Origin of the sequence: Nonomuraea sp. NPDC005501 (genome assembly GCF_040605905.1) — a bacterium.
Taxonomy (GTDB): Bacteria; Actinomycetota; Actinomycetes; order Streptosporangiales; family Streptosporangiaceae; genus Nonomuraea.
The window spans coordinates 1-55021 of record NZ_JBEXDT010000046.1 but is presented as its reverse complement, the minus strand read 5'-3'; the positions used below and the strand labels follow the sequence as shown (position 1 = coordinate 55021).

Annotated in this window: 53 protein-coding genes and 2 pseudogenes (1 of these 55 cut by a window edge); 21 read left to right on the top strand and 34 right to left on the bottom strand. The window is 71.8% G+C overall.

Annotated features, from left to right (window positions below):
- Window positions 1-360 carry the 3' portion of a TetR/AcrR family transcriptional regulator gene (locus tag ABZS51_RS22510; protein WP_355444171.1) on the top strand. It extends 264 nt beyond the left edge of the window, so the window shows 360 of its 624 coding nt (coding positions 265-624); its start codon lies beyond the left edge, outside the window; it ends in the stop codon at window positions 358-360.
- Here the strand turns inward: ABZS51_RS22510 and ABZS51_RS22505 are convergent.
- From ABZS51_RS22505 to ABZS51_RS22490, 4 genes are read right to left on the bottom strand one after another with little or no spacing between them, the layout of a single operon-like run.
- Window positions 357-1721, bottom strand: a complete 1365-nt coding sequence (locus tag ABZS51_RS22505; RefSeq protein ID WP_310709396.1) for a cellulase family glycosylhydrolase — start codon at window positions 1719-1721, stop codon at window positions 357-359. The two genes, ABZS51_RS22510 and ABZS51_RS22505, sit on opposite strands and share 4 nt — an antisense overlap.
- Before the next feature lie 2 nt (window positions 1722-1723).
- Window positions 1724-2542, bottom strand: a complete 819-nt coding sequence (locus ABZS51_RS22500) for a carbohydrate ABC transporter permease (RefSeq protein WP_355444168.1) — start codon at window positions 2540-2542, stop codon at window positions 1724-1726.
- Window positions 2539-3501, bottom strand: coding sequence for a sugar ABC transporter permease (locus ABZS51_RS22495; RefSeq protein ID WP_355444165.1), 963 nt, complete (start codon window positions 3499-3501; stop codon window positions 2539-2541). Before ABZS51_RS22495 ends, ABZS51_RS22500 begins: the two co-directional genes overlap by 4 nt.
- Entirely contained in the window at window positions 3498-4781 is a 1284-nt protein-coding gene (locus ABZS51_RS22490; RefSeq protein WP_355444163.1) for an extracellular solute-binding protein, read from the bottom strand. The genes ABZS51_RS22495 and ABZS51_RS22490 overlap by 4 nt, the downstream gene beginning before the upstream one ends.
- Window positions 4782-4922: 141 nt before the next feature.
- Between ABZS51_RS22490 and ABZS51_RS22485 the strand changes: the two genes are divergently transcribed.
- A complete protein-coding gene (locus ABZS51_RS22485) occupies window positions 4923-5936 on the top strand; it encodes a LacI family DNA-binding transcriptional regulator (RefSeq protein ID WP_355444160.1) in 1014 nt (337 codons plus the stop codon).
- A gap of 14 nt (window positions 5937-5950) precedes the next feature.
- On the opposite strand, the gene ABZS51_RS22480 is transcribed toward ABZS51_RS22485, so the two are convergent.
- Window positions 5951-7687: a protein kinase gene (locus tag ABZS51_RS22480; protein WP_355444156.1), complete on the bottom strand. Its 1737-nt coding sequence runs from the start codon at window positions 7685-7687 to the stop codon at window positions 5951-5953.
- A 70-nt stretch (window positions 7688-7757) separates the two neighbouring features.
- Here ABZS51_RS22480 and ABZS51_RS22475 point away from each other — a divergent pair, with 70 nt between their 5' ends.
- The 3 genes from ABZS51_RS22475 (at window position 7758) to ABZS51_RS22465 (ending at window position 11919) form a co-directional block, all read left to right on the top strand.
- Complete coding sequence (locus ABZS51_RS22475) at window positions 7758-8234, top strand: DUF6789 family protein (RefSeq protein WP_355444153.1); 477 nt, start codon at window positions 7758-7760, stop codon at window positions 8232-8234.
- A 47-nt stretch (window positions 8235-8281) separates the two neighbouring features.
- Entirely contained in the window at window positions 8282-8638 is a 357-nt protein-coding gene (locus ABZS51_RS22470; protein WP_355444150.1) for a nucleotide pyrophosphohydrolase, read from the top strand.
- Window positions 8639-8703: 65 nt separating this feature from the next.
- The gene (locus ABZS51_RS22465) at window positions 8704-11919 is read left to right on the top strand and encodes a BTAD domain-containing putative transcriptional regulator (RefSeq protein ID WP_355444147.1); all 3216 of its coding nucleotides are present in this window, start codon (window positions 8704-8706) and stop codon (window positions 11917-11919) included.
- Window positions 11920-11922: 3 nt separating this feature from the next.
- Here the strand turns inward: ABZS51_RS22465 and ABZS51_RS22460 are convergent, their stop codons facing one another.
- Together ABZS51_RS22460 and ABZS51_RS22455 are read right to left on the bottom strand one after the other, a co-directional pair.
- Entirely contained in the window at window positions 11923-12378 is a 456-nt protein-coding gene (locus tag ABZS51_RS22460) for an SRPBCC domain-containing protein (protein ID WP_355444144.1), read from the bottom strand.
- A gap of 91 nt (window positions 12379-12469) precedes the next feature.
- Window positions 12470-12928, bottom strand: a complete 459-nt coding sequence (locus ABZS51_RS22455; RefSeq protein ID WP_310709386.1) for a hypothetical protein — start codon at window positions 12926-12928, stop codon at window positions 12470-12472.
- A gap of 192 nt (window positions 12929-13120) precedes the next feature.
- Here ABZS51_RS22455 and ABZS51_RS22450 point away from each other — a divergent pair, with 192 nt between their 5' ends.
- The gene (locus ABZS51_RS22450; RefSeq protein ID WP_355444141.1) at window positions 13121-13480 is read left to right on the top strand and encodes a hypothetical protein; all 360 of its coding nucleotides are present in this window, start codon (window positions 13121-13123) and stop codon (window positions 13478-13480) included.
- A 141-nt stretch (window positions 13481-13621) separates the two neighbouring features.
- Here ABZS51_RS22450 and ABZS51_RS22445 read toward each other — a convergent pair whose 3' ends face one another.
- Both ABZS51_RS22445 and ABZS51_RS22440 read right to left on the bottom strand, forming a co-directional pair.
- Window positions 13622-14089, bottom strand: coding sequence for a hypothetical protein (locus ABZS51_RS22445; RefSeq protein ID WP_355444209.1), 468 nt, complete (start codon window positions 14087-14089; stop codon window positions 13622-13624).
- 55 nt (window positions 14090-14144) lie between these two features.
- Window positions 14145-14756 (bottom strand): hypothetical protein, encoded by a 612-nt coding sequence (locus tag ABZS51_RS22440; protein ID WP_355444138.1) that lies wholly within the window; start codon window positions 14754-14756, stop codon window positions 14145-14147.
- 446 nt (window positions 14757-15202) lie between these two features.
- Here ABZS51_RS22440 and ABZS51_RS22435 point away from each other — a divergent pair, with 446 nt between their 5' ends.
- Entirely contained in the window at window positions 15203-15700 is a 498-nt protein-coding gene (locus ABZS51_RS22435) for a GNAT family N-acetyltransferase (protein ID WP_355444135.1), read from the top strand.
- 142 nt (window positions 15701-15842) lie between these two features.
- Here the strand turns inward: ABZS51_RS22435 and ABZS51_RS22430 are convergent, their stop codons facing one another.
- Both ABZS51_RS22430 and recQ read right to left on the bottom strand, forming a co-directional pair.
- Window positions 15843-16178, bottom strand: coding sequence for a hypothetical protein (locus ABZS51_RS22430; protein WP_355444132.1), 336 nt, complete (start codon window positions 16176-16178; stop codon window positions 15843-15845).
- Between the two features lie 244 nt (window positions 16179-16422).
- Window positions 16423-18228 (bottom strand): DNA helicase RecQ, encoded by a 1806-nt coding sequence (recQ, locus tag ABZS51_RS22425; protein WP_355444128.1) that lies wholly within the window; start codon window positions 18226-18228, stop codon window positions 16423-16425.
- A 114-nt stretch (window positions 18229-18342) separates the two neighbouring features.
- Here recQ and ABZS51_RS22420 point away from each other — a divergent pair.
- The 3 genes and pseudogenes from ABZS51_RS22420 to ABZS51_RS22410 all read left to right on the top strand — a co-directional run.
- A pseudogene (locus ABZS51_RS22420) lies at window positions 18343-18648 on the top strand (SDR family oxidoreductase); the annotation flags it as partial.
- 28 nt (window positions 18649-18676) lie between these two features.
- A complete protein-coding gene (locus ABZS51_RS22415) occupies window positions 18677-18922 on the top strand; it encodes a type B 50S ribosomal protein L31 (protein ID WP_355444125.1) in 246 nt (81 codons plus the stop codon).
- Window positions 18923-19022: 100 nt separating this feature from the next.
- Window positions 19023-19262, top strand: coding sequence for a DUF3040 domain-containing protein (locus tag ABZS51_RS22410; protein ID WP_355444122.1), 240 nt, complete (start codon window positions 19023-19025; stop codon window positions 19260-19262).
- Window positions 19263-19345: 83 nt separating this feature from the next.
- Here ABZS51_RS22410 and ABZS51_RS22405 read toward each other — a convergent pair whose 3' ends face one another.
- The 3 genes from ABZS51_RS22405 to ABZS51_RS22395 form a co-directional block, all read right to left on the bottom strand.
- On the bottom strand, window positions 19346-19591 hold the full coding sequence (locus ABZS51_RS22405; protein ID WP_355444119.1) for a DUF6343 family protein: 246 nt from the start codon (window positions 19589-19591) through the stop codon (window positions 19346-19348).
- Between the two features lie 34 nt (window positions 19592-19625).
- On the bottom strand, window positions 19626-20330 hold the full coding sequence (locus tag ABZS51_RS22400; RefSeq protein WP_355444116.1) for a maleylpyruvate isomerase family mycothiol-dependent enzyme: 705 nt from the start codon (window positions 20328-20330) through the stop codon (window positions 19626-19628).
- 134 nt (window positions 20331-20464) lie between these two features.
- Window positions 20465-21187 carry a hypothetical protein gene (locus tag ABZS51_RS22395; RefSeq protein ID WP_355444113.1) on the bottom strand — a complete coding sequence of 241 codons (723 nt, stop codon included), beginning with the start codon at window positions 21185-21187 and terminating at the stop codon, window positions 20465-20467.
- A 186-nt stretch (window positions 21188-21373) separates the two neighbouring features.
- Between ABZS51_RS22395 and ABZS51_RS22390 the strand changes: the two genes are divergently transcribed.
- Window positions 21374-22246, top strand: a complete 873-nt coding sequence (locus tag ABZS51_RS22390) for a sugar kinase (protein WP_355444110.1) — start codon at window positions 21374-21376, stop codon at window positions 22244-22246.
- Between the two features lie 4 nt (window positions 22247-22250).
- Here ABZS51_RS22390 and ABZS51_RS22385 read toward each other — a convergent pair whose 3' ends face one another.
- The 3 genes and pseudogenes from ABZS51_RS22385 to ABZS51_RS22375 form a co-directional block, all read right to left on the bottom strand.
- A complete protein-coding gene (locus tag ABZS51_RS22385; RefSeq protein WP_355444203.1) occupies window positions 22251-22643 on the bottom strand; it encodes an aldo/keto reductase in 393 nt (130 codons plus the stop codon).
- A 10-nt stretch (window positions 22644-22653) separates the two neighbouring features.
- A pseudogene (locus ABZS51_RS22380) lies at window positions 22654-22737 on the bottom strand (N,N-dimethylformamidase beta subunit family domain-containing protein); the annotation flags it as partial.
- Between the two features lie 56 nt (window positions 22738-22793).
- Window positions 22794-23630: a hypothetical protein gene (locus tag ABZS51_RS22375; RefSeq protein WP_355444107.1), complete on the bottom strand. Its 837-nt coding sequence runs from the start codon at window positions 23628-23630 to the stop codon at window positions 22794-22796.
- Between the two features lie 134 nt (window positions 23631-23764).
- Between ABZS51_RS22375 and ABZS51_RS22370 the strand changes: the two genes are divergently transcribed.
- Window positions 23765-24124 carry a DUF1622 domain-containing protein gene (locus ABZS51_RS22370; protein WP_310709368.1) on the top strand — a complete coding sequence of 120 codons (360 nt, stop codon included), beginning with the start codon at window positions 23765-23767 and terminating at the stop codon, window positions 24122-24124.
- Window positions 24125-24126: 2 nt separating this feature from the next.
- Here ABZS51_RS22370 and ABZS51_RS22365 read toward each other — a convergent pair whose 3' ends face one another.
- The 7 genes from ABZS51_RS22365 to ABZS51_RS22335 form a co-directional block, all read right to left on the bottom strand.
- A complete protein-coding gene (locus ABZS51_RS22365; RefSeq protein WP_310709367.1) occupies window positions 24127-25122 on the bottom strand; it encodes a LacI family DNA-binding transcriptional regulator in 996 nt (331 codons plus the stop codon).
- A 35-nt stretch (window positions 25123-25157) separates the two neighbouring features.
- A complete protein-coding gene (locus ABZS51_RS22360) occupies window positions 25158-26528 on the bottom strand; it encodes a GH1 family beta-glucosidase (protein WP_310709366.1) in 1371 nt (456 codons plus the stop codon).
- Window positions 26525-27328, bottom strand: coding sequence for a carbohydrate ABC transporter permease (locus ABZS51_RS22355; protein WP_355444102.1), 804 nt, complete (start codon window positions 27326-27328; stop codon window positions 26525-26527). The genes ABZS51_RS22360 and ABZS51_RS22355 overlap by 4 nt, the downstream gene beginning before the upstream one ends.
- Window positions 27325-28284: a sugar ABC transporter permease gene (locus tag ABZS51_RS22350; protein WP_355444099.1), complete on the bottom strand. Its 960-nt coding sequence runs from the start codon at window positions 28282-28284 to the stop codon at window positions 27325-27327. The genes ABZS51_RS22355 and ABZS51_RS22350 overlap by 4 nt, the downstream gene beginning before the upstream one ends.
- Window positions 28281-29570, bottom strand: coding sequence for an extracellular solute-binding protein (locus tag ABZS51_RS22345; protein ID WP_355444096.1), 1290 nt, complete (start codon window positions 29568-29570; stop codon window positions 28281-28283). The genes ABZS51_RS22350 and ABZS51_RS22345 overlap by 4 nt, the downstream gene beginning before the upstream one ends.
- A gap of 151 nt (window positions 29571-29721) precedes the next feature.
- Window positions 29722-30612, bottom strand: coding sequence for a serine/threonine-protein kinase (locus tag ABZS51_RS22340; protein WP_310709362.1), 891 nt, complete (start codon window positions 30610-30612; stop codon window positions 29722-29724).
- Between the two features lie 54 nt (window positions 30613-30666).
- Window positions 30667-32580, bottom strand: a complete 1914-nt coding sequence (locus ABZS51_RS22335) for an N-6 DNA methylase (RefSeq protein WP_355444093.1) — start codon at window positions 32578-32580, stop codon at window positions 30667-30669.
- Window positions 32581-32655: 75 nt separating this feature from the next.
- Here ABZS51_RS22335 and ABZS51_RS22330 point away from each other — a divergent pair, with 75 nt between their 5' ends.
- Window positions 32656-33426, top strand: a complete 771-nt coding sequence (locus ABZS51_RS22330) for a protein phosphatase 2C domain-containing protein (RefSeq protein ID WP_310709360.1) — start codon at window positions 32656-32658, stop codon at window positions 33424-33426.
- 93 nt (window positions 33427-33519) lie between these two features.
- On the top strand, window positions 33520-34404 hold the full coding sequence (locus ABZS51_RS22325) for a CHAP domain-containing protein (RefSeq protein ID WP_355444199.1): 885 nt from the start codon (window positions 33520-33522) through the stop codon (window positions 34402-34404).
- Between the two features lie 27 nt (window positions 34405-34431).
- On the opposite strand, the gene ABZS51_RS22320 is transcribed toward ABZS51_RS22325, so the two are convergent.
- Window positions 34432-35484, bottom strand: a complete 1053-nt coding sequence (locus ABZS51_RS22320) for a glucose 1-dehydrogenase (RefSeq protein ID WP_355444090.1) — start codon at window positions 35482-35484, stop codon at window positions 34432-34434.
- An 86-nt stretch (window positions 35485-35570) separates the two neighbouring features.
- On the opposite strand from ABZS51_RS22320, the gene icmF reads away from it, so the two are divergent.
- Together icmF and tpx are read left to right on the top strand one after the other, a co-directional pair.
- On the top strand, window positions 35571-38795 hold the full coding sequence (gene icmF, locus ABZS51_RS22315; protein ID WP_355444087.1) for a fused isobutyryl-CoA mutase/GTPase IcmF: 3225 nt from the start codon (window positions 35571-35573) through the stop codon (window positions 38793-38795).
- A 99-nt stretch (window positions 38796-38894) separates the two neighbouring features.
- Complete coding sequence (gene tpx / locus ABZS51_RS22310) at window positions 38895-39395, top strand: thiol peroxidase (RefSeq protein ID WP_355444084.1); 501 nt, start codon at window positions 38895-38897, stop codon at window positions 39393-39395.
- 64 nt (window positions 39396-39459) lie between these two features.
- On the opposite strand, the gene ABZS51_RS22305 is transcribed toward tpx, so the two are convergent.
- Entirely contained in the window at window positions 39460-40263 is an 804-nt protein-coding gene (locus tag ABZS51_RS22305) for an SAM-dependent methyltransferase (RefSeq protein ID WP_355444081.1), read from the bottom strand.
- A gap of 169 nt (window positions 40264-40432) precedes the next feature.
- Here ABZS51_RS22305 and ABZS51_RS22300 point away from each other — a divergent pair, with 169 nt between their 5' ends.
- Window positions 40433-41197: a helical backbone metal receptor gene (locus tag ABZS51_RS22300; RefSeq protein ID WP_355444078.1), complete on the top strand. Its 765-nt coding sequence runs from the start codon at window positions 40433-40435 to the stop codon at window positions 41195-41197.
- A gap of 19 nt (window positions 41198-41216) precedes the next feature.
- On the opposite strand, the gene ABZS51_RS22295 is transcribed toward ABZS51_RS22300, so the two are convergent.
- Genes ABZS51_RS22295 through ABZS51_RS22275 form a run of 5 tightly spaced genes read right to left on the bottom strand, consistent with a single transcriptional unit; the run spans window position 41217 to window position 46451 of the window.
- The gene (locus ABZS51_RS22295) at window positions 41217-42383 is read right to left on the bottom strand and encodes an ROK family transcriptional regulator (protein WP_355444075.1); all 1167 of its coding nucleotides are present in this window, start codon (window positions 42381-42383) and stop codon (window positions 41217-41219) included.
- Between the two features lie 3 nt (window positions 42384-42386).
- A complete protein-coding gene (locus ABZS51_RS22290) occupies window positions 42387-43268 on the bottom strand; it encodes a carbohydrate ABC transporter permease (protein WP_355444072.1) in 882 nt (293 codons plus the stop codon).
- The gene (locus ABZS51_RS22285; protein ID WP_355444069.1) at window positions 43252-44172 is read right to left on the bottom strand and encodes a sugar ABC transporter permease; all 921 of its coding nucleotides are present in this window, start codon (window positions 44170-44172) and stop codon (window positions 43252-43254) included. The genes ABZS51_RS22290 and ABZS51_RS22285 overlap by 17 nt, the downstream gene beginning before the upstream one ends.
- A complete protein-coding gene (locus ABZS51_RS22280; RefSeq protein ID WP_355444066.1) occupies window positions 44169-45530 on the bottom strand; it encodes an extracellular solute-binding protein in 1362 nt (453 codons plus the stop codon). The genes ABZS51_RS22285 and ABZS51_RS22280 overlap by 4 nt, the downstream gene beginning before the upstream one ends.
- Window positions 45531-45563: 33 nt before the next feature.
- Complete coding sequence (locus ABZS51_RS22275; RefSeq protein ID WP_355444063.1) at window positions 45564-46451, bottom strand: sugar phosphate isomerase/epimerase; 888 nt, start codon at window positions 46449-46451, stop codon at window positions 45564-45566.
- Window positions 46452-46563: 112 nt separating this feature from the next.
- Between ABZS51_RS22275 and ABZS51_RS22270 the strand changes: the two genes are divergently transcribed.
- Window positions 46564-47592: a zinc-binding alcohol dehydrogenase gene (locus ABZS51_RS22270; protein ID WP_355444060.1), complete on the top strand. Its 1029-nt coding sequence runs from the start codon at window positions 46564-46566 to the stop codon at window positions 47590-47592.
- Window positions 47593-47597: 5 nt separating this feature from the next.
- Complete coding sequence (locus tag ABZS51_RS22265; RefSeq protein ID WP_355444057.1) at window positions 47598-48383, top strand: sugar phosphate isomerase/epimerase family protein; 786 nt, start codon at window positions 47598-47600, stop codon at window positions 48381-48383.
- Between the two features lie 1184 nt (window positions 48384-49567).
- Here the strand turns inward: ABZS51_RS22265 and ABZS51_RS22260 are convergent.
- Window positions 49568-50728 carry a zinc-binding dehydrogenase gene (locus ABZS51_RS22260; protein WP_355444054.1) on the bottom strand — a complete coding sequence of 387 codons (1161 nt, stop codon included), beginning with the start codon at window positions 50726-50728 and terminating at the stop codon, window positions 49568-49570.
- Window positions 50721-51689 (bottom strand): Gfo/Idh/MocA family oxidoreductase, encoded by a 969-nt coding sequence (locus ABZS51_RS22255; RefSeq protein WP_355444196.1) that lies wholly within the window; start codon window positions 51687-51689, stop codon window positions 50721-50723. Before ABZS51_RS22255 ends, ABZS51_RS22260 begins: the two co-directional genes overlap by 8 nt.
- A 99-nt stretch (window positions 51690-51788) precedes the next feature.
- Between ABZS51_RS22255 and ABZS51_RS22250 the strand changes: the two genes are divergently transcribed.
- Both ABZS51_RS22250 and ABZS51_RS22245 read left to right on the top strand, forming a co-directional pair.
- Window positions 51789-52763 (top strand): glucosyl-3-phosphoglycerate synthase, encoded by a 975-nt coding sequence (locus tag ABZS51_RS22250; protein WP_355444051.1) that lies wholly within the window; start codon window positions 51789-51791, stop codon window positions 52761-52763.
- Window positions 52760-53890, top strand: a complete 1131-nt coding sequence (locus tag ABZS51_RS22245) for a glycosyltransferase (protein WP_355444048.1) — start codon at window positions 52760-52762, stop codon at window positions 53888-53890. Before ABZS51_RS22250 ends, ABZS51_RS22245 begins: the two co-directional genes overlap by 4 nt.
- A gap of 28 nt (window positions 53891-53918) precedes the next feature.
- On the opposite strand, the gene ABZS51_RS22240 is transcribed toward ABZS51_RS22245, so the two are convergent.
- Window positions 53919-55021 (bottom strand): FtsX-like permease family protein (locus ABZS51_RS22240; RefSeq protein WP_355444045.1); only part of this gene is annotated, 1103 nt, incomplete at its 5' end.

The following is a 55021-nucleotide window of genomic DNA, read 5'->3' as shown; positions in this document are numbered from 1 at the left end:
CTCGCCATGCTCGCCGAGCGCGACGCCTCGACGGGGATCGACGACACGCCGGAGGTCCTGAGCGTCATGCGGCTCATCCAGAGCACCCCCGCGTTGCAGGTCAGGGCGTTCGCCTTCCACCGGCACGCCCAGGAGCTGCTGGAGCGCGAGCTGGCCGCCCAGTCCGGGCGCGACGACGTGACGGCCCGCGTGGCGGCGGCGCAGATCATCTACACGCGCGCCGCCCTCGTCACCGAGAACCTGCGCCGCCTGTTCGCCGGCGAGCCGGCCGACGCGGTCTACCCCGACGCGTCGGCCGACGCCGAGCGGGCCTTCGACCTGCTGGAGAAGGGGCTCGGCGACTACTGCGGCGGCCCCTAGCGGAGGCTGTCCGCCAGCAGGCCGAGCAGCGGCTCGCGCCGGTCGCACCGCTCCAGCAGGAACGAGTCGGCCAGCGCCACCAGCTCGTCGTCGCCGAGGCCCCTGAACAACTCGGCGTACTCCGGCAGCAGGGCCTGCGCGATGAGGATGTGCCTGACGAGGTCGTCGGTCTGGTACCGGGCGCCCCACGGGTAGGGGTTCCAGCCGGGGGCCTCGGTCTCGACCAGCCGGTGCAGCGGCGCCAGCTCGCTCGCCGTCTCCTCCATGGTCGAGCCCCACCGGTCGGCGCCCAGCCGCCGCTTCTTCTCGATGAACGGGCCGAACCGCTCCAGGTACGGCCCCCGGGCGCAGACCAGACCCTGCAGGCCCACGTCCTTGTACGTCCACAGCGACCAGCCGGCGTCGTACCCGTCGTAGATCTCCAGCTGGTCCCGCAGGATCTGGTAGCGCTGCCGGTCCGTGTCGGGGTCGCCGGTGTAGACGGGCCCGAACTCGCCCACCCACAGCGGCGTCCCCGTCTCCCGCTGGAACCGCGAGCGCCGCTCGAAGGCCCGCTCCAGCTCGCCCCGGTCGCACCACTCGCCGCGCGTGTACCCCGGGTACGGCCCGCCGTGGGCGAACCCGGCCAGGGCGTAGTCGTGGCAGACGAACACCGTGTTCTCGTACATCTCACGGAAGACCGTGAAGTCCGTGGCGTAGGTGTTGCCGTCGAGGAACAGCACGTGGCGCGGGTCGGCGGCGCGCAGCGCCTTCACCAGCCGGTCGTAGAACGGCCCGACGACCTTGCCCGACGGGTCGCCCGGCTCGTTGACCGGGTTGTAGCCCGCCACCCACGGATGGTCGCGGTAGTGGTCGGCGATCGCCTCCCACAGGTGCACGACCCGGTCCTGGAAGTGCCGGTGCTGCCACAGCGCCGCGACGTGTGTGGGGTTGTCGGAGTGCCAGTGCTGGTTCTGCGAGCCGGGCAGGGCGTGCAGGTCGATCACGCTGTACAGGCCGTGCGCGCCGAGCGCGTCGATCACCCGGTCCAGGTGCCGGAAGCCGTCCTCGATGATCTCGAACGGCCGGTCGTCGGACTCGAAGTGCCGGTAGTTGACCGGGATGCGCACGCAGTTCATGCCCAGCCCCGCCAGCAGCGCCGCGTCGTCCTCGGTGAAGAACGAGCCGAGCAGCCGCTCGAAGAACAGCGCCGCCCGATCCTCGCCCAGCACCTCGCGCACGGCCAGCCGCATCGACGACTCGTTGGCGGGGTAGCCGGTGATGAAGTTCTCCATGTTGAGCCAGCCCCCGAGTCCCACGCCGCGCAGCCGCACCGGCGTGCCGTCGGAGGTCAGGAGCCGTGTTCCGGACACATGCAGCATGGTCACCCTTTCGTCGCGCCCGCGGTCAGTCCGCCGATGAGGTGCCGCTCGGCGACGGCGTAGAAGCCCAGCGCCGGCAGCATGGCCAGCACCAGGTAGGCGAGCACCCGCGCGGTGTCCGAGGCGTACTGGCCCTGGAACTGCTGCACGCCCAGCGGCAGCGTCCACGCCGACTCGTCGCTGAAGACCACCAGCGGCAGCATGAAGCTGTTCCAGCTCCCGACGATGGCCAGGACCGAGACGGTGGCGAGCGCGGGGCGCGCCATCGGCAGCAGGATGCGCCAGAAGAACCCGAACGGCGTGCAGCCGTCGATGGTGGCGGCCTCCTCGACCTCGCCGGGGATGCTGCGGAAGAAGCCGCGCAGGATGATGATCGTCAGTGGCAGCCCGAAGGCGGCCTGGGTGAGGATCACCCCGAGCGGGTTGTCGATCAGCCCGAACGTGCGCAGCAGCACGAAGATGGGCAGGATGGCCACGGCGAACGGGAACATCAGCCCCACCGTGAAGACCGTGAACAGCAGCTCCCGGCCCCGGAAGGCGAAGCGGGCGAAGACGTAGGCCGCCATCGCCGACAGCAGCACCACGATCACGGTCGTCGCCACCGCGATGAACGTGCTGTTCCAGAGCTGTCGCCAGAACGACCCCGAGCCGAGCACGTCGGTGTAGTTGCCGATCACCCACGGGTCGGGCAGGCCGAAGGCGTTGGTGGAGAGCTGGTCGGTGCTCTTGAATCCGCCGAGCACCGCGTACACGACCGGCACGAGGATGAACGCGCCCACGATCCAGGCGACGGCGTGCAGGGGAAGGGTGTTGCGTCTCACCGGTGGTCTCCCATCGACGTCGTCGCGCCCTCCAGGTCGCGCCGCATCACGAACCGCTGGTAGAACAGCGCGAAGACGAGGCTCAGGCCGAACATCACCACGCTGATCGCGCTGGCGTAGCCCACCTGGTTGCGGCCGAAGCCGAACTCCATCATCGTGACCGCCATGGTCTCCGAGGCGTGGGAGGGGCCGCCCTCGGTGAGGATCCAGACGAGGTCGAAGAGCTGGATCGTGTAGATGACCGACAGGAACACGCTGATCCGGATCGTCGGGCCGAGCAGCGGCAGGGTGACGTGGCGGAACACCTTCCACGGCGTGGCGCCGTCGATCTGCGCGGCCTCGATCAGCTCGTCCGGGATGTTCTGCCGCCCGGCCAGGTAGATCATCATGTGGAAGCCGAAGTACTTCCACGTCATCACGAGGAACAGCGACGGCATGACGGTGCCCGTGTCGGCCAGCCACTCCGAGTCCAGCCCGACCACGCCGAGGATCTGGTTGGCCAGGCCCGCGTCGGGCGAGAGCAGGAGCGAGAACAGCACCCCCGTGATGACCTCGGACAGCACGTACGGCGCGAAGAAGACCAGCCGGTAGACGGCCCTGCCGCGGACGCGCTGGTGCAGCAGCATGGCGATGGCCAGCGAGAACGGCAGCTGCACGCACAACGACAGGAGGATCAGCAGGACCAGGTGCCACACGTCCTGCCGGAAGACCTCGGTGCCGAACAGTCGGGTGAAGTTGTCCAGGCCGACGAAGTCCGTGGGCAGGCCGCCGAAGCCGTTCCACTTGAACACGCTCGCGTACAGCGCGACCGCGATCGGCGCCACCACCAGCAGCAGGAACAGCACCAGGGCGGGCAGGACGAACAACGTCATCGTCACCCAGGGCCGGCGCGGGCGCTCGGGCGGCCGCGCGCGGGCCGGGAGCGCGGGCGCCTGCGGCCCTCGCGTCAGCGTCGTCATTCGCTCTTGGCCACTTCCGTGATGGCCTCGACGACCTGCTGCGGCGTCTTGGTGCCGCCGATGAGCTGGGCCACGCTGTCGTTCACCTCCGCGCCCACCGCGGGCGGGTACGCCTGGTCCAGGTAGAGCTGGAACCCGGTCGCGCCGGCCAGCGACTCCGCCACGATCTTGAGGTTCGGGTCCTTGACGGAGCTCTCCTCGCCCTGGAGGACGGGCAGCACCCCGCCGGCCTCGACCGCCCTGCTGTGGTTGGCCATGGCGGTGAAGAACTTGACGAACTCGACGGCCTCGGGCGGCGCGTCGGCGCCGACGGCCAGGCCGCCACCGCCGCCGAACGCCTCGGTGACCGTCCCCTTGCCGCCGTCGACCGCGGGGAAGGGGAAGAAGCCGAGGTCGTCGCCGAGGCCCTTGCCGGACGACTTCTGCACGGCCGGCGCCCACTGGCCCATCAGCTCCATGGCGGCCTTGCCGTTGGAGACGGACGCGGACTGCCCGTCGGGCGTGGAGTAGCCGGCCCCGAGGAAGCCCTTCTGGAACGGCTGCAGGTCGGCCAGCGCCTTGAGCTGCTGGCCGGCGGCCACGAAGTCGGGGGTGTTGAAGTTCTTGTCGACCGCGGCCTGGTGCATGGCCGGCACGCCGCCGATGCGCATGGCGAGGTAGGCCCAGTAGTAGTGGCCAGGCCACTTCTCCTTGCCGGCCAGCGCGATCGGGGTGGTGCCGGCCGCCTTGAGCTTCCTGACGTCGTCGAGGAGCTCGGCCCAGGTGGCGGGCGGCTGCTGGATGCCGGCCTTGGCGAAGAGCTTCTTGTTGTACCAGAAGCCGACCATGCCGATGTCGGTCGGCAGGCCGTACGTCTTGCCGTCGAACTGGTAGGCGGTCAGCGACGCCTTGGTGAAGGTGCCGAGGACGGGGGCGACGTCGGCGGAGATGTCCTTGACCAGGCCCGCGTCGATCTGCTGCTGAAGGACCCCGCCGCCCCAGGAGGCGAACACGTCGGGTGCCTTGCCCGACTGGGTGAGCGTAGTGATCTTGGACTTGTACGCCTCGTTCTCCAGGACGGTGGCCTTGATGGTGACGTTGGGGTGCGCGGCCTCGAACTCCTTGGCCCGCTGGACCATGATCGTCTTCATCGGTTCGGTGGTGGACAGGTGCCACAGCTCGAGCGTCACCTTGGCGGGGGAGCCCGCCGTGCTCTTCCGCGGCTCGGCGGCGCCGCCACCGCCGCCACTGCAGCCGGTGACGAGAACGGCCGTCGCGATCAGCAGGAAACCACGTTTCATAGGGGTTCTCTCCTTCAGGCCGAAAGTTTCGTGAAACCCCCCGATAATTTCGTTGCCCGGAGCATAGGTAAACGGCCTGTTACGCGTCAATAGCAGGAACGGGAGCATCGCGGTGCCGAAAGTTTCGGTACACTTTCGAGCATGTCAGCGAAGAGACGGGTGACGATCGCCGTGATAGCCGAGGAGGCCGGGGTGTCCATCCCCACGGTCTCCAAGGTCATCAACGGCCGTCCCGAGGTCGCGCCCGCGACCCGCTCCCGCGTCGAGCGGCTGCTCCAGCAGCACGGCTACCAGCGGCGCGCCAGCGCCGGCGACACCCACGCCGGGCTCGTGGACCTCGTCTTCGCCGAGATCGAGTCACCGTGGGCCATGGAGATCGTCCGTGGCGCCGAGAGCGCCGCCCACGAGGCCGGGTCCAGCGTCGTCATCTCCGTCCTGCACACCCACGCCGGACCTGGACGCGACTGGATGGAGCGCCTGGCCGGCCGCCGCACCGACGGCGTCGTCATCGTCGCCTCACGCCTGTCGGCCGGCGTGCAGGACCAGCTCCGCGCCCGCTCGCTGCCGTTCGTCGTCGTCGACCCCGAGGGGGAGCCCGCGCCCGGCGTCGTCTCCGTCGGCGCCACCAACTGGAACGGCGGGCTCGCCGCCACCCGCCACCTGGTCGAGCTGGGCCACCGCCGCATCGGCGTGATCAGCGGTCCCGCCGACATGCTGTGCAGCCAGGCCCGCATCGACGGCTACCGCGCCGCCCTGGAGACCGCCGGCATGCCGGTCGCGCCGGAGCTGATCCGGCGCGGCACCTTCCTCGTCGACTCCGGCCACGACAACGGCCACGCCCTGCTGTCCCTCGACGACCCGCCCACGGCCATCTTCGCGGGCAGCGACCTGCAGGCGTTCGGCGTCTTCGAGGCCGCCCGGCAGCGCGGGCTGCGGGTGCCGGAGGACCTGAGCGTGGTCGGCTTCGACGACCTGCCGCTCGCCCGCTCGGCCTGGCCGCCGCTCACCACCGTCCGGCAGCCGTTGCAGGAGATGGCCGCGCTCGCCGCCCGCACGGTGCTCGCGATGGGCCGCGGCGAGGTGCCGGAGTCGCGGCGCGTGGAGCTGGCCACGGAGCTGGTCGTCCGCGAGAGCACCGCGCCTCTTCGCCGCTGACCCGGCGGGATCGGTCAGGGCCGGAGGAACAGGGCGCGCCTCGTCTCCGTGCCCACCACGCTGCCCACGCACCGGTAGAAGCGCGCCCCCGCCGTGAACTGGGCCGCCGACGGCGGCATCACCTCCGACTCCAGCTTCCGCCCGGCGCGCTCGGCCGCGGCGTTGCGCGTGGCCAGCATCACCCGCGGGGAGCACACCCGCTTCACCGTCGGGTGCCTGGCCAGGTCGTGCTGGTCGTACGTCATGGAGTCGTCCGGTATCGGCGCCACCGCGTACGTCTCCCAGGAGTGCGTCTCCTCGCAGCCCACCCGCCGGGCCGTGGTGTCGCCCGCGATGATGACGAGGCCGCCCCAGCACTCGGCCTCCTTCACGCATGCCGCGCCGGCCGCCGCTGCCGCCGCCGGGCAGCCCTCGGTGTAGGTGTCCAGGCCGCTGAGCGGGCCCTTGGCGGGGCGTCCGGTCGCCGGGGCCGTCCCGGTGGGCCCGGTCCTGGACGGATCTGTCCCGGTCGGATCGGTTTCGGACGGGTCGGCCGGGGCGGTGGCCTGCCGGTCGGACGGCTCGCCGGTGACGCGGTCGTGGACCACGACGCCGACGGCGGTCGCGGAGACGACGGCGAGGACGGTCACGAGCGTCAAGAGCAGTTTGGAGGCGCCGAGCCGGGCGGGCGCCTCGGTGTCGGCCTCCCGGCCGCCGCGCCGCCGGGGGCCCGTTCCGTCGTCCGCCGCGTGCGCCGGACCTGGACCGGGTCCGTGGGGCGCGGGATCGCGAGGCGCGGGATTGCGGGGCCCGTACGCGGGGTCGTCCGTCCTGTGCGCCGGGCCATGAGGAGCGGCCGGGACGTGGGCGGGCCCCGGGGACCCTGTGCCGAGGGACCCTGTGCCGAGGGGGACGGAGCCGAGGGGATGCGAGCCGGGGGGAACCGAGCCGAAGGGGGCGGCGGCGAGGGGGACGGCGGCGAGCTCGTCGCGGAAGGTGGCCGCGTCCGGGGTGCGCTCGCGCGGGTCCGACGCCAGCGCCCGTCTCAGCACCGCCGTCAGCTCCGGCGGCACCCCCGGCAGGTCCGGCACCGGCAGACGGTGCAGCGCCAGGATCACCGCCAGGTGCGGCACGCCGCTCTCCGGGAAGCGCGGCGGGCGGCCCGACATGAGCGCGTAGACGGTCGCGGCGAGCGAGTAGACGTCACCGGCCGGGGTGGGCCCGGCCAGCTCGAACGCCTCCGGCGGGGCGTAGGCGGGAGTCAGCGACTCGCGGGTGACCGAGGCGTCCAGGCCCGGCGCGGACCCGGATGCCGGCATCGTGGCCAGCCCGAAGTCGGACAGCGCGACCTGGCCGTACCGGTTGAGCAGGATGTTGGCGGGCTTGACGTCGCGGTGCAGCACGCCCTGCGCGTGCGCGGCCGCCAGCGCGCCGGCGATGCGGACGCCGGCGTCGCGGGCGTCCGCCGGGGTGAGCCGCCGCCCCTTGAGCGACCCGCCGGGGCACAGCTCCAGCACCATGTACGGCCGGGCGTCGGGCAGCAGACCGGCGTCATAGACGGGCACCACGTGCGGATGACCGGACAGCGCGCCGGCGGAGGTGACCTCGCGCATGAAGCGGCGCCGGTCCCGGTCGGAGAGCAGGACCCGGTTGTCGACCTTGAGGGCGACCTCCCTGCCCACGGCCGACTGCCGGGCCCGGTAGACGACGCCGAAGCCGCCCTGCCCCAGCACGCCCCGGATTTCGTACCCGGGGACGGATAATTCCGACACGCGCGGAAGCGTAGCGCGTGCGGCCAGGCGTCCGAGTTTTCTGGTCGGCTACCGGGGCAGCCGGTACGACATGCTGCGAAACCTGGTGAACGGAGCCGTCGGAGGAGCCCTGGCCACGGCGGCGATGAGCACGGTCATGGTGGCGGGCGAGCGCGCCGGTCTGATGGGGGACCAGCCGCCCAAGCGCATCGTCCGCGCGATCCTGCCCGGCCACCGGCACAGGAGCAAGCCGGGGGAGGGCGTGCTCGGCGCCGTGGCCCACTTCGGGTTCGGGGTGGGGTCCGGGGCGCTGTTCGGCGCGCTCGCCCGCGGCCGTCGCGTCCGGGTGCCGCTCGGCATCGCGTACGGCCTGGCGATCTGGGTGGCCAGCTACGCCGGATGGGTGCCCAAGCTGGGCACGATGCCGCCGCTGCACCGTGACCGGCCGGGCCGCCAGGCGGTGATGGCCGCCGGGCACGTCGTGTACGGCGTGGCCCTGGCCAAGGCCCTCAACCGCCTCGACCACCGCACCCATCACAGCACCGATCACCGCACCGGCGCGGCCTGACGGCCGCCGGTGGCCGGGGCAGGTGGGGGCGGGTAGGGTCGGCGCACGTGAGCACCGAGTTGGAGCGGCTGACCGCACGGCTGCGCGCGTTCGCCGAGGCCCGGGACTGGGAGCAGTTCCACACCCCCAAGAACCTCGCGATGGCGCTGGCCGGCGAGGTGGGCGAGCTGGTGGCCGAGTTCCAGTGGCTCACCCCGGCAGAGTCGGCGAGCCCCGACCCGGCCACCCTCGACCGGGTCCGCTCCGAGCTGGGCGACGTGACCGCCTACCTGGTGCGCCTGGCCGACGTCCTCGGGATCGACCTGGTGGAGGCGGCGGGCGCCAAGCTGGACGAGAACGAGCGCCGCTACGACCCCGGCCGCTACCGCGGCTCGGCCAGGAAGGCGCCCCCGCTGTCCTCCTGAGCCGAACCCAACAGGGCTTCGGATGCTCTTCTCGCCGGCTCAAGGTCCCCCCTAAGGTGACGGGCATGCGATTCGGCGTGCTCGGCCCGCTGGCCGTCTGGACCGACGCCGGGGAGAGCGTGGCGATCCCCGGCCTGAAGGTGCGGGCGCTCCTCGCCGATCTCCTCGTCAGCGAGGGGCACGTGGTGTCGGCCGACCGGCTGGTCGACGACCTGTGGAGCGGCGAGCCGCCGGGCAACCCCGCCGGGGCGCTCCAGGTCCGGGTCTCCCAGCTCCGGCGGGCGCTGGAGGACGCCGAGCCCGGCGCCAAGAACCTCGTCGTCTCCCGCGCTCCCGGCTACCTCCTGAGCGCCGAGCCCGGAGCCGTGGACGCCGCCCGCTTCACCGGCCTGGTCGCGCGGGCCGAGGCGGCCGACGGGCCGCGCGCCACGGCCGCGCTGCTGTCGGAGGCGCTCGGGCTCTGGCGCGGACCGGCGTTCGCCGACTTCGCCGACGAGGAGTTCACCAGGTCGGCGATCGTCCGCCTGGAGGAGCAGCGGCTCGCCGCGCTGGAGCGGCACGCCGAGGCCCGGCTGGAACTGGGCGAGCACGGCCTGCTCGCGGGCGAGCTGGGTGAGCACGTCGCCCTCCACCCGCTGAGGGAGCGGCTGCGCGCCGTCCACATGCGCGCCCTGTACCGGGCGGGGCGGCAGAGCGAGGCACTGGCCAGTTACGCCGAGCTGCGCGAGCGGCTGGCCGAGGAGCTCGGCCTCGACCCCGGCCCCGAGCTGGCCGAGCTGCACCAGGCGATCCTCGGGCAGGACCCCGCGCTCAGCGCAGTGACCGAGCGCCCGGCCACCAACCTGCCCGCCCCCGTCAGCAGGCTCATCGGCCGCGACGACGCGATCACCGAGGTCGCCACGCTGCTGGCGGACCACAGGCTCGTCACGCTGACCGGCAGCGGCGGCGTCGGCAAGACCCGGCTCGCGCTGGAGGTGGCCCACAGCCTGTCCGGCGCGTACACCGACGGGGCCTGGCTGGTGGAGCTGGCCTCGCTCGACCGCGCCACGGGCTCGCCCGCCGAGGCCGTCATGGAGGCGCTGGGCATCCGCGAGGGCACCGACGGCGCGACGCCCGCCGCCCGGCTCGCCGAGGTGCTGCGCACCCGCGAGACGCTGCTGGTGCTGGACAACTGCGAGCACGTCGTCGACCGGGTCGCCGACGTGGCCGGCGCGCTGCTGCGGGCCGTGCCCAGGCTGCGCGTGCTGGCCACCAGCCGCGAGCCGCTGTCCCTGCCCGGCGAGGTGCTGTGGAGCGTGCCGCCGCTCGACGTGCCCGACCTCACCGCCTTCGACGCCGTCCTCGGCGCCTCACCCGGCGCCGCCCTCGCCGCCGCCGAGCGGTCCGACGCCGTCCGCCTGTTCGTCGCCCGCGCCGCCGCCTCCACGCGCGGCTTCACGCTCGACGCGGGCAACGCCGAGGCCGTCGTACGGCTCTGCCGCCGGCTCGACGGCATCCCGCTGGCGCTGGAGCTGGCCGCCACCCGCGTACGGGCGCTCGGTCTGCGCGGGGTGGTGGCGCGGCTGGACGACCGGTTCCGGCTGCTCGCCTCCGGGCACCGCGGCGCCCCGCCCCGCCAGCAGACGCTGACCGCGGTCATCGACTGGAGCTGGGAGCTGCTGACCCCGCCCGAGCGGGTGGTGCTGCGCCGCCTGGCCGTCCACGCCGACGGCTGCACGCTGGAGGCGGCCCAGGAGGTCTGCGCCGGCGACCGGACAGGCCGGGACCGGATCGACGAGCTCGCGGAGATCGGGGAGCTCGACGTCCTCGACCTGCTCGCCCGGCTGGTCGACCGGTCGCTGGTGGTGGTCGTGGAGGGGGCCGCCGGCGTCCGGTACCGGCTGCTGGAGTCCGTCGCCGAGTACTGCCTGGACCGGCTGGCCGACGCCGGCGAGCTGGAGTCCGTACGGCGGGCGCACGCCCGCCACCACCTGGCGCTGGCCGAGCAGGCCGAGCCCGCCCTGTACGGCCACGACCAGCGGGAATGGCTGCAACGGCTCGACGCGGAGGCCGCCAACCTGCGCGCGGCGCTGGAGACGGCGGCCCGCGGCGACGACGCCGGCACCGCGATCCGCCTGGTCAACGCGCTGAGCTGGTACTGGTACCTGCGTGGCAGGCCCGGCGAGGCCCGGCGCTCCCTGGAGACGGCGCTCGCCCTCCACGGCGACGCCCCCGGCCGGGCCAGGGCGGCGGCCTGGCGGGCCGGGTTCGCCCTCATGCTGGGCGACCAGGCGACCTGGGACACCGCCGCCATCGAGGATCCCCGCGACCGGGCCAGGGCCGAGCTGTTCCTCGGCATGGCCGTGGCCGACGTTCCGACGGCGCAGGCGCTGATGGGCGGCGCTCTGACGACGTTCCGCTCCATCGGCGACGAATGGGGCATCGCGACGGTGCTCAGCAAACGGGCCCGTGACGCCTTCACGCAGCGCGACGTGGTCGCCCTCGAACGCGACAGCGAGGAGAGCGTCCGGCTGTTCGACAAGCTCGGCGACCAGTGGGGACGCCTCCAGGCCCTGGAATGGCTGGGCGGCCTGGCCGAGATGCGGGGCGACGGCGAAGGGGCCAGGCTGCTGTTCGAGGACGGGCTGCGGGTGGCCGAGGAGCTCGGGCTGTGGAACGAGGTCGCCCGCCGTACGGCCTGGCTGGGCTGGGGGGCGCTGCAGGCCGGAGCCTTCGAGCGGGCGATGGAGCTGTGCGGCCGGGCACTGCGGCTGTCGGTCGAGCAAGGGTTCCGGGAGGGCAAGGTGATGGCCGAGATGGGCCTCGCCTTCGCCGCGCGCCGGGCCGGTCGGTTCGACCTGGCCGAGCGGCACCTGCTCCACCTGCTCGAAGGGGTGCCCCGCCACCCCGGCGCCGAGCCCGCGCTGCACCTGCCCACCACGCTCGTCGAGCTCGGATACCTGCGCGAACGGCAGGGCGACGCCGAGGAGGCCCGGAAGCTGCACCTGGAGGCGCTGGCCGCGGCCCAGAGGGTCGGCGACCCGAGCAGCGTCACGTTCGCGGTCGAGGCGCTCGCCGCCGCGCTTGCCGCATCCGGCTCGCCGGACCGGGCCGCGCGCCTGCTGGGCCTGGCCGCCGCCGCCCACGAGGCCGGCCGGACGCCGGCGACGCCGTCGCAGACGGAGGAGATCGACCGGGTCACCGAGCGGGTGCGGGAGGCGCTGGGGGAGGAGGGGTTCGCGGCCCTGTACGAGGAGGGCAGCCGCCTGAAGCTCGACGACGCACCAGGCCTCGCCCTCTGACCTTCACGCCCGGGTGGCCACGTACTCGGCCAGACGGTCGAAGAACTCGATCCAGCCGGCCTTGGCCTGCTGGGCGTGCTCCTCGTCGGTGTTGACGCCGAACTGGTGGAAGCGCATCTCGGTCCCGCCGTCCTTCCCGGTCAGCTCCAGCGTGGCCACGGAGGCGGGGCCGTCGCCGGGGTTGTCCGGGTCGCCGGTGGTGAACACCAGCCTGCCGGGGCCGTCCACCTCGCGGTAGGTGCCGCCGAGCGGGGCCTCGAAGCCGCCCTCGCCGACCAGGACCACCTGCCACACGCCGCCGGGCCGCAGGTCGACGACGATCCGCTCAACGGGGGCGGTGAAGGAGCGCGGCCCGAACCACCGGGACAGGCGCTCCGGCTCGGTCCAGGCGGCGAACACCGCCTCGCGGGGGGCGTCGAGGACTCGGGTGATCTCGTACTGCGCGGTCTGCGTGGTCATCGGGGTGCCTTTCTCCGGTGGTCGTCGGCCTGACGAGTCCCACGATGCCGGAGCGGCCTTACGGTCTCCTTCAGGTGCTCTTAAGACCCGTTCAGCCGGCTTCCACCATGGGGTCGGCGGCCAGATAGCCGGTGACGTCGGGGGCCTGCGGCCGGGCCAGCACGTGCTCCACCCAGGCCCGCCGTTCATGCTCGATGGCCACCAGGTGCCAGACGCAGCCGATGGGCGCGTCGAGCGGCAGCCTGCGCAGGTCGGTCGTGCCCGGCTCGGCCCGCCACAGCCGCTGGAACAGGATGTCGGACTGCCACCAGCACACGTTCGCCCACAGCGCGTCGGTGCCCCGGTCCACGATCACGAACGCCACCCCGCCCCCCTCGGGCAGCTCCTGCTCGACGGCCCGCAGCGCGGCCTCCACCTCGAAGTCGTCCGGCAGCTCCCCTCCGGCGGTGATCCCGACGACCTTCACGCTCCATCCGCCCACCATCGTCACGCCCAGGGACCGGGTCCGGCGCGGGCGGTAGGGGGCTCTCGGTGGCTCCAGTGCGGTCATGGATCAGAAGGTAGTCCCGGACGTGCCGGGACCAGAAGCCCGTTCGGCACTCTCATCCGAACCGTTGCGCGGACGCGGCGATCGGCCGGCGCGGCGATCAGGAATGGTAAGCCACCGTCCGTGATTTTTGTATGACTTAATTGGACTTTGTGGCCATTAACGGCGGCGGTTACGCTTCGTCCATTTGGCAACGTGCTTCGAGCCGCGAGAGTCAGGGACCGTGTCACTGGTTTCTGGTGGCTGGTCAACAACGCCCACGAGCTGTTTTACGCGGCCGACGGCGTTCTCGTCACCTCGGTGCGGCAGATCTCGTCGCCCCATGGCCCCGAGCTCTTCGGCCAGGACCCTGCCGCGCTCGATGACCATCTGGGAGCCTTGCGGGCGCTGGCGGCACGGATGGAGGCCGATGACAAGGCAGGCGTGACACCCGCCGCGCCCTACCCCGACTGGCAGACCGCACTGGCGACCGTTGAGGCGCTGACAGGCGTTCGCTTGGACCTCGACCGGTTCACCCGCGAGCAACTGTCTGTCCGAACCCCCGGCCTGGGGTGATCGCGCTCAGCACGGGCACTGTCGCGTGCGCGATCGCCGTGTTCGGTGGCAATGCCCGTCCGGGTCTCCCCAACGGACCGTCCTTGGCTTGCCCGCGACGCATACGCCCGGTGGCCATTCTCTTGGAGCACATACGGTCCGTCAGATCACTCTGAGCCTGGCGGGCCGCCGCCGCAAGCACCTCTTCGAGCATGGCAACGCGCTCTCTCCTGGCGGCGGCCGCCGTACCGGGGAATGGCGCCGGCCGGTGCTGGTCGTCGCCGTGATCGGCAAGGCATCCTTCATCGTGCTGGTCGCGACGGCCGCGGGCGCGCACCCGAAACTGACTGCCGCCAGCGCCCGCAAGGCTCCCAGATGGTCATCGAGCGCGGCGGGGTCCTGGCCGAAGAGCTCGGGGCCATGGGGCGACGAGATCTGCCGCACCGAGGTGACGAGAACGCCGTCGGCCGCGTAAAACAGCTCGTGGGCGTTGTGCCCACGGACCGTGCTGGTCGTGCCGCGCCGCACGATCCGCTGCAGCTTCTGGCCTTCTTGGTCCGTGAGCCTGCGGACCTTGACCGGTTGCGTCCCTCGGCCTCCCACGTGCCGATCGAACGCGATCAGCACCATCCAACCGGCAGAAACGCCCTACGCGTCAACCCGGTGATCATTTCCGGTCAAAGCACTAGCGCACGGGTAGCCACACCTGGCCGGAGCCGTGTGTCCTGGACAGCTCCACCCTCCAGCACCCGGGCTTCGGGAACACGAAGCCCGTTCCCCACTCCTCGCCCGGTCGTTTCCAGGTGGACCCGCCATGCTGCTCGGGTCCGAACGTCCGGCGGGCCCGCGTGCCGTCCGGCAGCGTGGCGGTGACCGTCAACGGCCCTTCACCGGTCATCCGCCAGACGATCTTCACCTCGCGACCCTTCCGGAACGGCACCGGGGCGAACAGCAACCCCCACACCTCCGCGCCCCGGCCCTCACCCCGCACCTCCGGAAACCCGCCGCCGGACGTCAGCACCGGCATTCCATGACACCCCTTCCCGGCCCCCGCGACGGCCGGGCTGGGCCCGTCGCTCGCGCCAGGAGTCGCCGCCGCCTCGTCCCTCGCCGTTGGGGTCGCCGCGGCGCCGTCATCGCGGCTGGGCTTCGCTTCCTCGCTCGAACCGGGAGTCGTCGCCGGGGCGGTCGCCGGCGTGTCCGGGTCTCGCCCTGGACCGCCCGCCTTCCCGGCTCCGCCGGCCGTGCAGCCGGCGGCCAGCAGCAGGAGCGCCGCTCCCATCGCCGTCCATCTCATGAGGCCTCCTCACTCGCTCATGTCCCATACACCGGGAGGCGGCAGAAGGTTCCCGTCATGATTTATGATCGTAAAAGGAAATAAAGGATCACACCGAGAGCAATGAGCCAAAAAATTGCTCCTATCGCCCCGATGACCAGGCATCCGGCCACCACGGTGCGTTTTCTTCCTCGGTCGCCCCATTCCTGGCGACCGTGATCCGGGTCCATGGCAAGAGGCTACGCCGGCAGCTTTTGCCATCGTGGTGCCAAATCCCGTGATTGTCGGCGGTAATTCCGTCGCGGTGCCGAATGGTTCCACGGATGAATGCTCTTGAGGGGTCCTCGTGGGGGCCGGGGGAGGGGGTCGATCGGGAAGCGGTGGGGACCACCACCGTCTGGGATGTGTCCGCTGGAGTGCCGTGGTGCAGGGATCATGAGCTGCTGCCCGCTCGGTAGGCTGCCGCCATGGCATGGTTGCCCGCTGATTTCGTCCATCCCACCCATGTCGAGCTCCCGGGTGGCGGTTATCACCTACGCCCGATCACCGGCGCGGACACCGACCTGGACCACCCCGCCGTGATGGGTTCGCAGGCACGGCTCTGGTCGATTTACGGTGAGGCGTACGGCTGGCCCACGGCCGACATGACCTACGAGGATGACCTGAAGGACCTCGAGCGGCATGCGAGAGAGATCGAGGCGCACGAGTCCTTCAACTACGCACTGTTCGACGACGCGGAGACCGCACTCCTCGGCTGCGTCCACATCGACCCGCCGGAGCGCCAGGACGCCGACGCCGAGGTGTCCTGGTGGGTGGTGGACGATCGCGTCGGCGCCGACCTGGAACGCGCGATGGACGCGCTGATCCCGCAGTGGATCGCGGAGTCCTGGCCGTTCGAGCGCCCGCGCTTCATCGGACGCGACCTGTCCTGGAAGGAATGGCTGGCTCTCCCCAAGCTCGCCTGAACCCGCCTGGCGCGTGTCCGAAGGGACGGGTCCCGTGGACTGGTGTGGACCGGACTCTGGACAAGCCCGGTCCTCCCAGCTCAAAGGCCCGTTTCTCGGGTACGTGGCTGTGCTGCCCACGGCTCCCGGTGAGAGCGCGAGGCTAGTCCTGCAGCTCGTCGGCGTTGTCGTTCTCGTACAGTGCGGCGCCGTCCGCGTCGTCGAATGCGGCGGCGTTGTCGGTCTCGGTCTGGATGTTCTCCCACCAGTACGGGCGCCAGCCGATCGCGGGGTCCTTGCACCTTTCCGAGGAGTAGGACCCGGACACCACTTCGTCGTTGACGGAGTACACCCAGGTGGACGTGGTGCGTGAGGACGCGCTGCACTCGAGCCCGATGCCGTCGTCCCCATGTGTGGCGGCGGCGGCCGGACCCGCCACCGCTCCGGCCAGTGCGAAGGCGGCGATCAACGGCCCGCCGGCGGCGATGAGGCTTCTCATGGTTCCCCCTGTTACCACGAAGTGACGATGCGTGATCACTGTATGTAGCGGCCGAAAGGGTTGCCGAGAGCGCCACGCCGATTGTCCGGCTAATGTGGCAGTGAAGCTGACCGCCCGATTTTGGGTGGCAGCGCGGTGGCGACGACCGTTCTTCGTGGGGCCGTCGCCACCGCCTCGCGCGACTGGCTGTGCTTCGGACCGTCACCGTCCGTGCCCAGGTCCTTCCAGAAGCGCCGGCCTCCGGTCAGGAGGCCAAGGTTTCCAGGACCTGTTCGCCGTATTTGGCGAGTTTGTTCTCGCCGACCCCGCTGACCGTCCCGAGCTCCGCCAGCGAGGACGGCCCCAGGGTGGCGATCTCGCGCAGGGTGGCGTCGTGGAAGATGACGTAGGCCGGGACGCCCTGCTCCTTGGCCGTGGCGGCGCGCCAGGCGCGGAGGCGTTCGAAGGCCGGGGCCGCCTCCGCCGGCAGCTCCACCACCGGACGCGAGGAGCCGCCGCCGGAGGTCCTGGAGCGGGCGGGGCGCTGGGCGTCGCGGCGCAGGTCGACCTGCCGCCGGCCGCGCAGCACGTCGGCGCTGGCGTCGGTGAGCACCAGCGTGCCGTGGGCCGGCTCCACGGCCAGCAGCCCCTGCGCCAGGAGCTGGCGCACCACTCCGTGCCACTCGGTGTTGCCCAGCTCGGCCCCCACGCCGAACACCGTCAGCGAGTCGTGGCCGTGCTGCAGCACCTTGGCCGTCTTCTTGCCGAGCAGGATGTCGACGATCTGCCCCACCCCGAACCTCTGCCGTCGCTCCCGGTCCAGCCGCAGGACCGTGGACAGCACCTTCTGGGCGGGGACCGTGGCGTCCCAGGACTCCGGCGGGGCCTGGCAGGTGTCGCAGTTGCCGCAGGGCTCGTCGAGGCGCTGGCCGAAGTAGTCGAGGAGCATGGCGCGGCGGCAGCCGGCGGTCTCGCACAGGGCGAGCATCGCGTCGAGGTGGAGGACCTGACGCCGCCGGTGCGCCTCGTCGCCCTCCAGCGCCAGCCGCCGGTGCTGGACGACGTCCTGCAGGCCGTAGGCCATCCAGGCGGTGGCGGGCAGGCCGTCGCGCCCGGCGCGGCCGGTCTCCTGGTAGTAGCCCTCGACGGACTTGGGCAGGTCGAGGTGGGCGACGAACCGCACGTCGGGCTTGTCGATGCCCATGCCGAACGCGATCGTGGCCACCACGATGAGCCCGTCCTCCCGCAGGAAGCGGGCCTGGTGGGCGGCGCGGGTGGGGGCGTCGAGGCCCGCGTGGTACGGCACGGCGGGGATGCCGTTGTCGGCCAGGAACTCGGCGGTCTTCTCCACCGAGGAGCGCGACAGGCAGTAGACGATGCCCGCGTCGCCCGGGTGCTCGGTGCGCAGGAACTCCAGCAGTTGCCGCTTCGGCTCGCTCTTGGCCGTGATGCGGTACTGGATGTTGGGGCGGTCGAACCCGGCCACGAAGTGCCTGGCCTGGTCGAGGCCCAGCCGGGAGGAGATCTCGGCGTGCGTGGCCGGGGTGGCGGTCGCGGTCAGCGCGATGCGCGGCACGTCGGGCCAGCGCTCGTGCAGCCCGGACAGCGCGAGATAGTCGGGCCGGAAGTCATGGCCCCACTGGGACACGCAGTGCGCCTCGTCGATGGCGAACAGCGAGATGTCGCCCTTGCCCAGCAGCCGCAGGGTGGAGTCGGTCCGCAGCCGCTCGGGCGCGAGGTAGAGCAGGTCGAGCTCGCCGGCCAGGAACGCGGCCTCGACCGCCTGCCGCTCGTCGAAGCCCTGCGTCGAGTTGAGGAACCCCGCGCGCACGCCGAGCGCTCTCAGCGCGTCGACCTGGTCCTGCATGAGCGCGATCAGCGGCGAGATCACCACGCCGACCCCGGGCCGCACGAGCGCCGGGATCTGGTAGCACAGCGACTTGCCGCCGCCGGTCGGCATGAGGACGAGCGCGTCGCCGCCCTTCACGACGTGCTCGATGATCTCCTGCTGGCCTTCGCGGAAGGAGTCGTAGCCGAACACCCGGTTGAGGACGTCGATGGGGGTATCCATGCGGCTACCTTACGTGTTCGCCGAGCCTCCGGCGCCGTGTTCGCCCACGGCGATCCTAGGCGAATCCTGTGATGACCCGGCGGGAGCGGGAAAGCGTGGACGGCGCTCGCCGTCGAGTACGGCAAGCGTGGCATCCGGGTCAACGCCGTGGCGCCCGGGTCGGTGGCGACGGAGAGGTACGAGGAGTTCCTCGCCTCGCTCGGGCCCGAGGGGGCGGCCGGCATCGAACAGGAGATGGCGCGGTTGCACCCGCTCGGCAGGGTGGCCTCGCCGGCCGAGATCGCCGCCGCCGTGGCGTACCTGCTGGGGGACGACTCGGGGTTCGTCAGCGGCGTGACGCTGCCCGTGGACGGCGGCCGGTCGGTGCTCGGGCTCGACCCCGAAGGGCAGGACCGAGACCCGGCCACAGCATGGGAATGAAAACCGTTCTCATCTGGTTGGAGGGGGCATGAAGAAGAACCTGCACCCGTCGTACCGCCCCGTCGTCTTCCGCGACCCGAGCGCGGGGGTCGCCTTCCTCACCCGGTCCACCGTGACCGGCGCGAAGACTGTCGAGTGGGAGGACGGCCGCACGTACCCGGTCGTCGACGTGGACGTCTCCTCCGCGAGCCACCCCTTCTACACCGGGCGCGGGAGGATCGTCGACAGCGCCGGACGCGTCGAGCGTTTCCAGCAGCGGTACGGCAAGCGCTGACTCGAACTCACTGACGAATCGCCTTCGGACAGACCGGGTCGCATGCCCCCATTACCAGTGGGTACAAAGCCTTCACCGGCGTGGGAGCAGGGTGATCGCGATGAGTCTCTCAGGAAAGGAACGCCGCATCCTCGCGGAAATCGAGTACGCCCTGGCCTTGGAGGACCCGGACCTGGCCAGGCGCGTCGCGGCGATCAACAGCATCGAATCAGGCGGCGAAGGGTACATGCGGCCGTACGGGGATCGGGCGCGGGTCTGGGTGACACGGCACGTATGGCTCATCGTGGCGGCCGTGGTGCTCGTGGTGGCGCTGCTCACCCTGGCCGTACTCCTCGCCTGACCGCCCGTCCGGCACTCCTGGGCCTCGTGGGCCCAGGAGGCGGCAGCGCCCCGCCAGACCCACGGGGCGGCCACAGGAAGGGCTCAGCGGCCCGGCGATCGGCGGTGCCGCTTCAGGACCACGAGGTCGATCGCCGCGATGACCGCCACCGCGGCGGCGATCGCCGCCTCCCAGACCCACACCTCGTCGCCCGTCCGCATCGCGCGGACGGCGAAGAACACGGCCGCCGCGATGCCGATCACCAGCGCCACCCTGGACAGTCCCCGCCGGGCGCCCAGCGGGCTGCGCGCGTTCGCCGGCTCGTACCCCGCGCGGTCACGCAACCACATCGTTCCTCCCCTTCCCCCCCGGGAGATCGCCTGGTCAGGCCAGGCAGCGCAGCTTCGCGGCGAGCCGCGGGTCGAGCCCGTGCCCGGCCGGCAGCCGTCCCACGGTCGCCTGCACGAACTCGGGGTACGACAGCGTCGCGCTCACCCCGTCGGCGTGCGCCCAGATCTGGTCCGCCGTCTGCTCCACCTGGACGTCCGCGCTCTGCTCCGCCAGCGCGAACCGGCCCACCGCCACCCGCCACAGCGTCCGGCCGTCGGCCTCCTCCTCGGAGACGGGCGCCCCGACGTCGTCGGCGTGCGTGGCGTACTCCGAGTCGTAGTGGAACGTCTGCAGCCCCACCGGGTACGGCCCGGCCATGGTGTCGATCAGGTGCTCGGCTCCCAGCTCGCGCATGCGCCGCCGGGTGTCGCCGTTCTGCTCGCGCCACTCCGCCAGGACGTCCCGTACGGGCGTCGACCGGCGCTGCCGTACGGACCACTCGTTGAAGTCGTGGAAACCGTTCACCCCCTCGCGGGCGAGGCGGGTCAGCAGATTCTGGACGTTGCCGTCGAGGCAGGCGTGGTTGTACAGCTCCTCGCCCGCCAGATGCCCCAGGACGTCCCTGACCGACCACCCCTCGCACTGCGACGGCCGCTCCCACGCCTCGTCGTCCAGTCCCGAGAAGAACCGGTCGAGCCTGGCCGCCTCGGCGTCGAAGATGGCGAACGGATCGAACTCTTTCAGCAGGTCCTCAGCCATATTCCGACGCTACCCGCAGGACGCCGCCTCTCACGGCCACCCCCTGTGGGGGCCCGGAAACACGGGAGCCCGGCCCCAACGAAGGGGCCGGGCTCTCGCTCAGACGTGCTCAGCGGTCGTGAGGACCGGTCGTGCTAGCGGCGCCAGGTGTACACGCGGACGTAGTCCGTGCGGCTGGTGCTGCCGTCGAGCTCGTCGTTACCGTCGTACACGGCCTTGAACGTGCCGCTATTCCAGGCGCGCGTCTTGGCGGTGAACTTGCCGCCCCACTTGGTGGTGCCGGAGGCGACCCACTTCCAGCCGCTGGAGCCGTTGGCGCGGTAGTAGACGTTCACCTTCTCGCCGCGGACGCCCTCCCAGCCGTCGTCATCCACCTGGAGACGGCCGGAGAACCAGATCGACTTGCCCTTGCGAACCTTGTACGGGTCGGCGCTGAAGCGGGAGACCCGCGTCTCGGCCTTGCCCTCTTCGATCTCGACGCTGAAGACGGCCTCGTCCGTCGCGACGACCTTGCCGTCCTTGAACGCCTGGGCGGTGGCGCGCCACTTGCCCTCGGCGTCGTCGGAGTTGAACGGGACGCTGAAGCGCCACGACTCGATCTGCTTGGCCTCCTGGGCGCGCAGCGTGCGCACGCCGAGGGGCGAGACGCTCAGCTTGACGTTGTCCACGTCGCTGCTGGCGTCGACCTTGAAGAACGCCTCCGTCTCGCCGCCGTCCTTGACGACGACCGGGTTGGGCGTGATGTCCCTGATGTCGATGGTGGCGGCCTTGGTCTTCGCCATGGCGGCGCTGCCACCCGACACGAGCATGGCCCCACCGACGAGGGTGGAGACGATACCTACAGCGATCTTTCTCATGAGGGTGCTGATTCCTCTCCCCGTATCGCTGGAGTCGGCCCGGGAAGCCGACTCGCTTTACTACTTAGAGCCACTGTATGGGGAAAAGGTTGTCTAAAGTTCGTGCAAAAATTTGATCACAGGCGCTACCAGGGGCAATCACCCGAAAATCCTTTTCGGATAGGCAGACCGGCTACAGTCTCGCCCATGACGGACGTCTACACCCTTGGCGAGGCGCTGGGAGTCGTCTCCAGCGGCCGGGTCCGCCACGAGACAGAGGCCCGGCTCGACGTCTGCGGGCCGGAGTTCACGCTGGCCATCGCCCTGGCCAGGCTCGGCCACCGGGCGTGCTTCCTCGGCAAGGTCGGTGGGGACGAGCTGGGGGCGAGGGTCCTCACGGTGCTCAGGGGCGAGGGCGTGGACGTGGCCGACGTACGGGTCAGCGAGGGCGTCCGCACCGGGATGCTCCTCAGGGAGTCGCGCGTGGGCCGGGAGCCACTGGTGACGCACTACCGGGTGGGTTCCGCCGGCTCGGCCCTCACACCGGGGAACGTGCCGATCGACCGGATCGCCGCCTCCAAGATGCTGCACGTCACCGGCCTGACGGCGGGGCTCGGCCGGGACGCGCTCGAAGCGGTCCGCGCCGCCGTGAGCGCCGCGCGCACCGCCGAGGTGGTGATCTCGTTCGCCGTCCACTACGTCCCGGAGCTGTGGCCCTCGGTGCGGGAGGCGGAGGAGGTGCTGAGCGAGCTGGCCTGCGAGTCGCATCTGCTGTTCCTCGCCCAGGACGAGCTGGACCTGGTCAAGCCCGCGCTCACGCCCGAGCGCGAGGTCGTGGTGGACCGGGGCATGAAGGGCGCCAGCGTGCGGGCCCACCGGATGCGGTACGACGCGGCGGGGCTCCAGGTGCCGATCGTGGACCCGGCGGGCTCGGGCGACGCGTTCGTGGCCGGGTACATCAGCGCGGCGCTGGAGGGGCTGACGCCGCAGGAGCGGCTGCACCGCGGCACGGTGCTGAGCGCAGCGGCCGTGAGCAGCGCCAGCGACTGGCAGGGCCTCCCCACCCGCGCCGACCTCTAGGCGGTCACCCCGGCCGCCCCGCGAGCTCCGCGAGGTCGTCCGCGCCGAGCTTCAGCGCGCCGGCGGCCACGTTCTCCTCCAGGTGCTCCAGCGAGCCGGTCCCGGGGATCGGCAGGATGTTCGGGGACCGGGCCAGCAGCCAGGCGAGCGCCACCTGCGGCACGGTGGCGCGGTGGCGGGCCGCGACGGCGTCCGGGCGCTCCGCCGTGATCGGCTGGAAACCGCCGACCGGGAAGAAGGGGACGTAGGCGATGCCCGCCTCGGCGCAGGTGTCGACGAGCGGGTCGTCGTCGCGCCGGGACAGGTTGTAGAGATTCTGGACGCAGGCGATGGGCGCGATCGCGCGGGCCTCGGCCAACTCGGCGGCGGTGACGTTGGAGACGCCGAGGTGGCGGATCAGGCCCTCCTCACCGGTCGTGCAGCCCGATCCGCCAGTAGGCGGCGTTCGCCCCCAGGAAGGCCAGGTTGGTGCCCTGGTCGCGGGCGCGGGTGACGGCGGCGCAGCAGGGCGAGGACGCCTACGTTGCCCGTAGCGGGTGGCGGCCGGTCACGCGCGGTCGCGGGCCGGGGCTCCGGCGGGGCGGGGGCGGCGGGCCAGCAGGCCGCCGAGACCGGCCCCCATGATCAGCACCGACCCGCCCAGGACGAGGACCCGCCCGTCCGGGCCCGCCTCGGCACCGCCGCCCGTGTCCGCGCCCGCCTTCGGGACGGCGGACGATCTTTTGCGCGTGCTCTCCGGCTCGGAGGTCCCGTCGGCCTCGGAGGAGGTCTCGGAGGAGAAAGCGTCCGCGGACGAGCTCCCCGAGGAGGAGACGTCGGACGAGGGGGAGGTGTCCGGGTCCGTGCCGGTGCCCGCGGCGACCGTCAGGGTGTACGCCGACAGCGTCCCGGGGGTGCGTACCTCGCACTCGATCAGGGGATCGTTCTCCATCGTCCCGATGTTGACGGCGCCGGGCCGGACGGCGCCGGTGCCCGCGTTCCGCGCCGTGGTCGTCATCTCGACGGAGGCCGGCAGGGGGACGGCCTGACCGGGGGTGATGGCGCCCAGCGGGGCGGTCCCGGTGGCGGAGGTGAGCTGCGGCAGACCCGAGATCCCGGCGTGCGCGTAAAGGTTCACCCCCGCCGACAACCCGCTGCTCGGCGCCTTCAGCTCCGCCCCCGCCTCGTACTCGGCGCGCCAGCCGATGGCGAACGGCTGCCCCACCACGGCCGAGGTCGGCATGGTCAGCGTCACCCGGACGCGCACCGTCTGGGCCGGTACGGACTCGCCGGAGCAGGAGTACTCGACCACCTCCGCGCTCGCTCCCGCCGCGGGCGGCGAGCCGAGCGGCAGGAGAGCCGCCGCCAGCGCCACCGCCGAGGCGGCGAGGCGGATGCGAGCCATGGACCCAAGCACCGGCATGACGCTCCCAACGGCCGCGGTTCGACTGGGACCCCAGCATTCCACTCGTTGATCACGGGCAGATTGAGATCCGCGAGGGGGACGGATGGGCATGAACAGGGCGAGGAGGCGGTCGCGTGAGGCACGTCATCGAGGTCATCGGCGAGCTCATGGACTTCGCCGGCGTGCTCGTCATCGCCGTGGGCACGCTCGTCGCGAGCGTGGCCTTCGGCCTGAGGTACGTCCGGACGCGTGAGGTGACCGGCCTCTACCCGGTGTTCCGGCAGGGGGTGGGCCGGGCGATCCTGCTCGGCCTGGAGCTGCTGGTGGCGGCCGACATCATCAGGACCGTGGCCGTCTCGCCCACGTTCCAGAGCGTGGGCGTGCTGGCCGTCATCGTGGCGGTGCGGACGTTCCTCAGCTTCTCGCTCCAGGTGGAGCTGGAGGGCCGGCTGCCCTGGCAGCGGGCCGTGCCGCCGAGCGAGCCGTCCCGCTGAGGTCAGGCGGACTCGCGCACCACCAGCTCCGTGGGCAGGATGACCGGGTCGGCCGGTTCGCCCTCGAACAGCCCGAGCAGCAGCCGCACCATCGCCGTCGCCTGCTCCACCACCGGGTGGCGGACCGTCGTCAGCGGCGGCTCGGTGTACTGGGCGGCCTCGATGTCGTCGAAGCCCACCACCGCCACGTCGTCCGGCACCCTGCGGCCCGCCTGCCGCAGCGACTGGAGCGCGCCCACCGCCATCAGGTCGTTGGCCACGAACACCGCGTCGAGGCCCGGGTCGTCGCGGAGGAGCTGGCGCATCGCCACCGCGCCCGACTCGCGCGTGAAGTCGCCCACCGCGACGATCGAGCGGCGGTCGGAGTCGCGCAGCACGGTGCGGTACCCGCTCAGCCGGTCCTGGCCGCCGATCATGTCCTGCGGGCCGGCGATCGTGGCGATCCGCCGCCGCCCGAGGCCCACCAGGTGGCGGACCGCCAGCTCGGCCCCGCCCACGTTGTCGTTGTCCACGTACGGGATGTCGACGGGCACCGCGGGCCGGCCGTACGAGACGACCGGGACGCGCAGCCGGGACAGCGCGGCCGGGAGGGGGTCGGCGCCGTGCATGGAGATGAGCATGACCCCGTCCACGTGGCCGCCCGTGATGTACCGCTCGACCCGCGCGTGGCTGCTGGCCGAGGAGGCCAGCATGAGCACGACCTGCTTGTTGACCGTCTCCAGCTCGACGCTCGCCGAGCGGATCACCGTCGAGAACAGCGGGTCCTCGGAGAACACCCGGGTCGGCGGCTCCGACACGACGAGCGCCACCGAGTCGGTGCGCTGGGTGACGAGGCTGCGCGCGGCCGGGTTGGGCACGTAGCCCAGCTCGTCGATCGCGTGCAACACGGCGTCGCGGATGTGCGCCGCCACGGTCGTCTGCCCGTTGACGACCCGGGAGGCGGTGGCCCGGGAGACCCCGGCACGGGCGGCGACCGCCTCCAGGGTCGGACGCCTCATGTCTGCGCCGGCGAGAGGGTGAGCACGGGCAAAATCTACAGCCCGTTCCTGACGATCACGTCCCTGAACCACAGCGCGCTGTCCTTCGGTGTACGGGCCTGCGTGGCGTAGTCGACGTGGACGATGCCGAACCGGCGGCGGTAGCCCTCGGCCCACTCGAAGTTGTCCAGCAGCGACCACACGAGGTAGCCGCGCAGGTCGGCGCCCGCCTCGATGGCGCGGTGCGCCTCGCGCAGGTGCCCGTCGAGGTAGGAGACCCGGTCGGCGTCGTGGACCCGGCCGTCCACGACGACGTCCTCGAAGGCCGCGCCGTTCTCGGTCACCATGAGGGGCGTGCCCGGATAGTCCCGCGACAGCCGCAGGAGCAGCCGCGACAGGCCGTCCGGCACGATGGGCCAGCCCATGGCCGTGGCCGGAGCGTCGGCGCCCCGGAAGCCGACGTCCTCCGTGCCCGGCCAGGCGGCGTCGGCCGGCTCGCCGGGGCTGGCCTCCACCACGCAGGGGTTGTAGTAGTTCACGCCGATCTGGTCGATCGGCGCGGAGATCAGCTCCAGGTCGCCGTCCAGGATGTGGCCGGTGCCGCCGTTGCGCCGCGCCGCCTCCAGCACCGCCTCCGGGTAGCGGCCGTGGACGGCGGGGTCGAGGAACTGCCCGGTCAGCAGGGCGTGGACGCGCTCCACCGCCGCCGCGTCCGCCTCCCCGGGCACCGCGGACGGGTCGCCGACCTGAGCGGGGGTGAGCACGGGCGCCGAGTTGACGACGAGCATGAGGCTCTCCGCCCCCAGCTCCCGCAGCCGGGCCGCCGCCAGGCCGTGGCCGAGCATCAGGTGGTGCGCGGCGCGCATCGCCGCCGCCGGGTCGCGGCGGCCGGGCGCGTGCACGCCGTTGCCGTAGCCGAGGTACGCCGCGACCCACGGCTCGTTGAGCGTGGTCCAGTGGCGGACCCGGTCGCCCAGCCGGGCGTGCACGGCCTCGGCGTACCCGGCGAAGCGGTACGCGGTGTCGCGGGCCGTCCAGCCGCCGCGGTCCTCCAGCGCCTGGGGCAGGTCCCAGTGGTAGAGCGTGGCGTACGGCGTGACGCCGGCGGCCAGCAGCTCGTCCACGAGCCGGTCGTAGAAGGCGAGGCCCCGGGAGTTGGCGGGGCCCGTGCCGTCCGGCTGGACGCGGGGCCAGGCCACGGAGAACCGGTAGGCGGCCAGCCGCAGCTCCCGCATGAGCGCGACGTCGTCGGCGTAGCGGTGGTAGTGGTCGCAGGCGACGTCGCCGGTGTCGCCGCCGGCCACGTTGCCGGGGGCGTGGGAGAAGGCGTCCCAGATCGACTGGCCGCGCCCGTCCTCCTTGACCGCCCCCTCGATCTGGTACGAGGCCGTGGCGGCACCCCAGACGAAACCTTCCGGAAAAATCATCCTTTGACTGCTCCTTGCATGATTCCGCCGATGATCTGCCTGCCGAACAGGGCGAAGATCAGGACGAGGGGGAGGGTGCCGACCGCCGTGCCGGCCAGGCCGAGCACGTAGTCGTTGACGTAGCCGCTGGCCAGCGTGGACAGGGCCACCTGCACGGTCGGGTTGTCCGGGGTGAGCACGACCAGCGGCCAGAAGTAGTCGTTCCAGGCCGACATGAACGTCAGCATGCCGAGCACCGCCGCCGCGGGCCGTGCGACCGGCAGCACGACGTGCCAGAACAGTCCCCACGTCGTGCACCCGTCCACCCGCCCCGCCTCCAGCAGCTCCCCCGGCAGGGCGCGCGACAGGAACTGGGTCATGAAGAACACCCCGAAGGCGTTGACCAGCGCGGGCACCACCAGCGCGTACATGGTGCCGGTCCACTCCAGCTTCACCATGAGCAGGTAGAGCGGGATGATGCCGAGCTGCGCCGGGACGGTCATGGTGGCCACCGTGACGAGCAGCAGGGCGTTGCGTCCGCGGAAGCGGAGCTTGGCGAACGCGAACCCGGCCAGCGTGGACAGGAACATGACCGCCACCGAGATCGACCCCGCGACCAGCACCGAGTTGGCCAGGGCCAGGCCGAACGGCACGGTGTCGAAGACGCGGGCGACGTTGGCGAAGAAGTTGCCGCCCGGCCAGAGCGGCGGCGGCACCTGGGCCAGCGCCGAGTTGTGCCGGGAGGCCACCACCACGCTGTAGTAGAGCGGGAAGGCGGAGAAGAAGACGACCGCGATCAGGGTGAGGTGGCGCAGCCTCATGCCACACCGCCCTTCAGCCGGCGCGTGAGCAGGTAGTTGACCCCGGCGACCAGCACGACGGCGAGGAACATGAGCCAGGACGCCGCCGCCGCGTAGCCGAAGTCGAACTTGGTGAAGCCCTGCTCGTAGACGAACAGCGCCAGCGTCTGGTACTGCCGGTCGGGCCCGCCGCTCGCGCCGACGCCCCCGGCGCCGCTGCTCGCGCTGAACAGCAGCGGCTCGGCGATGATCTGCATGGCGCCGATCGTGGAGACCACGACCACGAAGACGATCGTCGGCCGGATCATGGGGATCGTGATCCTGCGGAGCTGGGTGAACCCGCCGGCGCCGTCGAGGGTCGCCGCTTCGTACAGCTCACGGGGGACGGCCTGCATGGCGGCCAGGAAGATCAGCGCGTTGTAGCCCGTCCAGCGCCACATGATCATCGTGGACAGGGCGACGTGCGAGGTGGCCGTGCCCGCCGCCCAGTCGACCGCGCCGGCGCCGAACCAGGACAGCACCCAGTTGATCAGCCCGAAGTCCCGGCCGAAGAGCTGGCTGAAGATGACCACGACGGCCACCACGCTGGTGACGTTCGGCAGCAGCAGCGACACCCGGAACAGCGTCTGGAAGCGCAGCGGCCGGTTGAGCAGGTGCGCGAGCCAGATCGCCAGGACGAGCTGCGGCACCGTCGACAGGACGCCGATGGACAGCGTGTTGACCACGGCGTTCCAGAAGTAGCCGTCGGCGAGCAGCGTGCCGTAGTTGGCGACGCCCACGAACGCGTGCTCGTCCGACAGCAGCGTCCAGTCGTGCAGGCTCACCCAGGCGGTGTAGGCCAGCGGGAACAGCCCGAAGGCGCAGAAGAGCAGCAGGAACGGCGCGACGTAGGCGTACGGCGACACCCTCACGTCGAGGGTGTGCCGCACGCCCCGCCGGTGCCGCCGCCGGGCCACGGCGAGGGGGAGAGAGCTCATTTGATCTTCTTGACGTCCTCGAGGACCTGCGCCCACGCCTGGTCGGGGGTCTGCTTGCCCTGCTCGACCCGGCCGAGCCCGTCACCGATGACGACGCGGACCTCGGCCTCCTTGGGCCCGAGGTGCTGCGGCTTGAGCGCCTTGGCTGCCTCGGAGTAGATCTTGCCGATGGGGGCGTCGCCGAAGAACGGCTTGGTGAAGCTCTGGATCGACGGGTCGTCGTACAGGGCGGGGATCGACGGGAACGTGCCCTCCTCCTTGAAGACCTTGGCCTGGTTCTCCTTGGAGGTGAGGAAGTCGATCAGCTCCGCCGCCTCCTTCGGGTGCTTGCTCTGCTTGGGGATCATCAGGTGGGAGCCGCCGCTGTTGCCGGAGCCGCCCGGCACGGTCGCGATGTCCCACTTGCCCGTCGCGTCCTTGGCCTGCTCCTGGATGAAGCCGGTCATCCAGGCGGGGCAGATGATCGTGGCGAACGAGCCCTTGGCGAAGCCGGTGTTCCACGGCGGCGAGAAGGCGGCCAGCTTGGCGGTCAGCTTGTCGGAGGTGAGCTGGTTGGACAGGTCCCACGCCTGCTTCACGGCCGGGTTGGAGCCCACGATGATCGTGTCCTGGTCGTCGTACAGGCCGGTCGGCGCCTGGTTGACCATGGCGCGGAAGATCTCGCCGGGGCTGTCGACGAACTTGGCGCCGGCCACGTTCGCGGCGGCGAACTTCCGGCCGGTCTCGATGTACTTCTCCCAGGTCGGCCAGAGAGCCGCCACCTCGGCCCGGTCGGTGGGCAGGCCGGCCTTGGCGAACAGGTCCTTGCGGTAGCACATGGCCAGGCCGCCCACGTCGGTGCCGAGGCCGAGGAGCTGGCCGCCCTGCCTGCTCAGCCCCTGCTGCCACTTCCAGTCGAGGTACTCGCCCTGCCGCTTGTCCAGGCCGTACTGCTTGAGGTCCTGGAACTTGGCGGGCTGGGCGGTGAACGTGCTGATGTAGCCGACCTCGACGGCCTCGATGTCGTCCGCGCCGGCATTGGTGGCCAGGCGCTTGACCAGGTTGTTGTGGTGGTCGTTGAACTGGGTGACGTTCTCGGTGATCTCGATGTTCGGGTGGGTCTTCTTGTACTCCTCGTAGAGCGGCTTGAAGCCGAAGTCGCCGAACAGGCCGATGCTGAGCTTGACCTTCTCGCCGGGCTTGGCGGCGGTCCCGTCGGTGTCACCTCCGCCGCCGCACGCCGTGGCCAGGGCCAGGAGGGACGCGGCGAGCAGGGGGACGGCGAGGCGCTGGAGACACGGGGGCATGGGACCCTCCTGGGTCGGAGCGGGGGGTGTCGGTCAATGCGAGAGAGCGCTCTCTCGACAGAGTCGCGGGCCTCACCCAAGGCTGTCAATTGCTGTGAGATAACGATCAGAAAGGCTGAGAGAGCGCGTTCACACCCAGGGCGATCCGGTCTCAGGCGGTGAGGACGCGGCCGACCATCCGGGCGTACATGCGGCCCGGGCTCGGCGCCTTGGCCAGGAAGCCGGGCAGCATGGGCAGCCCCACCGCGTACGGCTCCAGCCGCTCGTACAGCTCGTCCGCCCCCGCCGGCCGGTCGTCGGGCCGCTTCTCCAGCAGCTCGGCCAGCAGCTCGCCGAGCCCGGCGGGCAGGCCCGGGATGGCCGGGGGTCGCTCCTTGACCTGCTTCTCGAACACCACGTAGTCCGTCGGCCCCGTGAAGAGCTGCCGGCCGGTCAGCATCTCGTGCATGACGCAGCCCAGCGCGTACAGGTCGCTGCGGGGCTCGGCGACGCCCCGCTGGATCTGCTCGGGTGCCATGTAGGCGGGTGTGCCGAGAATCTGCCCGATCCGGGTGAACGTCGTGACGTCCGCGTCGCGCAGCATGGCGAGGCCGAAGTCGAGCACCTTCACGCTGCCGTCGGGGCACAGCATGAGGTTGGTCGGCTTGAGGTCGCGATGGCAGATCGACAGGGCGTGGGCGGCCGACAGCACCGCGCACGCCTGCGCGGCGATCGCGGCGGCCCACGGCACCGGCAGCGGCCCGTGCTCGCTGACCACGTCGGCCACCGTGACGCCCTCGATGAACTGCATCACCTGGAACAGCCGCTGCTCGTGGGTGCCGAAGTCGTAGAGCACCGGCGCGCCCGGGTGCTCCAGCCGGGCCAGGATGCGGGCCTCCCGGATGAAGCGGCGCTCCAGCTCGCCGTCCGGCCCGCTCGGCAGCCGCAGCAGCTTCACCGCGACCCGGCGGTCGAGATGGCGGTCGTGGCCCGCGTAGACGGCCCCCATGCCGCCCTGCCCGAGGGGGAAATCACCGAGCACGTAGCGGTCGCCGATGACCATTCGCCCCTCCATACCGCCTTTCCGGAAGAAACTACACCGTCAACCTCCCCCGCCTCACGGGGTGAGGCCAGGAGCGGGCGGGTGCAGGTGACCGTCGGCCAGCCCGTCGAGGCCCAGCCGGATGAGCGTCTGGCCCAGCGCCGAGGTCTCGCGCAGCGCGTCCTCCAGCACCGCGAGCTGCCGGAACGCCTCGCCGTACGCGCGCTGCTCCTCCAGCGACAGGCGCGGCAGGCGGGTGCGGCGCACGTCGAAGCGGCTGGAGCCGGTGGTCGCGCGGCCCCCGGCGGCCCGCAGGAAGCCGGCCAGGAAGTCGGGGTCGAGGCGACGCTGGTCCACCCGGTAGAGCGTGAGGTGCGGCCCCAGCACGCAGCCGCCCTCGGCCATGACCCGGACGCTGGAGTAGGACGCCACCACGTCACCGGGGCGCACCTGCACCAGGCCCTGCTGCCCGCCCGCGCGGCCGGAGGGCGGCGCGCCGCCGGCCACGTCGTCGGCCGTGAGCACCGCCAGGTCGCCGCCGTCGGCGGCCATCTTGGGCGGCGCCTGGAGCACCGTCACGAGGCCCTCCTTGATGAGGTCGCCGACGGTGGTGGCGGGCTGGTCGAGCGGCTGGTCCAGGACTTTCAGGTCGGGCGGTGTCGTGGAGGCGGCCAGGAAGCGGTCGCGCGCCTCGGTGAAGGCCCGTCCGACGTCGTCGCGGCGCTGGTGACGGGCCGGCGTCATGTCCACCTCGTCGGCCAGCAGGTCGATGATGCGCACCGTACGGTCGGAGCGGTCGTCGAGGTAGTCGCGCCAGGCCGGCTCGACGGCGGACAGGTCGGCCGTCGCGTCGAGGATGAGCACGTCGGACGGCGGGCGCTCGCCCGCGCGCGGCCGGCGCAGCAGCCACAGGTCGGAGCCGGGCAGCGCGACGACGCCGCGCAGGGCGCCGGCCCGCAGCAGGTTGGCCCGGATGCGGCGGCCCGCCTTGCGGCTCGCGGCCGCGGGCGGCATGAGGATCGCGACCAGGCCGCCCGGCTTGACGTGGGTCAGGCAGTGCTGCACCCAGGCCAGCTCCGGCTCTCCCCGCGGCGGCAGGCCGTACTCCCAGCGCGGGTCGCCGGTCAGCTCCTCGTAGCCCCAGGCGCGCTCGTTGAACGGCGGGTCGCACAGGACGGCGTCGGCCTTCTCCCCGGCGAAGGCGTCGTGGCGGATGGCGTCGCCCGCGACGACCCGGGCCTCGGCGCCGCGCAGCCTCAGCCGGGCGGCGGCGATGCGGGCGGAGGTGTCGCTGAGGTCCTGCCCGAGCACGCGGGCCGCCTCGGGCGCGAGCAGCAGCGTGCCGACGCCGCACGCGGGGTCCAGGATCGTGCCCGGCGCCGAAGGGTCCGCCACGGAGCGGCCGTCCATCAGGGCGGTCGGGGAGCGGCCGTCCACCAGGGAGGGCGTGGGCCGGCCGTCCGTCGCGGGGTGGGCGTCCGCCGGGACGGTGCTCACCAGGCGGACCATCAGCGCGGCGACGTCCTCCCGGGTCACCGAGAGCTGCCGCGAGTGGGCCTCCAGGTAGCGCTCGCAGAGGAACTCGTACGCCCTGAGAGGGCCGTCGCGCTCGGCCAGCTCGGTCAGCAGCCCCGCCAGCTCGGGCTCCAGCTCGCCGCCGCCGCCGTCGGTGGACAGGTCGGTGGACAGGCCCGTGGAAAGGCCGGTGGAAAGAAACGTGCCCGCCGCGGCGACAAGTTCACCCAGGCGTAGATCTCCGGCGGCTTTCAGGCGCTGCCACACACGATCTCCGAGGGATACCTGGTAGGACTTCCCATAGCGGCGCAGCCACGCCTCCACCTGCCGCAGCGAGAACAATGGCTGATTCGCGGTTCCGCCGACGGGACGGGGGAAGTCGTCGTGGCGGCGTCGCCAGTTGCTCACCGCGGCCCGCCCGACCCCCGCGAGCCGGGCGATGTCCCCGGCGTTCACGGTCGGGTCGTGGCTCATGCGACCAGAGTAGTTCACAAGAGTCTTCAGCGCATCTGCTTGTGAAGTCTTTCAACCAATGATTTACTGCTAGGTATGAAGCACAACATCCGCTATGCCGCCGGATCAGATGTGGGGCGCCGCAGGGAGCAGAACGAGGATTCCGGCTACGCGAGCGGCCGGTTGCTCGTGGTGGCTGACGGGATGGGCGGCCACGCGGCCGGCGAGCTCGCGAGCTCGGCGGCGATCGCCGTCATGCGCGAGCTGGATGCCACGCTTCCGGAGACGGGCTCCGACCTGGAGGCGGCCCTTGAGGGCGCCGTGCACGAGGCGGCGCGCCGGCTGGTCGAGCTGGCGGAGATCGACCCCGCGCGCAGGGGAATGGGAACCACGGTGACCGCCATGCTCTGGGACGGTTACCGGTTCGCCCTGGCTCATCTCGGTGACTCCCGCGGATACCTGCTTCGCGATGGTGCTCTTTACCAGATGACCAAGGATCACACACTTGTGCAGTCGATGGTGGACGAAGGGCGGATAACGGAGGATCAGGCCGCCGTTCATCCCCGTCGCTCCATGGTGCTGCGGGTGCTCGGCAGCGAGGGCCGGGCCGAGCCCGACATGGCGCTGCGCGAGGCCGAGCCCGACGACCGCTACCTGCTGTGCTCCGACGGGCTCACGGCCGTGCTGGGCCCGGAGACGCTGCACGAGGTGCTGACCACGCACCCCGACCCGGCGCTGGCCGTGCAGCGCCTCATCGACCTGGCCAACGAGGGCGGCTCGCCCGACAACGTGACCGTGATCGTGGCCGACGTGGTGGCGCCGGGCACGGGCGACGAGCAGGTCTACCGCGTCGGCGCGGGCGCCTAGGCCCGCCCCTTCGATCCCTTCGGTCACAGAAGTGCCTTTTCTCCTCAGAGCTAGCCACTTTCGCGGTGGGCGGCCCGCGCTCGCCGCGCGGCGATTACCGTACATCGTGATCTGCCGGATTTTCTGGGAGGAGTCGCACTGGACCCCATCGCGGAAGCTCTGCTGCGGCAAGTCCGTCCGGAAGTCGGCTACCGGGAGAAGGGCGGTCAGAACACCAAGTTCGGCCACTGGTACGCCGAGCGCGTCCAGGACCCCCAGTACCGGGACGCGCCCTGGTGCGACATGTTCATCGCCTGGGCGGCGGACCGGGCCGGCATCGCCGACTACGTCGGCCGGTTCGCCTGGACGCCGTCCCACGCGGCGTGGTTCATCAAGCAGGGCGCCTGGTCGTCCCGGCCCGAGCCAGGGGCGCTGGTCTTCTTCGACTGGAAGGGCGGCAAGAGCTACCAGGGCATCGACCACGTCGGCATCGTCGAGAGCGTCTCCGGCGGAAAGATCCACACCATCGAGGCGAACGTCGACGGCGTCTGGCTCAAGCGCAAGGTCCGCGAGACCGACAAGGTCGTCGGCTACGGCCTGCCGCGCGTGGTCAAGGCCAACGCCACGCCGAGCGAGATCCGGGCCACCGAGCATCCGCTCGCGCCGCTGCTCAGGGCGCGGGAGCCGCAGGGGTCGGTGTTCGACGTGCTGGGCACCCCGCACGCGCTGCTCGCCGTCATGGTGCTGACGACGATCGTGCTCTCCTTACGCTTCGCCGGACGCCGCCGCGGCACCCACCGCCGCTTCACCTGGCCCTGGAACGCGCCGTCCGGCCCCCGTCCCACCGTCGTGTCCTGGACCGAGACGGACCCCTCCTGGCTGGACGTGGACGATCACGACGGCGACCGTGTCCCCGTGGTCGCGGGCCACGGCTCCGGAGGCCCCGCGCGCGGAGGCGCCACCCCCTCCCGTCGCCGCCCGTACGAGCCGGAACCCTGACGCCGGCGCGGCGCGGCGCGGCCGGGATCAGCCGCCGAGGTCGATGACCAGCTTCACGTCGTCGCCGTGGCTCTCGATGGCCTGGGGCGCCTCCTCCAGCGGCAGGCGCCTGGTGATCATGCGCTCCAGCCAGGCGCGATCCGCCGCCGCCAGCGCCTCCGCCGCGGCCCGGAAGTGGCGCTGGTTGGCGTTGACCGAGCCGAACACCACGTCGTTCTCGAGCACGATCTCCCGGTTGATGCGCCCCACGTCCGCGTCCAGCACCTTGCCCGCCGCCGACACGCCGGTCAGGCAGACGACGCCGGCGGCCCCGCTCGCCACCAAGGCGTCGAGCACCATCGGACCCGCCCCCGTGGCCTCGACGATGATGTCCGGGCGCAGGTCGCGCACCGGCTCCAGCGTGCTCCCGGAGTGGAAGACGGCGCCGAGCGAGCGCACCAGGTCGGGCTTGATCCCTTCGGTGGCGCGGTCGATGACGTGGACCTCCAGCCCTCGCTGCTTGCCGAGCAGCGCGGCCAGCAGGCCGATCGGCCCCGCCCCGACGACGAGCGCCGTACGCGGTCCGAACCACGCCCGCGAGCCCACGGCCTCGATCTGCTCCCACGCCTTGGCCAGGACCGAGGCCGGCTCCATCAGCACCCCGACCGGCTCCAGCCCGGGGTGGAGCCGCACCGCGTAGTCCTCCTCCACGGTCCACCGCTCGCTGCCGTAGCCGTCGAGCGCCTTGATGCCGCGCTCGGTGTAGCGGCCGTTGCGGCACATGTCGAACTCGCCTCTCGCGCAGGCCGGGCACGGCTCCGGGTCGGGCCGGCGCACGACGCCCACGACGAGGTCGCCGGGGGAGAAGGAGGACCCCTCGGGAGCCCGGATCACCCTGCCGAGCGACTCGTGTCCGATGATCATGGTCTTATTGCCGGCCTGCTCGAAGCCGTACTCGCCGGAGGCCAGCTCCCGGTCCGTGCCGCAGACGCCCAGCGCCAGCCCCTGCACGAGCAGTTCGCCCGGTCCGGGCTCCGGGTCGGGCACCTCTTCGACGCGCAGCGTCCCAGGGGCTCCCGGCTGGAAGGTGATCGCACGCATGCCGTACCTGTACCCGGCGGGCGACAGGAAATAGTAGGACGTCCTAGTATCTTGGGGGTAGGCCGCTCAAAGAGGAGTGATCAGGCGTGCACGTTCCGGTCCATCCCGTCCGCTTCGTGACGGCAGCCGCCCTGTTCGACGGCCATGATGCCGCGATCAACATCATGCGGCGCATCCTCCAGTCGCAGGGCGCCGAGGTCGTCCACCTCGGCCACAACCGGTCGGTGGACGACATCGTCACCGCCGCCATCCAGGAGGACGTCCAGGGCGTCGCGATCAGCTCCTACCAGGGCGGCCACGTCGAGTTCTTCACCTACCTCGTCGAGCTGCTGCGCGAGCGCGGCGCGGGACACGTCAGGGTGTACGGCGGAGGCGGCGGCGTCATCGTGCCGGAGGAGATCGAGCTGCTGCACTCCCGGGGCGTCAGCCGGATCTTCTCGCCCGAGGACGGCCAGCGTTACGGCCTGCCCGGGATGATCAACAAGCTCGTCGAGGAGTGCGACGTCGAGCTCGGCGACCCGCCCTCGGTGGACGCCGTGGTCTCGGGCGACCAGGCCGCCCTGGCCCGGGCGATCACCCTGGTCGAGTCCGGCCGCGCCCCGGCCGAGCTGCTCGACGGGCTGCGCGCGGCGGGGAGCGCCGACGGGCCGGCGGGGCGGCGCGCGCCCGTGCTCGGCATCACCGGCACCGGCGGCTCGGGCAAGTCCTCGCTCACCGACGAGCTGGTACGGCGGCTGCGCGTGGACAACGACGACAAGCTGCGCATCGCGATCGTCGCCATCGACCCCACCCGAAGGCGCGGCGGCGGTGCGCTGCTCGGCGACCGCATCCGCATGAACAGTCTCGGCCCGCAGACCTACTTCCGCTCGCTGGCCACCCGGGGCGCCGCCAACGAGGTGCCCGCCTGCCTGGACGACGTGGTCGCCGCCTGCCGCGCCGCCGGGTACGACCTGGTGATCGTGGAGACGCCCGGAATCGGCCAGGGCGACGCCGGCATCGTGCCGCACGTGGACGTGCCGATCTACGTCATGACCCCCGAGTTCGGCGCGGCGTCCCAGCTGGAGAAGATCGACATGCTCGACTTCGCCGAGGCCGTGGTGATCAACAAGTACGAGCGGCGCGGGGCCGAGGACGCCCTGCGCGACGTGCGCCGCCAGCTCGTGCGCAACCGGGAGGCGTTCGGCGTCTCGCCCGACGACATGCCGGTGTTCGGCACGATCGCCGCCCGGTACAACGACGCGGGGGTGACGGCCCTCTACCACCACCTCAAGGGCCTGCTCGTGGACCGTGGCCTGCCGGCCGGGCCGGGGCTGCTCGCGCCCGTGCGCGGCCGTACCTCCGAGACCTCCGCCGCGATCGTCCCGCCCGCCCGCGTCCGCTACCTGGCCGAGATCGCCGAGACCGTCCGCGCGTACCACGCCGAGACGCTCGCCCAGGCGGAGGTGGCCCGGCGGCGCCAGCAGCTCACCGCCGTGCGGTCCATGCTGGAGGGCGAGGACGAGCGGCTGGCCGAGCTGGAGGCGCGGGCCGGGCGGGAGCTGACCGGCGAGAGCCGGGCGCTGCTCGACTCCTGGCCCGCCACCCGCGAGCAGTACACCGCCGACGAGCTGGTCGTCCGCGTCCGCGACCGGGAGATCCACACCCCGCTGTGGCGCGAGACGCTGTCCGGCAGCCGCATCCCCCGGGTGGCCCTGCCCCGCTACACCGACCACGGCGACCTGCTCCGGTTCCTGCGCTCGGAGAACCTGCCGGGCCGCTTCCCGTTCACCGCCGGGGTGTTCCCGTTCAAGCGCGACGACGAGGACCCCACCCGGATGTTCGCGGGCGAGGGCGACCCGTTCCGCACCAACCGGCGCTTCAAGCTGCTCTCGGAGGGGCAGCCCGCCACACGGCTGTCCACCGCGTTCGACTCGGTGACGTTGTACGGCAACGACCCCGCCCCCCGCCCCGACATCTACGGAAAAGTCGGTACTTCGGGGGTGTCGATCGCGACCGTCGACGACATGAAGGCGCTCTACGACGGCTTCGACCTGTCGGCGCCCAACACGTCCGTGTCGATGACCATCAACGGCCCCGCGCCCACCATCCTGGCCTTCTACCTCAACGCCGCCGTCGACCAGGCCCTCGACCGGTTCCGCGCCGAGCAGGGACGGGAGCCGTCGGAGCAGGAGGCGCGCGACCTGCGCGCCCGCACCCTCGCCACCGTCAGGGGCACGGTCCAGGCCGACATCCTCAAGGAGGACCAGGGGCAGAACACCTGCATCTTCTCCACGGAGTTCTCGCTGCGGATGATGGCCGACATCCAGGAGTGGTTCATCGCCAACGGCGTGCGCAACTTCTACTCGGTGTCGATCTCCGGCTACCACATCGCCGAGGCCGGGGCCAACCCGATCAGCCAGCTCGCGTTCACGCTGGCCAACGGCTTCACCTACGTCGAGGCGTACCTGGCGCGCGGCATGAACGTCGACGACTTCGCCCCGAACCTGTCGTTCTTCTTCTCCAACGGCATGGACCCCGAGTACAGCGTGCTCGGACGGGTGGCGCGGCGCGTCTGGGCCGTGGCGATGCGCGAGAGGTACGGCGCCGGGGAGCGCTCGCAGAAGCTGAAGTACCACATCCAGACGTCGGGCCGGTCCCTGCACGCCCAGGAGATGGACTTCAACGACATCCGCACCACCCTCCAGGCGCTGATCGCCATCTACGACAACTGCAACAGCCTGCACACCAACGCCTTCGACGAGGCGGTCACCACCCCGTCGGCCGACTCGGTGCGCCGCGCCATGGCCATCCAGCTCATCATCAACCGCGAGTGGGGCCTGGCCCGCAACGAGAACCCGCTCCAGGGCTCGTTCGTCATCGAGGAGCTGACGGACCTGGTGGAGGAGGCCGTGCTGAGCGAGTTCGAGCGGCTGTCGGACCGGGGCGGCGTGCTGGGCGCGATGGAGACGGGCTACCAGCGCGGGCGCATCCAGGACGAGTCGATGCTGTACGAGACGCGCAAGCACGACGGCTCGCTGCCGATCATCGGTGTCAACACGTTCCGCAACCCGCGCGGCGACGAGCCGCACGAGCGGAAGCTGGAGCTGGCCCGCGGCACCGAGGAGGAGAAGCGCTCACAGCTCGACCGGCTGAGCTCCTTCCACGAGCGGCACCGGTCCGAGGCGCCGGCGGCGCTGGCCCGGTTGCGGGAGGCCGCCATGTCGGAGGCCAACGCGTTCGAGGTGCTGATGGACGCCGCGCGGGTCTGCTCGCTCGGCCAGATCACCGACGCCCTGTTCGAGGCGGGAGGCCAGTACCGGCGCAACGTGTGAGACGACGCTCCTGAATGCCGCCCCGGACGTCGGCACGGTGATCGATCCACGCGCGGATAGGATCGCCACCGGGGACCACAGCTAACAGGAGGTTTTCTCATGTCCGAGATCACGTTCAAGGGCAACCCGGTCACGGTCGGGGGCACGTTCCCGGAGCCCGGTGACACGGCGCCCGAGTTCAGGCTGGTGGGCAAGGACCTCGCCGACGTCACGCTCGGGTCGTTCGGCTCCTCGGTGAAGGTGCTCAACATCCTCCCGAGCGTCGACACCGGCGTCTGCGCGGCCTCGGTGCGCCGCTTCAACCAGGTCGCCGCCGAGCACCCGGAGGCCGTGGTGCTGTGCGTGTCGGCCGACCTGCCGTTCGCGCAGCAGCGCTTCTGCGGCGCCGAGGGGCTCGACGGCGTGACCATGCTGTCGCTCATGCGGGGGCGGGAGTTCCTGGGCGAGTACGGCGTCGCGCAGGAGTCCGGGCCGCTGGCGGGGCTCGCCGCCCGCGCGGTGGTCGTGCTCGACGGCGACAACCGGGTGGTCCACTCCGAGCTGGTGCCGGAGATCACCCAGGAGCCGGACTACGACGCCGCTCTCGCCGCCCTGAAGTAACCGCCTGTCCGTGCCGGGGCGTCGCGCGATGGTCGCCGCCCCGGCCGTACGGGCCGCACTGGCCTCAGCTCTTGCGGCCGACCCCGCACACGATGAGGGACGACTGGGGGTCGTCGGCGAAGTCGATCATGTCCGTCTCGTCGGGCCGCCACTGCGGCAGCCACACCATGCCCGGCTCGACCAGGTCGAACCCGGCGAACAGCTCCCTGACGCGGTCACGGCTGCGCAGGACCAGGGGAGAGGTCGCGCTCCGGTAGACCTCGACGCCCTTGTCCACGGCATCGGGCCGGGCGTCGCTGGTGCCGTGCGACATGACCAGGTAGCTGCCGGGGGCCATCGCCTCGCGCAGCGTCCCGATGATCTGCTCGGGGCCGTCGTCCTCGCTCACGAAGTGCATGACCGCGACGAGCAGCACCGCGACCGGCCGGCTGAAGTCGATTAACTTCAACACATCCGGATTTTTCAGGATGCTGCCGGGGTCGCGGGCGTCGCCCTCGACGACGGTGGTGTTCTCGTCGTCGGCCAGCAACGCGCGGGCGTGGACGAGCACGACGGGGTCACGGTCCACGTAGACGACGCGCGCCCCCGGTGCGACCTCCCTGGCGACCTCGTGCACGTTCCCCTGCGTGGGCAGCCCGGTGCCGATGTCCAGGAACTGGGTGACCCCGGCCGCGGCCAGTTGCCGCACGGCCCGCCCGAGGAACGCCCGGTTGGCCCGCGCGGCGAGGCGTACCTCGGGCGCGACGGCCAGGATCTTCTCGGCGGCCTCACGGTCGGCCGGGAAGTGGTCCTTGCCCCCGAGGTAGTAGTCGTAGAGCCGGGCGACGTTGGGCGTGTTCGGATCGAAGCCCAGCGATTCTCGCTCCAACCGGAGATCCCCCGATCAAGATGTAACGATCTTTATGGGGGATTCTACGGATTCGTTATGTCCCTTGTGGAGAAGCTGCGCACATTCGGCTCAAAATTCACTTGATTTCACTCTTTTTCGGTCAGGCTCTCCGGGAAGAGATCGTAGGAGACCAGGTGAGGGGACATTTGTGACGGAACGGGACGCGGAAGACGACACCGGGACAACCGTGCGGGTGCCCGAGGTCGTGACCAGGATCGTGTCGCTGGTGCCCTCGCTGACCGAGTCGGTGGCGGCGACCCTTCCCGACGCGCTCGTCGGAGCCACCGACTGGTGCTCGCACCCCGCGGACCTGCACGTCACGCGCGTGCGCGGCACCAAGAACCCCGACCTCGACGCGATCCGGGACCTGCGTCCCGACGTCGTCCTGGCCAACGCCGAGGAGAACCGGGAGCCGGACCTCGCCGCCCTGCGCGCGACGGGAGTGGCCGTCTGGGTGACCAGGATCGAGAGCCTGGACCAGGCGTTCGTCTCGCTGGAGCGGATGTTCCGGCACGCCTGCCGCGCCCGGCCGCCCGCGTGGCTGGAGGAGGCCCGCGAGGTGTGGCGCGAGCCGGCGCGGGGGCCGCGGCGCACGGCGGTCATCCCGATCTGGCGGCGGCCGTGGATGGTGGTGGGGCGCGACACGTTCACCGGCGACGTGCTGCGCCGGCTCGGCGTGGACAACCTGTACGCCGGTCATCCCGAGCGCTACCCCAGGGTGCCGCTGCCCGAGCTGGCCGCGAAGGCGCCCGACCTCGTGGTGCTGCCCGACGAGCCGTACGCCTTCAGCGCCGGCGACGGCCCGGAGTGCTTCCCCGGCCTGCGGTGCGCGCTGGTCAGCGGGCGCGACCTCACCTGGTACGGCCCCTCCCTCGTGACGGCCCGCGACCGCCTCGCCGGCGCGCTGGCGTGACACCCGGGGGAGAGGGGGGTCAGGTGCCGGTCCTGGAGCGCCCGGACGGGGCGGCGAGGGCGGCGTCCACGGCCTCCGGGCTCAGCACGTGCTCCATGACGATCACCGCCGTGCCCACGATCCCGGCCCGCCGCCCCAGCGAGCTGGTCACGATCTTCAGGTTGCGCGTGGTGTACGGCAGGCTGCGCCGGTAGACGCTCTCCCGGATGCCGGTCAGGTAGTGCTCGCCGGTCTCGGCCATGTCGCCGGCCAGCACCAGGACGCCCGGGTTGAGCAGGCTGACCGCGGTCGCCAGCAGCACCCCGAGCGTCCGGCCCGCCTCCTGGGCGCGGGCGATGGCGGCCGGGTCGCCGGCCTGGACGAGCCGCACCACGTCGCGGCTGGACTCCATGCCGAGGTCGGTGGCCAGGGCGTGGCCGCTGGCCAGCGAGGCGACGCAGCCGCGCGAGCCGCACGTGCAGACCCGGTCGTCGCTCTCGCGAAGCCGTACGTGACCGAGGTTGCCGGCGGCGTCCTCGACGCCCCGGTAGACAGTGCCGTCGAGCACCACGCCGGTGCCGATGCCGGTGGAGACCTTGACGAGGAGCAGCGCCCGGGTGCTCCGCCAGGAGCACCACCACTCGCCGAGCGCCATCGCGTTCGCGTCGTTCTCCACGAGCACCGGCACGCCGAACGCCGCGCTGAGGCTCTCCCCGATGGGGTGGTCGTCCCAGCCGGGCATGAGGAACGACCTGATCAGCCTGCCGGTGCCGTGGTCCACCGAGCCGGGCAGGTCGACGCCGATGCCGCACACCCGCTCGCGTGGCATGCCGGTCCGGTCGAGCAGCCGCTGGAAGGCCTGCCGCACCCACGTCAGCACGGCGTCGGGCCCCCGGTCGATGCGCATCTCGCTGTGCTCCTCGGCCAGCGGCCGGGCGGCGAGATCGGTGAGCGCGACATGGGCGTGGCCGGCGCCGAGGTCGGCCACGAGCACCAGGCGCTTGCCGGCGTCCAGGTCGAGCACCGAGGGCGGCCGGCCGCCCCCGGAGCTGGCGACGCCGGACTCGTGGATGTAGCCGGCCTCGATCAGCCGGTCCACCCGGTCGGTGATCGTGGAGCGGGACAGACCGGTGTACTCGATGAGTTCCTTACGGGTACGGCAGGAGCCATCGCGGATGAGCTGGAGGATGTGCCCCGCCGTCAGCATGGTCTACCCCTTCTCCGCTCCTGCCGTGAGGCCCTCGGTCAGCAGACGCTCGCCGGCGAAGAACACGATCACGATGGGCAGCGTGAGGACCACGGATCCGGCCATGAGCACCGTGGTCGGGATCTCGATGCTACCCGCGAGCTGGGACAGTCCCAGGGAAACCGTCCAGCTCTCCCGCCTCTCGACGAGGAAGAGCAGGGCGAACAGGAACTCGTTCCAGGCGATCATGAACACGTACAGACCGGTCGCCATGAGCGCGGGCTTGGACAGCGGCAGCACCACCCGCCAGATGGTCGACAGGCGCGAGCAGCCGTCGATCGCGGCGGCCTCCTCCACGCTACGCGGCACGGTCTCGAAGTAGTTGCGGAGCATGTATACCGTGACCGGCACGGTCTGCGCGATGTAGACGAGGATGAGGCCGAGCAGCGACCCGCGCAGCCCCATCATCGTGAACAGCACGAAGAGCGGGATGGCCAGCACGATCGCCGGGAAGAGATAGACCGACAGGAACAGGAAGTGGACCTGCCGGTGCCCGAAGAAGCGCAGCCGGGCCACCGCGTACGCGCCGGGGATGGAGATCAGCAGCGTGACCACCACGGACGCCACCGCGACGATCGCGCTGTTGCGCATGAAGGTCAGGAACCCCTGCCGGTCCAGCACGTCCGCGTAGGTGGACAGCGTGAGGTTCCGGGGCCAGAGGGAGCCCGGGTCGAGGATGAGCTCCTGGATGTCGCGGACCGACAGCGTGATCATGTAGAGGAACGGGAACGCGGTGACGGCGACCAGCGCCGCGATCACCAGCGGCTTGAGCACGCGCAGCGCCGCCCGCTCCACCCGGTCCCTGCTCATCGGCCTGGCGCTCGTCCGCTCAGCCGTTGCGCTCACGTTCGCCTCCCGCGAAGAACCTGAGGTAGAGGACCAGGAAGACGACCAGCACGACGGCGAGCACGATGGCCTGGGCGGCGGAGGCGCCGATGTCGTCGCGCGCGGTCAGGAAGTTGTAGACGCGCACGCTGACCACCTCGGTCCCGGCTCCACCGCCGGTGAGCAGGTACACGTCGTCGAACTTGGTGAAGGTGAACACGAAACGCAGCACGGCCAGCAGCGCGATGACCCGCGCGAGCTGCGGCAGGACCACGTGCCGGAAGCGCTGCGTGGGCGTCGCCCCGTCCACCAGGGCCGCCTCCTCCAGATCGGCGGGCAGCGCCTGGAGCCGGGCCAGGATGAACAGGAACGCGAACGGGAAGTACCGCCACGCCTCGAACGCGATGACCGTCAGCAGCGCCACCGGCACCTCCACCCCGAGGAAGGTGCCCTTGGCCTGGCTGAGGAAGGCGATCGGCTGGCTGAGCCAGGTGTTCACGATGCCGTACTGGGGGTTGAGCATCGTCTCCCACAGGAACGCGACGGCCACGACCGGAGCCACGTACGGCACGAGGATGGAGGCCCGCACCAGCGTGCGCCCCCTGAACCGGTCGCGCAGCGCCAGCGCGGTGACCAGCCCGACAACGATGGACAGCGCCGTGCCGGCCACGGTGTAGACGAGCGTGTTGACCAGCGCGGTCCAGAAGCCCGGCTCGGAGATCACGTACCGGAAGTTCTCCAGCGTGTAGTCGCCGAACAGGCCCTTGCTCCGGATGTTGATGAGCCGCACGTCCTGGAAGGCCAGCATGATCGCCCACAGGAGCGGCAGCACGACCACGACGACCGTGATGACCAGGGTGGGCGAGATCAGCGCGAGCCCGGCCCGCCCCTCCTGCTGCCTGAGGGTGCGGGGGCGCGGGCTCACTGGCGGATCCCGCGCTTGATGGTCTCGACGTCCTTCTTGGCCTGGGCGGCGGCGGCCTGCGGTGTCAGCGAGCCGTCCGCGACCTGGCTGAGCGCCTTCGGCACCGGCAGCTCGCCCATCGTGGCGCCCACCAGCTTGCCCTGGCCCTGCGTGATGCCCCAGCGGCCGAAGTGGTCGGGGCCGGCGCGCAGCGCGTCGAGCACGGAGGCCGGGTAGACGTCGGCGAGCGGCTTCTTGGTGTCGACGCCGGCGGGCAGCTTGTTCCAGGCGGCGGCGTAGGTCTTGCGGGTGGGGAACTTGCCCTCCGGGGCCATCCCGATCCACCGCTCGTAGCCCTCGTTCATCGCGTACGCGACGAACTTGGCGGCGGGGTCCTTGGCCGCGTCGCGGGTGACGACCCACGAGACGATCTCCCCGTACTGGGCGGGCGCGCTCCCGTCGGGCCCCTTGAGCGCGGTGACGACGCCGGTGTTCCTGGCCAGCCAGCCCGGGTCCTTCTTGCACTGCTCACAGCTCGGCAACGCGTCCTTGCGCAGCCCCGCCAGCTCGTCGAGGATGAACGACGACCAGATGACCATGGCGGCCTTGCCGGAGAAGTAGGTGGCGCGGGTGGAGTCGACGTCCTGCTTGCCCTTGACCGAGTAGTTCCTGACGAGGCCGGCGTAGAAGCCGAACGCCTTCACGCACTGCGGCGAGTCGAGCGTGACGTTGCCGGAGCCGTCCACGAGCTGGCAGCCGTTGGCCAGGGCCACGTGCTCGAAGCTCTGCGCGGTGAAGGAGTCCTTGGGGGCGATGGCCAGCGTGATGCCGGCGACGCCGCCGGTGTTGAGTTTGCGCGCCGCCGCCTCCAGCGCCTCGTACGTGTCGGGTGGCGCCAGGCCGGCCTTGTCGAACAGGTCCTTGCGGTACAGGACGAGCTGGGCCCAGGCGTCGCTGGGCACGGCCAGCAGCTTGCCGCCGGAGCTGTCGAGGTCGAGGGCGCGCTGGGAGAACGTGCCACGGCCCAGCTGGTCGACGACCTTGGCCGGCGTCTCGGTGTCGAGCAGGTCGTTGGCCTCCAGCTCGCGCACCGACGACAGCGGGAGGGCCCCGATGACGTCGGGCAGCTTGCCGGCGGCGGCCGCCGAGGTGACGATCTGGCTGAACTGATCCTCGGCCACTCCGACCAGGTTCACCTTGATCCCGGTCTTCTTGGTGAAGTCGGCGGCGATCCGCTGCTGCACGGCCATCCGGTCGGGCAGGTTCTCCTCGGTCCAGACGGTGATCTGGTTGCTCGCCTTCTCCTCGTCGCCGCAGGCGGCCAATGTGGCCGTGGCCATCAGGGCGACACAGAGCACGGCGGTTGTCCTCTTCGGCATGGCGGGCTCCTCCGTTGCGGGGATATGCCGCACTTACCCCCGCACGAGATGGCGCAACGTCCGGTACGCGATACCGAGACCGGTCTGTACCCTGTCCGTGCTGCCGGTCCACTCGGGGTCCTCGTGCTCGACGGAGACCACCCCGTCGTACCCGCCCCGGCGCAGCGCGCCGATCACCATGGTCCAGTCGACCTGGCCCAGCCCGGGCACCCGGAACCGGTACCACCCCTTCTCGCCGCTGATCGGGCCGTAGAAGCCGAAGCGGTTGATGGTGCCCGGCAGCAGCTCGGTGTCCTTGGCCTGCACGTGGGAGATCTGCGACACGTACGGCATGGCGGCCGCGACCGGGTCGATGCCGAGCGCGACGAGGTGCGAGGGGTCGTAGTTGAGCCGCAGCCCGAGCGTGAACATCCACTCCCACAGCTCGGGGGAGTAGGCCAGGTTGCCCGGGTAGCCGTCGGGGTGCCAGCTCTTCATCAGGCAGTTCTCGATGACGAGGTCGACGCCGTGGTCCCGGGCGTGGGCGACGAGGGGCCGGAAGACGCCCTCGGCGCGTTCGAGGTTGTCGCGGACCGACAGGCCGGGGTCACGGCCGACGAACGTGCCGACGGTGGGGCAGCCGAGCGCCGCCGCGGCCTCCACGCACCGGCGCACGTGCGCGTTCACCTCCGCCCCAGCGCGAGGGTGCAGATTGTTCTCGTAATAGGCGATCGAGGAAAGGGTGAGTCCGGTCTCTGCGAAGATTCTCCCGACCCGCTCTCTTTCGGCTTCGTCGAAACGGTCCACTCTGATGTGATTTCGGGTATCCGTCGACGGCCATCCGGCGACTTCGAGCGCCTCGAAACCATGCGCGGCGGCCCAGCGGGCGACATCCACGAGATCGAGCTCGGGGAGACAGGCGGTCAGGAAACCCAATTTCATTGTTACCTCCGTCGAAGTCCTGGACTTAAGAGTGTTATCCGCTCAACTATGGTCTGCGTGCACGTACTAATTCCTTGACTTTCGTTTGATCAATAATCGTAAGCGTGGGGGAATGCGCGTCATCACCTTTGAAGGACCAGGTCGCGTCCGTGTCGGCGTCGAGCCGCCCGCCGCCCTCGGTCCGGGCTCCGTCCGGGTCCGCACCCTGTATTCCGGGGTTTCGGCGGGCACCGAACTCACCGCCTACCGCGGCACCAATCCGTACCTCACCCGCAGGTGGGACGCCGAGCGCCGGCTCTTCGTCGACGGCCGCACCCACGCCTATCCGCTCACCGGATGGGGCTACCAGGAGGTCGGCGAGGTCGTCGAGGCCGCGCCCGACGTCGCCGACCCGCCCGTCGGCAGCCTCGTGTGGGGCATCTGGGGCCACCGGGCGGAGGCCGTCGTGCCCGCCGAGCGGCTGGCCGGCCACGTGCTGCCGCCCGGCGCCGACCCGCTGACCGGCGTGTTCGCCCGCGTCGGCGCCATCGCGCTCAACGCCGTCCACGCGGCCGACCTGCGCCTCGGCGACCAGGTCGCCGTCTTCGGCCAGGGCGTCATCGGCCTGCTCGCCACCCGGATGGCCGTGCTCAGCGGCGCCCGGGTCCTCGCGGCCGACGCCATCCCGGCCCGGCTGGAGCTGGCCCGGGCCTTCGGGGCCGCGGAGACGTTCGACGTGCGCTCCGGCTCGGTCGCCGAGATCGTGCGCAAGCGCGTCGAGGGCGCCGACAGCGCCATCGAGCTGAGCGGCAGCCACCAGGGCCTGCACGAGGCCATCAGGACCGTGCGCCGGGGCGGCCGCGTCGTGGCCGCCGGCTTCTACCAGGGCGACGCGGCCGGCCTGCGGCTGGGCGAGGAGTTCCACCACAACCAGGTGCAGCTCGTCTCCTCCCAGATCGGCGGCGTCGCCTCATGGCTGTCCCACCGCTGGGACGTCGAGCGGCTCCAGCGCACGTTCATGGAGCTCGTCCACCGGGCCGAGGTGAGCGTCCTCGGCCTGGTCAGCCACGTGGTCCCCGCAGGGGAGGCCGCCACGGCCTACGAGCTGCTCGACCACCGGCCGTCGGACGTCCTCCAGCTCGTCTTCCGATTCGAGGAGTGAGACAAGTGAAGCTTTCCGTCCAGGAGCAGCTTCTGCCCGGCCGCACGCTGCAGGAGAAGTTCGCCTTCGCGGTCGACGCCGGCTTCGACGCCATCGAGCTGCGCGGCAAGGGCGACTTCCACTTCGCCACCCGCCTGACCGAGCTCAAGCGCGCCCTGGCCGACGGCGTCGTCATGCCGACCGTGTGCGTGGACATGCCGCACTTCATCGGCGACTTCGACCCGGTCCGGCGCAAGGACGCCATCCAGCAGCTCAGGTCGCAGCTCACCGTGATCGCCGAGCTGGGCGGCATCGGCGTGATGACGCCGGCCTCCTGGGGCCAGTTCTCGCGCCGGCTGCCGCCGTTCGAGCCGCCCCGCGGTCCGGACGAGGACCGCGAGGTGCTGGCCGAGGCGCTCACCACGCTCGGCGAGCACGCCCAGCGCAACGGCGTGCTCATCATGCTGGAGCCTCTCAACAGGTACGAGGATCACATGGTGAACACGCTGGCCGAGGCCGTGTCGTACTGCTCGATGGAGGCGATCCGGGTGGCCGGCGACACCTACCACATGAACATCGAGGAGGACGACCCCTGCCGCTCGATCCTGCAGGCCGCCCCCTACCTTGCTCATATGCAGGTCAGCGAGTCCAACCGCAACCAGCCCGGCACCGGCCACCTCGACTGGGGCGCCCAGCTCGCCGCCCTCGACGCCGCCGGCTACGACGGCTACCTGGCGCTGGAGTGCCGCCTGCGTGGCGAGCCGGAGATCGTCCTTCCCCAGACCGCCTCCTTCATCAGGAAATTCCTATGATCCTCCGCGATGCCGTCCGCGTGCTCGTCGCCAACTGGGACGGCAGCTACACGGTCCCCTCCCGCACCCTCTACCCCCACCAGTGGAGCTGGGACTCCGCCTTCATCGCCATCGGCAACGCCCAGTGGTCGCCGCGCCGGGCCAGGTCGGAGCTGCTGACGTTGTTCGGGGCGCAGTGGCGCGACGGCCGGGTGCCGCACATCGTGTTCAACCCGGCGGTGCCGGAGGGCGCCTACTTCCCCGGACCGGAGTTCTGGCAGGTCAGCGCGCCCTCCGGGGCGCGGACCTCCGGCATCGTGCAGCCGCCCGTCCACGCGCTGGCCGCCTGGCGCGTCCACCTGGCCGACCCCGACACGGCGTTCCTGCGGCGGATCTATCCCCGCCTGGTCGCCCAGCAGGAGTACCTGCGCACCGCCAGGCGCTCGCCCGAGGGGCTCATCTCGATCGTCCACCCGTGGGAGTCGGGCATGGACAACAGCCCGGCCTGGGACGCGCCGCTGTCCGCCGTCGAGCCCGAGCCGTCCGCGTTCGTGCGTCGTGACACCACCCACGTCAGCGTGGACGAGCGGCCCACCGACCGCGACTACGCGCGTTACACGACCCTCGCCCGCGCCTACCGCGACACCGGTTACCGTCGCTCCGACGCCTTCCGGGTCGAGGACCCGCTGTTCAACACCGCGTACGGCGTGGCCGAGGTGGCGCTGGCCCGGATCGCGCGGGCCGTCGGGCACGACCCCGAGCCGCACCTGCGTGAGGCCGCCGCGCACACCTCCGCGATGGCCGAGCACCTCTACGACGACGGCCTCTTCCACGCCCGCGACATGCTCACCGGCTGCCTGGTGCGCTCCAACAGCGCCGCCGGGCTGACCCCGCTCATGCTCCCCGGCCTGCCGCGCGAGCTGGTCAACGAGCTGATCGGCACCGGGCTCGACCGTTTCGGGCTCAAGGACGGGATCCTGCCGAGCTTCGCGCCGGCCGCGCCCGAGTTCGACCCGGTCCGCTACTGGCGCGGCCCCGCCTGGATCAACCTCACCTGGCTGATCTGGCGGGGCCTGCGGCGGCGCCGGCCCGACCTGGCGGCGCCGCTCGCCGAGGGCATGGTCCGCGCCGTCGCCGAGTCCGGGTTCCGCGAGTACTTCGACCCGTTCACGCTGGAGGGGCACGGCTGCCACGACTTCAGCTGGTCAGCCGCCCTCGTCCTCGACGTCGCAGCGGAGGACGGCCTGGACGGCGTGACGCCGGCGGGCGGCCAGATCCGCGAGGAGGCCCGGCGCCTCGGCGAAATCGGCGACCTCGGTGACGAGGTGCTCGCGTAGCACCGCGCCGCGCTGCCCGAGCAGGGCGATCGTCTCGTACGAGAGCCGCTCCCTGTCCCAGGCGTGCGCGAGCCCGCGCGGCACCCGGCCGATCTGCGCGCACCGCAGCGACAGCCCGTTGTGGTGGAACTCCTCGCCGAGCCGCACCTCGTCCGCGCCGCCGGTGTAGAAGGCCAGGTCCACGACCGTGCCCTGTGGCCGCAGCATCCGCAGGGCCAGCGCGAGCGCCCTGGCCTGCCCACGGCACTGGAACACCACGTCGGCGCCCCGGTCGTCCGGGCCGTGCCGCCAGCGGCGCTTGAGCTCCACCGCCGGGTCCTCCTCCGTGGCGAGGGCCCCGGCTCCCAGGGCTCGGGCGCCCAGGGCCTCGGCGATCCGCAGCCGGGCGGGCGTCTCGTCCGCCACCACGACCTCCGCCGCCCCGTGCGCCAGCGCGAACGAGGCCGTGAGCAGCCCCACCACGCCCGCCCCGACCACGGCCACGCGCCGCCCGCGCACGCCGTCGCCGAGGTCCCGCACCGCGGGTCCGTGCAGGTCGGCGGCGGCGTGCAGCAGCCCGTTGGCGCAGATCGGCCCCATGTGCGCGACGTAGACGCCGAGCACCGGGTCGAGGCCGGCCGGCAGCTCCACGAACCGGTCCGTCAGCGGGTCGGCCACGTACCCGGTGCGGTGGCCGTACGCCATCGCGACCAGCGCGCCCTCGCGCACGGCCGCGGTACGGGCCTCGACCACCCGGCCGACCTGCATGTACCCGATGCCGCGCACGGGATAGCGGACCGCCGGCGCGCCCGGCCGGAACAGGCCGAGCGCCCGGTCCCAGGAGGCGGCGAGGTAGGGGTTGGTGCCCTTGACGTAGGTCAGCTCGGTGCCCGTGGAGATCCCGCTGTAGGCGGTCGCCACCCGGAACCCGCCCTCGGGCACCTCGGGCAGCTCCTCCTCGGCCAGGGCGATCTTGCCGGGAGCCTCGACGCACAGCACGCGGCTGCGCACCGTCGCGCCGCCCGTCACTCCGGCGCCGTGGTCAGTCATCCAGGGTCACCGGCCTTCCCTCGGCCGCCGACCTGGCCAGCGCGAGCGCCACCCGGTGGGTGCGCAGCGCCTCCGCGTACGGCACCCGCACGTCGCCGTCCGCGCCCCGCACGGCGTCGACGAACGTCCGGTCCACCAGCGTCTTCGCCCGTCCGGCGTCCTCGACGACCTCGCCGCCGTCGACGGTCAGCGAGGTCTCGGTCAGCTCCAGGGCGACGCCGTCGGCGTAGACCTCCAGTCCCGCCCGGTGCTTGTGCCGCAGCAGGCTCGTGGTGGCCAGGGTGCCGGTGGCGCCGCCCGCGAAGCTCAGCACGGCGGCCACGGCCCGGTCCACCTCCCCGGCGGCGCCGTCGCCGCCGGACGCGGCGGGCACCGCGTGGACCATGGTGACCTCGCCCACCAGGACCCGGGCCAGGTCCAGGACGTGGACCGCCTGCTCGACGACCTGGCCGCCGGACCGGGCCGGGTCCAGCCACCAGCCGACCGGGGGAACCTTGTCGAGCCAGTGGCCGAGCGCCAGCCGTACCGGACGGTCGGCCAGCAGGTCGCGGGCCCGGTCGAGAACGTCCAGGTAGCGCCAGTGATGCCCGACCGCCGAGGGCAGTCCACGCCGCTGGATTTCGGACGCGATGTTTTCCGCGGTCTTCAGGTCGAGTGCGAGCGGCTTTTCCACGAAAATCGGGAGATTACATGACAGAACATCATGCTCAGGCTTACCGTGCGCGAATGGGGGCACGCAGACGTATACTGCGTCGAGTCCGCCCGCCTCCAGGAGCCCGGCATGGCCGTCAAAAGCCGGGACTCCGTGACGCGCGGCGAGCGCCTCGGCCTTGAGGGGATCGACGTCGGCGATTCCGGCGATCACCACATCGGGAAAACCTGACAGCACGTCCGCGTGACGCGCGGCGACATTTCCGGCACCGATGATGCCTACACGGGTGGTTGAGGACACATCTCGCATATCCCACGCTTGCGCAAAATCAAACAACACGTTCAAACGCGCGGCTATAGGGAACATATGCGCGACCGTGAACCCCTAAAACAGAACGGGGCTGAGTGCATGGAGACAGAACTGCGGGCCTTGGCCAGGGCTCGGGAATGGTACGGTCCCCACTCGAGCACCGCGACCGAGTGGGTCCCCGAGGCCCTGCTCCTCGCCAAGGGAACGACCACGGTGAGCGTCGTCCTGCCGGCTCGCAACGAGGAGTCGACGGTCGGCGACATCGTCACCGTGATCCGCCGCGAGCTCGTCGAGCGGGTTCCGCTCGTGGACGAGGTCCTCGTCGTCGACTCCAACTCGACCGACGCGACGGCCGAGAGGGCGGGCGCCGCGGGAGCACGCGTCGTGGCACAGAACGCGGTGCTCTCCCACCTGCCGCCTCTCACCGGCAAGGGTGAGGCCCTGTGGAAGGGCTTGGCGGCCTCCAGCGGGGACATCGTCGTCTTCGTCGACGCCGACCTGCGCGACTTCGGCGCGCACTTCGTCATCGGCCTCCTCGGGCCGTTGCTGACCGACCCCGGCATCCAGTTCGTCAAGGGCGCCTGCGAACGGCCGTTCACCGGCGCCGACGGGGTGCGGCGGCGAGGAGGCGGTGGGCGGGTCACCGAGCTGGTGGCACGCCCGCTCATCAACATGTTCTGGCCCGAGCTGGCCGGGTTCCAGCAGCCGCTCGGCGGCGAGTACGCCGGCCGGCGCGAGACGCTGGAGCAGGTGCCGTTCGTCACCGAGTACGGCGTCGAGCTCGGGCTCCTCGTCGACCTGCTGGAGCTGGTCGGCCTCGACGCCATGGCCCAGGTGGACCTGGGCGTCCGGGTGCACTCCCACCAGTCCACCGCGGCACTCGGCCGGATGGCCGGGCAGATCCTGCACACCGCCTGGACCCGTCTCGAACGCCAGGGGCGGGTCATGGCCGCCCAGCCGCCCGCCCGCACGCTCCTGCAGTTCGGGCTCGACGGGCAGGCCTCGCTCATGAACGTCGTCGTGGCCGAGCGTCCTCCGCTCGCCTTGCTGCTCGCCGAGGAGGACGTCGCATGAACGTGCTGATCAACACGGGACCCTGGCTCCAGGTCCCGCCCTCCGGCTACGGCGGCATCGAGAACGTCGTGGCCACGCTCGTGCCCCCGCTGCGGGAGCGCGGGGTGCGGGTCGTCCTCGCCTCCGTCGGGTCGAGCACGCTGGAGGTGGACGAGCTGGTAAGCGTCTACGACTCCGGCCAGTTCGCGGAGCTGCAGAAACCGTACAATGAGGTCATGGGGCTGGCGCACGCCCACCAGGCGATGGTGGCGCGCGAGCTGCGCCGCCGCGACGACGTGGACCTCGTCCACGACCATCTGGAGGTGGTCGGTCCGGCCGTGCTCTCCGCCCTCGACGGGCCGCCCGTGCTGCACACCCTGCACTGGGACCTGCGCAAGCACGCCGCGTTCTACGGCGCCTTCCCCGAGTCGGTCGCCGCCAACGGCGTGTCGGAGTCGCAGCTCCGCACCGCGCCGGCCGCCCTGCGCGAGGCGGCGCTCGGGGCGGTCCACCTGGCCACCCCGCTCGCCGGCGCCGCGCCCCGGGTGGAACGCGGCGAGCATCTGGTGGTCATGGGGCGGATCTGCCGGCTCAAGGGCCAGCACGTCGCGGCCCGCATCTGCCAGAAGCTGGGGCAGCCGCTGGCGCTCGCCGGGCCGGTCAGCGGCCTCGGCACGCAGGCCGAGCTGGACGCCGTCGTCCAGGACCCGTACCACCCGTTGCACGGCCACCCGGACGTCCGCTACCACCTGGAGGCGGTCGGCCCTTACCTCGACGGCGACCTGGTCCGCTGGGAGGGGGCCGTCGCGGGGCGTCGGCGCGACGAGCTGTACGGCTCGGCGCGGGCCGCCCTGTTCCCCGTCCAGTGGGACGAGCCGGGCGGGACCGCGGTGGTCGAGGCGCTCGCCCTCGGCGTGCCGGCCGTGGGGCTGCGCCGGGGCTGCCTGCCGGAGCTGATCGACCACGGCCGCACCGGATGGCTGGCCGACACCGAGGAGGAGCTGGCCGAGTACGTCCTGCGGGTGGACGAGATCGACCCCGAGGAGTGCCGGGCGGAGGCCACCCGCCGCTTCTCGCCGGGCGTCATGGCGGACCGCTACCTGGAGCTGTACGAGGCCACGATCAGGCGGCGGCGAGCCGGCGCCTGATCGTGGCAGCCACGCTCGGGCGGCGTCCTCAGTGGACCGCGGGGCGCCGCCCGAGCACCAGCCGGGCCGGCAGGGCGGTGGCGGCGAGCGCGAGCGCCGCGGCCGCGCCGGCCACGGCCAGGTATCCCGGCACGGGCACGGACGGCGCCGCCGAGCCCGTCATGCCCGCGGCGAACGCCGTCAGCGTCACCAGCGCGATCAGCGTGCCCGCCCCGATGGACACGAGCACCGCGGCCAGCGTCTCCAGCCGCAGCACGCGCAGCACCTGCCGCCTGGTCGTGCCCACCAGCCGCAGCAGCGCCAGCTCGCCGGCGCGGTCCGAGGTGGACATGGCCAGCGTGTTGACCACGGCGATCGCGGTGAAGGCGATGACCAGTCCCATGGCCACGTAGTTCACCCCGGCGTCGTTCACCCCGGCGTTCGGGGCGCTCACCCCGGCGGCCGCGGCGCGGTCGAGCACCCGCAGTCCGGGCAGGGCCGCGGCGAGCCGGTCCCGGGTCAGCGCGGGAGCCGACACCAGCAGCGTGCCCGACGGGTCGTCCACGTGCGCGGCGACGAGCGCGTGGTCCAGCGTCACGTCGCCGAACCCGAGACCGCGGGAGTAGAGGGCGGCGACCCGCGGCGCGACCGGCGTGCCGTCGCCGAGCGTCAGCTCCAGCCGGTCGCCCACCCCCACGCCGAGCCGGGAGGCCGCGGTCCGGCTCAGCGCGACCGAGCCGGGGCCGAACCCGTCCAGGGACCCGGCCACGACACCCAGGTCCACGGTGCGGGCGTCCGGCGTGAGGCCCTGCGCGCCGTACCGGTCGAGCCCGGCCCTGACGGAGGTGCGCACCACCTCGGTGACGGCCTCCACCCCGGCCACCCGGCGTACCCGGGCGGCGGGCGTGCCCTCCCGGAGCTCCGGACCCGTCGCGGCGGGTCGTTCGCGGCCGGACAGGACGAACCCGGCGCGGATGCCGGCGTCTGCCTGCTCGCCGGCCGCCTGACCGAGGGTGACGGGGACGAACAGGATCGTGCACGTCATGGCGACCATGAGAGTGAGCGGCGCCATGACCGAAGCCGTCCGCCCGGCGCGGGAGCGCAGGTTGCGCGCCGCGAGGTGGCCGGCGGCGCCGAGGGCGCCCAGCGGCG

Bases quoted from the DNA above. Each gene is read 5' to 3' on its own strand.
- ABZS51_RS22505 (WP_310709396.1), bottom strand. From the start codon at position 1,721: ATGCTGCATGTGTCCGGAACACGGCTCCTGACCTCCGACGGCACGCCG.
- ABZS51_RS22495 (WP_355444165.1), bottom strand. From the start codon at position 3,501: ATGACGACGCTGACGCGAGGGCCGCAGGCGCCCGCGCTCCCGGCCCGC.
- ABZS51_RS22490 (WP_355444163.1), bottom strand. From the start codon at position 4,781: ATGAAACGTGGTTTCCTGCTGATCGCGACGGCCGTTCTCGTCACCGGC.
- ABZS51_RS22485 (WP_355444160.1), top strand. From the start codon at position 4,923: ATGTCAGCGAAGAGACGGGTGACGATCGCCGTGATAGCCGAGGAGGCC.
- ABZS51_RS22475 (WP_355444153.1), top strand. From the start codon at position 7,758: ATGCTGCGAAACCTGGTGAACGGAGCCGTCGGAGGAGCCCTGGCCACG.
- ABZS51_RS22465 (WP_355444147.1), top strand. From the start codon at position 8,704: ATGCGATTCGGCGTGCTCGGCCCGCTGGCCGTCTGGACCGACGCCGGG.
- ABZS51_RS22460 (WP_355444144.1), bottom strand. From the start codon at position 12,378: ATGACCACGCAGACCGCGCAGTACGAGATCACCCGAGTCCTCGACGCC.
- ABZS51_RS22455 (WP_310709386.1), bottom strand. From the start codon at position 12,928: ATGACCGCACTGGAGCCACCGAGAGCCCCCTACCGCCCGCGCCGGACC.
- ABZS51_RS22445 (WP_355444209.1), bottom strand. From the start codon at position 14,089: ATGGTGCTGATCGCGTTCGATCGGCACGTGGGAGGCCGAGGGACGCAA.
- ABZS51_RS22440 (WP_355444138.1), bottom strand. From the start codon at position 14,756: ATGAGATGGACGGCGATGGGAGCGGCGCTCCTGCTGCTGGCCGCCGGC.
- ABZS51_RS22435 (WP_355444135.1), top strand. From the start codon at position 15,203: ATGGCATGGTTGCCCGCTGATTTCGTCCATCCCACCCATGTCGAGCTC.
- ABZS51_RS22430 (WP_355444132.1), bottom strand. From the start codon at position 16,178: ATGAGAAGCCTCATCGCCGCCGGCGGGCCGTTGATCGCCGCCTTCGCA.
- recQ (WP_355444128.1), bottom strand. From the start codon at position 18,228: ATGGATACCCCCATCGACGTCCTCAACCGGGTGTTCGGCTACGACTCC.
- ABZS51_RS22415 (WP_355444125.1), top strand. From the start codon at position 18,677: ATGAAGAAGAACCTGCACCCGTCGTACCGCCCCGTCGTCTTCCGCGAC.
- ABZS51_RS22410 (WP_355444122.1), top strand. From the start codon at position 19,023: ATGAGTCTCTCAGGAAAGGAACGCCGCATCCTCGCGGAAATCGAGTAC.
- ABZS51_RS22405 (WP_355444119.1), bottom strand. From the start codon at position 19,591: ATGTGGTTGCGTGACCGCGCGGGGTACGAGCCGGCGAACGCGCGCAGC.
- ABZS51_RS22400 (WP_355444116.1), bottom strand. From the start codon at position 20,330: ATGGCTGAGGACCTGCTGAAAGAGTTCGATCCGTTCGCCATCTTCGAC.
- ABZS51_RS22395 (WP_355444113.1), bottom strand. From the start codon at position 21,187: ATGAGAAAGATCGCTGTAGGTATCGTCTCCACCCTCGTCGGTGGGGCC.
- ABZS51_RS22390 (WP_355444110.1), top strand. From the start codon at position 21,374: ATGACGGACGTCTACACCCTTGGCGAGGCGCTGGGAGTCGTCTCCAGC.
- ABZS51_RS22375 (WP_355444107.1), bottom strand. From the start codon at position 23,630: ATGGCTCGCATCCGCCTCGCCGCCTCGGCGGTGGCGCTGGCGGCGGCT.
- ABZS51_RS22365 (WP_310709367.1), bottom strand. From the start codon at position 25,122: ATGAGGCGTCCGACCCTGGAGGCGGTCGCCGCCCGTGCCGGGGTCTCC.
- ABZS51_RS22360 (WP_310709366.1), bottom strand. From the start codon at position 26,528: ATGATTTTTCCGGAAGGTTTCGTCTGGGGTGCCGCCACGGCCTCGTAC.
- ABZS51_RS22355 (WP_355444102.1), bottom strand. From the start codon at position 27,328: ATGAGGCTGCGCCACCTCACCCTGATCGCGGTCGTCTTCTTCTCCGCC.
- ABZS51_RS22350 (WP_355444099.1), bottom strand. From the start codon at position 28,284: ATGAGCTCTCTCCCCCTCGCCGTGGCCCGGCGGCGGCACCGGCGGGGC.
- ABZS51_RS22345 (WP_355444096.1), bottom strand. From the start codon at position 29,570: ATGCCCCCGTGTCTCCAGCGCCTCGCCGTCCCCCTGCTCGCCGCGTCC.
- ABZS51_RS22340 (WP_310709362.1), bottom strand. From the start codon at position 30,612: ATGGTCATCGGCGACCGCTACGTGCTCGGTGATTTCCCCCTCGGGCAG.
- ABZS51_RS22335 (WP_355444093.1), bottom strand. From the start codon at position 32,580: ATGAGCCACGACCCGACCGTGAACGCCGGGGACATCGCCCGGCTCGCG.
- ABZS51_RS22330 (WP_310709360.1), top strand. From the start codon at position 32,656: ATGAAGCACAACATCCGCTATGCCGCCGGATCAGATGTGGGGCGCCGC.
- ABZS51_RS22320 (WP_355444090.1), bottom strand. From the start codon at position 35,484: ATGCGTGCGATCACCTTCCAGCCGGGAGCCCCTGGGACGCTGCGCGTC.
- tpx (WP_355444084.1), top strand. From the start codon at position 38,895: ATGTCCGAGATCACGTTCAAGGGCAACCCGGTCACGGTCGGGGGCACG.
- ABZS51_RS22295 (WP_355444075.1), bottom strand. From the start codon at position 42,383: ATGCTGACGGCGGGGCACATCCTCCAGCTCATCCGCGATGGCTCCTGC.
- ABZS51_RS22280 (WP_355444066.1), bottom strand. From the start codon at position 45,530: ATGCCGAAGAGGACAACCGCCGTGCTCTGTGTCGCCCTGATGGCCACG.
- ABZS51_RS22275 (WP_355444063.1), bottom strand. From the start codon at position 46,451: ATGAAATTGGGTTTCCTGACCGCCTGTCTCCCCGAGCTCGATCTCGTG.
- ABZS51_RS22270 (WP_355444060.1), top strand. From the start codon at position 46,564: ATGCGCGTCATCACCTTTGAAGGACCAGGTCGCGTCCGTGTCGGCGTC.
- ABZS51_RS22260 (WP_355444054.1), bottom strand. From the start codon at position 50,728: ATGACTGACCACGGCGCCGGAGTGACGGGCGGCGCGACGGTGCGCAGC.
- ABZS51_RS22255 (WP_355444196.1), bottom strand. From the start codon at position 51,689: ATGCGAGATGTGTCCTCAACCACCCGTGTAGGCATCATCGGTGCCGGA.
- ABZS51_RS22250 (WP_355444051.1), top strand. From the start codon at position 51,789: ATGGAGACAGAACTGCGGGCCTTGGCCAGGGCTCGGGAATGGTACGGT.
- ABZS51_RS22245 (WP_355444048.1), top strand. From the start codon at position 52,760: ATGAACGTGCTGATCAACACGGGACCCTGGCTCCAGGTCCCGCCCTCC.